38 protein-coding genes, 2 tRNA genes, 1 other RNA gene and 3 pseudogenes (1 of these 44 running past the window's edge) are annotated in these 41,553 nt (G+C 71.2%); 20 read left to right on the top strand and 24 right to left on the bottom strand.

All coding sequences use genetic code 11. The features are described 5' to 3' along the window. Positions 1-160: 160 nt before the first annotated feature. Positions 161-1,954, top strand: a complete 1,794-nt coding sequence (locus JJV70_RS09650; RefSeq protein WP_308294760.1) for a S8 family serine peptidase — start codon at positions 161-163, stop codon at positions 1,952-1,954. A gap of 148 nt (positions 1,955-2,102) precedes the next feature. On the opposite strand, the gene JJV70_RS09645 is transcribed toward JJV70_RS09650, so the two are convergent. The 6 genes from JJV70_RS09645 to ffs all read right to left on the bottom strand — a co-directional run bounded on the left by JJV70_RS09645 (position 2,103) and on the right by ffs (position 7,150). Then, positions 2,103-2,642, bottom strand: a complete 540-nt coding sequence (locus JJV70_RS09645) for a pyridoxamine 5'-phosphate oxidase family protein (RefSeq protein ID WP_219047394.1) — start codon at positions 2,640-2,642, stop codon at positions 2,103-2,105. Positions 2,643-2,712: 70 nt separating this feature from the next. Further along, positions 2,713-3,438 (bottom strand): DUF5063 domain-containing protein, encoded by a 726-nt coding sequence (locus JJV70_RS09640; RefSeq protein ID WP_219047392.1) that lies wholly within the window; start codon positions 3,436-3,438, stop codon positions 2,713-2,715. Beyond that, positions 3,431-4,030, bottom strand: a complete 600-nt coding sequence (gene recR, locus JJV70_RS09635; RefSeq protein WP_219047390.1) for a recombination mediator RecR — start codon at positions 4,028-4,030, stop codon at positions 3,431-3,433. Before recR ends, JJV70_RS09640 begins: the two co-directional genes overlap by 8 nt. A 21-nt stretch (positions 4,031-4,051) precedes the next feature. After that, positions 4,052-4,393, bottom strand: coding sequence for a YbaB/EbfC family nucleoid-associated protein (locus JJV70_RS09630; protein WP_219047388.1), 342 nt, complete (start codon positions 4,391-4,393; stop codon positions 4,052-4,054). A 201-nt stretch (positions 4,394-4,594) separates the two neighbouring features. Beyond that, complete coding sequence (locus JJV70_RS09625; protein WP_219047387.1) at positions 4,595-7,006, bottom strand: DNA polymerase III subunit gamma and tau; 2,412 nt, start codon at positions 7,004-7,006, stop codon at positions 4,595-4,597. Positions 7,007-7,051: 45 nt separating this feature from the next. Beyond that, positions 7,052-7,150: signal recognition particle sRNA small type (ffs, locus tag JJV70_RS09620), an RNA gene on the bottom strand. A 73-nt stretch (positions 7,151-7,223) separates the two neighbouring features. Here ffs and JJV70_RS09615 point away from each other — a divergent pair. After that, a tRNA-Ser gene (locus tag JJV70_RS09615) sits at positions 7,224-7,308 on the top strand. A gap of 81 nt (positions 7,309-7,389) precedes the next feature. Here the strand turns inward: JJV70_RS09615 and JJV70_RS09610 are convergent. Next, the gene (locus tag JJV70_RS09610; RefSeq protein WP_219047386.1) at positions 7,390-7,593 is read right to left on the bottom strand and encodes a hypothetical protein; all 204 of its coding nucleotides are present in this window, start codon (positions 7,591-7,593) and stop codon (positions 7,390-7,392) included. Between the two features lie 93 nt (positions 7,594-7,686). On the opposite strand from JJV70_RS09610, the gene JJV70_RS09605 reads away from it, so the two are divergent. The 5 genes and pseudogenes from JJV70_RS09605 to JJV70_RS23475 all read left to right on the top strand — a co-directional run. Then, entirely contained in the window at positions 7,687-9,261 is a 1,575-nt protein-coding gene (locus JJV70_RS09605; RefSeq protein ID WP_219047384.1) for a type I restriction-modification system subunit M, read from the top strand. Further along, entirely contained in the window at positions 9,254-10,546 is a 1,293-nt protein-coding gene (locus JJV70_RS09600) for a restriction endonuclease subunit S (RefSeq protein WP_219047382.1), read from the top strand. Before JJV70_RS09605 ends, JJV70_RS09600 begins: the two co-directional genes overlap by 8 nt. Positions 10,547-10,549: 3 nt before the next feature. Then, positions 10,550-13,627 (top strand): type I restriction endonuclease subunit R, encoded by a 3,078-nt coding sequence (locus JJV70_RS09595; protein ID WP_219047381.1) that lies wholly within the window; start codon positions 10,550-10,552, stop codon positions 13,625-13,627. A 217-nt stretch (positions 13,628-13,844) separates the two neighbouring features. Further along, a complete protein-coding gene (locus JJV70_RS09590) occupies positions 13,845-14,834 on the top strand; it encodes a hypothetical protein (protein WP_219047380.1) in 990 nt (329 codons plus the stop codon). 106 nt (positions 14,835-14,940) lie between these two features. After that, positions 14,941-15,600 (top strand): annotated as a pseudogene (locus JJV70_RS23475) (HNH endonuclease); the annotation flags it as partial. Between the two features lie 271 nt (positions 15,601-15,871). Here the strand turns inward: JJV70_RS23475 and JJV70_RS09580 are convergent. The 6 genes from JJV70_RS09580 to JJV70_RS09555 all read right to left on the bottom strand — a co-directional run bounded on the left by JJV70_RS09580 (position 15,872) and on the right by JJV70_RS09555 (position 23,191). Then, complete coding sequence (locus tag JJV70_RS09580; RefSeq protein ID WP_219047378.1) at positions 15,872-17,047, bottom strand: TrkA family potassium uptake protein; 1,176 nt, start codon at positions 17,045-17,047, stop codon at positions 15,872-15,874. 14 nt (positions 17,048-17,061) lie between these two features. Beyond that, positions 17,062-18,432 (bottom strand): molybdopterin molybdotransferase MoeA, encoded by a 1,371-nt coding sequence (locus tag JJV70_RS09575; protein ID WP_219047376.1) that lies wholly within the window; start codon positions 18,430-18,432, stop codon positions 17,062-17,064. 22 nt (positions 18,433-18,454) lie between these two features. Then, positions 18,455-19,321 carry an NTP transferase domain-containing protein gene (locus JJV70_RS09570; RefSeq protein WP_219047374.1) on the bottom strand — a complete coding sequence of 289 codons (867 nt, stop codon included), beginning with the start codon at positions 19,319-19,321 and terminating at the stop codon, positions 18,455-18,457. A 107-nt stretch (positions 19,322-19,428) separates the two neighbouring features. Continuing rightward, the gene (locus JJV70_RS09565; RefSeq protein WP_219047373.1) at positions 19,429-20,901 is read right to left on the bottom strand and encodes a dihydrolipoamide acetyltransferase family protein; all 1,473 of its coding nucleotides are present in this window, start codon (positions 20,899-20,901) and stop codon (positions 19,429-19,431) included. Next, complete coding sequence (locus tag JJV70_RS09560; RefSeq protein WP_257573670.1) at positions 20,901-21,986, bottom strand: alpha-ketoacid dehydrogenase subunit beta; 1,086 nt, start codon at positions 21,984-21,986, stop codon at positions 20,901-20,903. The genes JJV70_RS09565 and JJV70_RS09560 overlap by 1 nt, the downstream gene beginning before the upstream one ends. Next, positions 21,983-23,191 carry a thiamine pyrophosphate-dependent dehydrogenase E1 component subunit alpha gene (locus tag JJV70_RS09555; protein ID WP_219047371.1) on the bottom strand — a complete coding sequence of 403 codons (1,209 nt, stop codon included), beginning with the start codon at positions 23,189-23,191 and terminating at the stop codon, positions 21,983-21,985. Before JJV70_RS09555 ends, JJV70_RS09560 begins: the two co-directional genes overlap by 4 nt. 200 nt (positions 23,192-23,391) lie before the next feature. Between JJV70_RS09555 and JJV70_RS09550 the strand changes: the two genes are divergently transcribed. Then, positions 23,392-23,901, top strand: a complete 510-nt coding sequence (locus tag JJV70_RS09550; protein ID WP_219047369.1) for an Lrp/AsnC family transcriptional regulator — start codon at positions 23,392-23,394, stop codon at positions 23,899-23,901. Positions 23,902-24,053: 152 nt separating this feature from the next. Next, a complete protein-coding gene (locus tag JJV70_RS09545; RefSeq protein WP_219047367.1) occupies positions 24,054-24,308 on the top strand; it encodes a hypothetical protein in 255 nt (84 codons plus the stop codon). 153 nt (positions 24,309-24,461) lie between these two features. Here JJV70_RS09545 and JJV70_RS09540 read toward each other — a convergent pair whose 3' ends face one another. Both JJV70_RS09540 and JJV70_RS09535 read right to left on the bottom strand, forming a co-directional pair. Then, complete coding sequence (locus JJV70_RS09540; RefSeq protein ID WP_219047365.1) at positions 24,462-25,046, bottom strand: TetR/AcrR family transcriptional regulator; 585 nt, start codon at positions 25,044-25,046, stop codon at positions 24,462-24,464. Beyond that, complete coding sequence (locus JJV70_RS09535) at positions 25,037-26,734, bottom strand: 3-hydroxyacyl-CoA dehydrogenase NAD-binding domain-containing protein (protein WP_219047364.1); 1,698 nt, start codon at positions 26,732-26,734, stop codon at positions 25,037-25,039. The genes JJV70_RS09540 and JJV70_RS09535 overlap by 10 nt, the downstream gene beginning before the upstream one ends. Before the next feature lie 119 nt (positions 26,735-26,853). Here JJV70_RS09535 and paaN point away from each other — a divergent pair, with 119 nt between their 5' ends. Then, the gene (gene paaN / locus JJV70_RS09530; protein WP_219047362.1) at positions 26,854-28,548 is read left to right on the top strand and encodes a phenylacetic acid degradation protein PaaN; all 1,695 of its coding nucleotides are present in this window, start codon (positions 26,854-26,856) and stop codon (positions 28,546-28,548) included. A 191-nt stretch (positions 28,549-28,739) separates the two neighbouring features. Here paaN and JJV70_RS09525 read toward each other — a convergent pair whose 3' ends face one another. Further along, entirely contained in the window at positions 28,740-29,522 is a 783-nt protein-coding gene (locus JJV70_RS09525) for a TrmH family RNA methyltransferase (RefSeq protein WP_374227268.1), read from the bottom strand. A 203-nt stretch (positions 29,523-29,725) separates the two neighbouring features. Here JJV70_RS09525 and JJV70_RS09520 point away from each other — a divergent pair, with 203 nt between their 5' ends. Both JJV70_RS09520 and JJV70_RS09515 read left to right on the top strand, forming a co-directional pair. Next, positions 29,726-30,583 (top strand): pentapeptide repeat-containing protein, encoded by an 858-nt coding sequence (locus JJV70_RS09520; RefSeq protein ID WP_219047359.1) that lies wholly within the window; start codon positions 29,726-29,728, stop codon positions 30,581-30,583. Between the two features lie 137 nt (positions 30,584-30,720). Continuing rightward, the gene (locus JJV70_RS09515; protein WP_219047357.1) at positions 30,721-31,146 is read left to right on the top strand and encodes a hypothetical protein; all 426 of its coding nucleotides are present in this window, start codon (positions 30,721-30,723) and stop codon (positions 31,144-31,146) included. 81 nt (positions 31,147-31,227) lie between these two features. On the opposite strand, the gene JJV70_RS09510 is transcribed toward JJV70_RS09515, so the two are convergent. Further along, the gene (locus JJV70_RS09510; protein ID WP_219047356.1) at positions 31,228-31,641 is read right to left on the bottom strand and encodes a type II toxin-antitoxin system VapC family toxin; all 414 of its coding nucleotides are present in this window, start codon (positions 31,639-31,641) and stop codon (positions 31,228-31,230) included. Next, on the bottom strand, positions 31,638-31,907 hold the full coding sequence (locus JJV70_RS09505) for a CopG family transcriptional regulator (RefSeq protein ID WP_219047354.1): 270 nt from the start codon (positions 31,905-31,907) through the stop codon (positions 31,638-31,640). Before JJV70_RS09505 ends, JJV70_RS09510 begins: the two co-directional genes overlap by 4 nt. Positions 31,908-32,160: 253 nt before the next feature. Here JJV70_RS09505 and JJV70_RS09500 point away from each other — a divergent pair, with 253 nt between their 5' ends. Then, entirely contained in the window at positions 32,161-32,583 is a 423-nt protein-coding gene (locus tag JJV70_RS09500) for an Hsp20/alpha crystallin family protein (protein WP_219047352.1), read from the top strand. A 567-nt stretch (positions 32,584-33,150) separates the two neighbouring features. On the opposite strand, the gene JJV70_RS09495 is transcribed toward JJV70_RS09500, so the two are convergent. Then, positions 33,151-34,572, bottom strand: coding sequence for an MFS transporter (locus JJV70_RS09495; RefSeq protein ID WP_219047350.1), 1,422 nt, complete (start codon positions 34,570-34,572; stop codon positions 33,151-33,153). 92 nt (positions 34,573-34,664) lie between these two features. On the opposite strand from JJV70_RS09495, the gene JJV70_RS09490 reads away from it, so the two are divergent. The 3 genes from JJV70_RS09490 (at position 34,665) to JJV70_RS09480 (ending at position 36,045) form a co-directional block, all read left to right on the top strand. Continuing rightward, on the top strand, positions 34,665-35,252 hold the full coding sequence (locus JJV70_RS09490; protein ID WP_257573682.1) for an XRE family transcriptional regulator: 588 nt from the start codon (positions 34,665-34,667) through the stop codon (positions 35,250-35,252). Positions 35,253-35,503: 251 nt separating this feature from the next. Further along, positions 35,504-35,782 (top strand): type II toxin-antitoxin system Phd/YefM family antitoxin, encoded by a 279-nt coding sequence (locus JJV70_RS09485; RefSeq protein ID WP_219047349.1) that lies wholly within the window; start codon positions 35,504-35,506, stop codon positions 35,780-35,782. Then, positions 35,779-36,045, top strand: coding sequence for a Txe/YoeB family addiction module toxin (locus JJV70_RS09480; RefSeq protein WP_219047347.1), 267 nt, complete (start codon positions 35,779-35,781; stop codon positions 36,043-36,045). The genes JJV70_RS09485 and JJV70_RS09480 overlap by 4 nt, the downstream gene beginning before the upstream one ends. Here JJV70_RS09480 and JJV70_RS23195 read toward each other — a convergent pair. After that, positions 36,042-36,344 (bottom strand): annotated as a pseudogene (locus tag JJV70_RS23195) (hypothetical protein); the annotation flags it as partial. The gene JJV70_RS09480 and the pseudogene JJV70_RS23195 sit on opposite strands and share 4 nt — an antisense overlap. A gap of 235 nt (positions 36,345-36,579) precedes the next feature. After that, positions 36,580-36,653 (bottom strand) — tRNA-Gly (locus JJV70_RS09470). A 244-nt stretch (positions 36,654-36,897) separates the two neighbouring features. On the opposite strand from JJV70_RS09470, the gene JJV70_RS09465 reads away from it, so the two are divergent. The 3 genes and pseudogenes from JJV70_RS09465 to JJV70_RS23470 form a co-directional block, all read left to right on the top strand. Beyond that, positions 36,898-37,065, top strand: a complete 168-nt coding sequence (locus tag JJV70_RS09465; RefSeq protein ID WP_219047345.1) for a hypothetical protein — start codon at positions 36,898-36,900, stop codon at positions 37,063-37,065. 81 nt (positions 37,066-37,146) lie between these two features. After that, positions 37,147-37,722, top strand: coding sequence for a dCTP deaminase (gene dcd / locus JJV70_RS09460; RefSeq protein ID WP_219047343.1), 576 nt, complete (start codon positions 37,147-37,149; stop codon positions 37,720-37,722). Positions 37,723-37,804: 82 nt separating this feature from the next. Then, a pseudogene (locus tag JJV70_RS23470) lies at positions 37,805-38,014 on the top strand (transposase domain-containing protein); the annotation flags it as partial. A gap of 287 nt (positions 38,015-38,301) precedes the next feature. Here JJV70_RS23470 and JJV70_RS09450 read toward each other — a convergent pair. The 3 genes from JJV70_RS09450 to JJV70_RS09440 all read right to left on the bottom strand — a co-directional run bounded on the left by JJV70_RS09450 (position 38,302) and on the right by JJV70_RS09440 (position 40,303). Next, positions 38,302-38,517 (bottom strand): hypothetical protein, encoded by a 216-nt coding sequence (locus tag JJV70_RS09450; protein WP_219047340.1) that lies wholly within the window; start codon positions 38,515-38,517, stop codon positions 38,302-38,304. A 75-nt stretch (positions 38,518-38,592) separates the two neighbouring features. After that, a complete protein-coding gene (locus JJV70_RS09445; protein ID WP_219047339.1) occupies positions 38,593-39,309 on the bottom strand; it encodes a restriction endonuclease in 717 nt (238 codons plus the stop codon). Positions 39,310-39,874: 565 nt separating this feature from the next. Continuing rightward, a complete protein-coding gene (locus JJV70_RS09440; RefSeq protein ID WP_219047338.1) occupies positions 39,875-40,303 on the bottom strand; it encodes a MerR family transcriptional regulator in 429 nt (142 codons plus the stop codon). Between the two features lie 310 nt (positions 40,304-40,613). Between JJV70_RS09440 and JJV70_RS09435 the strand changes: the two genes are divergently transcribed. Further along, on the top strand, positions 40,614-41,553 hold the 5' portion of the coding sequence (locus tag JJV70_RS09435) for a SulP family inorganic anion transporter (RefSeq protein ID WP_219047337.1). The gene runs 563 nt beyond the window's last position; only the first 940 of its 1,503 coding nucleotides appear in the window; its start codon is at positions 40,614-40,616; the stop codon falls past the right edge of the window.

Genomic DNA, 41,553 nt, shown 5'->3' with positions numbered 1-41,553 from the left:
CCCCCTCACCCCCCTCACCCCCCTCACCGGCCATTCGGCGCACACTGCGCGACTTGTCATGAACCGCACCATTTGCTGTCGGTTTCGCCCGCACGCGGAGCCGACCACGAAAGGCAGCACGTTGAACGGTTCCAGACCACTGCGCATATCCCTCCTGGCCGTGACCACCGCGGCCCTCATCGGCACCGGAATCACCACATCCGCCGCCGCCCCAGGAGCCCCGGGCATCCCCGTGGCCCCCGCGGCCGACACCGCCGAGGCCATACCGGCCGAGCGGCTCATCGTCGGCTACCGCTCCCAGGCGTCCGAGGCCAAGTCCGACGACGCGGCCGCGAAAGACGCGACGGAGAAAGCCAAGGCGTCCGGCGAGAAGCTGGACTTCGAGCGCCGCCTGGGCACCGGCGCCGCCCTCGTTGATCTCGGCGGCGAGCTGGAGAAGGCCGACGTCGAGGACGTCATGGCCGAGTTCGCCACCGACCCGGACGTCGCCTACGTCGTCCCGGACACGCGGATGTACGCCACCGCCGCCAAACCGAACGACGACTACTACGAGCGTCAGTGGGACCTCTTTGAGGACAAGGCGGGCATGAAGGTCCCCGGCGCGTGGGACCACGCCACCGGCAAGGGCGTCACCATCGCCGTCATCGACACCGGCTATGTCGCCCACTCCGACCTGGCCGACAACATCATCGACGGCTACGACTTCATCTCCGACACCTTCATGGCCGCCGACGGCGACGGCCGCGACTCCGACGCCACCGACCCGGGCGACTGGTTGAAGCGCGGTGAGTGCGGCAAGGACCCGAACACGGGTGACCCCATCCCCGAGCAGGACACCGACAGCTCCTGGCACGGCACCCACGTCGCCGGAACCGCCGCCGCGGCCACGCACAACGGCAAGGGCATCGCGGGCATCGCCTACGCGGCGAAGGTCCAGCCCGTGCGCGTGCTGGGCAAGTGCGGCGGCACCACGTCCGACATCATCGACGCCATCACCTGGGCCTCGGGTGGCTCGGTCAAAGGCGTGCCGAAGAACGAACACCCCGCCGACGTCCTCAACCTGAGCCTCGGCGGCAACCACTCCTGCGACTCGGCGTCCCAAAGCGCCATCAACGGCGCCGTGAAGCGCGGTGCCACCGTCGTCGTCGCCGCCGGCAACTCCAACGCCAACGCGGCCAACCACAGCCCCGCCAACTGCGACAGCGTCATCACCGTCGCCGCCAGCGACCGCGAGGGCAACCGCGCCCGCTACTCGAACTACGGCAAGGCCGTGGAGATCACCGCGCCCGGTGGCGAGGTGCACGTCAGCAGGGCCAATGGCATCTGGTCCACGCTGAACAGCGGCAGCCGCTCCGCCGACAGCGAGAGCTACGCGGCCTACCAGGGCACCAGCATGGCCGCCCCGCACATCGCCGGTCTGGCCGCGCTGCTGTACCAGGCCAAGCCGTCCATCACACCGGGCCAGGTCTCCGCCGCGATCCGCGAGAACGCCCGCGACCTGCCCGGCTCGTGCAGCGGCGGCTGCGGCGCCGGGCTGGCCGACGCCGCCGCGACGCTGAAGGCCGTCACCGGCGGCTCGGGGTCCGACCCGGAGCCCGACCCGCCGGCGGATGTCTACACCAACTCCGACGATGTCGCCATCCCGGACGACAACACCTGGGTGACGTCCAAGATCTCGGTGACCGGACGCAGCGGTGCCGCTCCGGCGGACCTGAAGGTCGGCGTGGACATCAAGCACCCCTACCGTGGGGACCTCGTGCTGGAGATCGTCGCGCCAGGCGGTGAATCGGCCCGGCTCAAGAGCGCCGACGCCAACGACAGCGGCGCCAATCTGGTCGCCACGTACACCGTGGACGCCTCCTCAGCCACCGCGAACGGCACGTGGACGCTGCGGGTCGCCGACGCCCACAGCGATGACACCGGCTACCTCGACTCCTGGAGCCTGACCTTCTGACGGTCACCGCTTCAGGGACAGCACAGGACCTGCCGATGCCGAGGGGGTTTCGGCAGGTCCTGTCTCTTCGCGCGCGGGGGCTGCGGTCCGGCCCGGCGGCGGGTGGCGCTGGCCCGGGGCAGCGGCTCCGGCCCGGGGCGCGGGAGGCTCAGAACCGCCAGCGGGTCTGCCCGTACGGCTCCCCCTCGGCGCTGCCCTTGGCGAAGCCGAACGCCCGCGTCGGGACGACGGCGAACACCAGCGCCGGGTCCGCCGATCCCGGGTTGACGAAAGCGCCGTCGCGCACCCCGAACGACCACTCCGGCCCATACTTGGCGACATACGCCGACGCCAGCCGCGCCAGCCGCGCCTCATCGGTGACGCGGACCGCCTCGCCCTCGACCACCAGGTCCTCACCGCCGTTCAGACTGTTGCAGCCCGTCGTCAGCACGCAGTGGGCGTCGCGCTCCAGGTTGCGCGCCTTCTGCTCGGCGGGGCCGGTGCAAAAGTGCAGCGTCTCGCCGACGGACACCGCGATCAGCGGCGTCACGTGCGGGCGTCCGTCCGCGCGGACCGTCGTCAGCCAGTACAGCTCGGCCGCCGCCAGCCGCTCGGCCGCCTCCGGCCACGGCGTGGGCCGCGCACCGGGCTGACTGAAACGGGCGTCCAGCTCCGTCACGGGGTTCCTGTGTGCCGTCGCGCTCGTCATCGTCAGCTCCCTCGGTTCCGGTTTCGCCTGCGGGTACCGACGGCCGGGGCGCGGGAAACTCAGCGCACCCCTAGCTCCCGTTCGGCTTGATGCCCAGCGGGACGCCGATCTCCGCGGCCATCACCGCACCGGCCTCCCGCTCCAGCTCGCCGTCGTCCCCGGCCGCGCCGGAGTCGGTGTCCAGCCCGTCCAGCTCGCCCAGCGGCGTGTCCAGCCGCACGTGCGCGATCAGCGACTGCAACGCGCGCAGTGCCGCCGAGGCCGACGTGCCCCAGTTGGACAGGTAGGAGAACTGCCACCACCACAGCGCCTCCGACGTGCGGCCCGCACGGTAGTGCGCCATGCCGTGCCGCAGGTCGGTGACGACGTCGGCCATGTCGTCGGAGATCCGGCACGCCACCGGCGCCTGACGCGGCACGTAGGGGTCGAAGACCTCGGAGTAGACGTCCACCGGGTCCAGCAGGCGGGCCAGGCCCTCGCGCAGCGCGTCCACGTCGTCCGGCTCCGGACCGGTGTCCGGCTCGTACCGCTCGTCGGGAACGATGTCCTCGTGCGCGCCCAGCCGGCCACCCGCGAGCAGCAGCTGCGAGACCTCCAGCAGCAGGTACGGCACCGCGCTGGCCGGCTCGTCGCCCTTGGCCACCTCGGTGACGGCCAGGATGAAGCTCTCCACCTGGTCGGCGATCTGCACCGCGAAGTCGTCCGGGGCCGCGGCGGCACTCAGCCGGTGCGCCTCCGGTCGCGGAGCCTGGGCGAGCCCGGCCCGCGTGCTGTCGGCCTGCGTGATGTCAGACATCGAGCAACCTTCTCCCCTCGAAGGCCCGCCCCAGCGTGACCTCATCGGCGTACTCCAAGTCTCCCCCGACGGGCAGACCGCTGGCCAGCCGTGTGACCTTCAAACCCATGGACGACACCATCCGCGCCAGGTACGTCGCGGTGGCCTCGCCCTCCAGATTCGGGTCCGTGGCCAGGATCAGCTCGGTGACGGCGCCGTCCGCGAGCCGCGCCAGCAGCTCCCGTATCCGCAGGTCATCCGGGCCGACCCCCTCGATCGGGCTGATCGCGCCGCCCAGTACGTGGTAGCGGCCCCGGAACTCCCGCGTCCGCTCGATCGCCACGACGTCCTTCGGCTCCTCCACCACGCAGATCACCGACGGATCACGGCGCGGATCACGGCAGACGCGGCACTGTTCCTCCTCGGCCACGTTCCCGCACACCGCGCAGAACCGCACCTTCGCCTTGACCTCCGTCAGCGCCTGCGCCAGCCGCCGCACGTCCACCGGCTCCGCCTGCAACACGTGGAAGGCGATCCGCTGCGCGCTCTTGGGGCCGACCCCGGGCAGCCTGCCCAGCTCGTCGATCAAGTCCTGGACGACGCCCTCGTACACCGCTGCTCCCCGCCCGCCGCGCTAGAAGGGCAGCCCGGGCATGCCGCCGCCACCCAGGCTCTGGGCGAGCGGGCCCAGCTTGGCCTGCTGGAGCTGCTGCGCGGCGGCGTTGGCGTCCCGTACGGCGGCGAGCACCAGGTCGGACAGCGTCTCGGTGTCCTCCGGGTCCACCGCCTCCGGGTCGATCACCAGCCCCGTCAGCTCGCCCGCGCCCGTCACCGTCGCCTTGACCAGGCCACCGCCCGCCGAGCCCTCCACCGGCGTCTCGGCCAGCTCCCGCTGTGCCACGGCCAACTCTTCCTGCATCTTCTGGGCCTGCTGCAACAGCTGCTGCATGTCGGCCCCACCACCACCGGGAAACACGGGCTCGCTCCTTGGTCGCCTGTTGACTCTGGTCGCGTGTTGACTTTGCGCTGACGTGTACGACGGCCAGCCACCGCCGCTGACGCTGCCGCGCCCGCCGTGCGCACGCGGCGCTCGGGGCGCGCTGACCGCGCCGCTCACGCCGCTCACGGCCGCTCGTGTGCCGAGCCTACGTGCTCGGCCCGCCTCCCGTCCGGCTCACTAGTGTTCGATCTCCTCGATCACGGTGGCGCCCAGCTCGCGCACGATCAGGTCCTGCCCGGACAGGGCGCTCTCGTCCAGATCGGGGTCGTCGTCCTCCGGGATGTCGTCCTCGACGGACACCGGAGGCGGCGCGGGCGCCTCCGGCTCCGGCGCCCGGGCCTGCGGCGACTGCTGCGGCGCGGACGGCTGCGGCTGCTGGGCGGACGGCTGCGGGGCCTGCTCCGGCCGCGACGGCCCGGGTGGCACGGACTCGGACGCGTGCGCCTGCGGGGCGGACGGCCCCGCCGGGGCCGGGTGCGGCGCGTACGACGGCGCCCCGGGCGGCGGCTGCGACGGCCCGGCGCCGCCAAAACCTGCCCCGGGCGCCTGCTGGGATGACCCGGGGCCGCCGAAGCCCGAGCCCTGCGGCGACCCCGCCGGGCCGCCGAAACCCGGGCCGGAACCGGGACCAGACGGCACGGACCGGCCTGGTGGCACCGGCCCCGTGGACCCGCCGCCACCCCCACCGGCGTCCACCACGGAGTCGATCTTCCACTGCACCCCGAACCGCTCGCCCAGCACCGCGCGCAGCACGTCTTCGCTGCCGCCGCTCACGAAGCTGTCGCGGGCGCCGACGTTCGGGAACGCGAGCTGCAACGTCGTCCCGTCGAAGCCGCTGACCTGCGCGTTCTGGCTGAGCAGAATCCACGTGAAGCGGCGCTTGCTCTTGACCGCCTCCAGCACGTCCGGCCAGATCTGCCGCACCTGCGCCACATCACCACCCCCACCCCCCGGCCCGGACGCCGCAGGCGCGGCCGGAGCGGACGCGGGCCGGGCAGGCGCCGGCGCGGCCGGAGCAGGCGCGGAAGCGGCGGGCGCGGCCGGAGCGGGAGCGGCCGGTGCGGCAGCCGCCCCCGGAGCGCCCCCCGACGACGCGGTAGGCCACGCCCCCGGGCGCCGTCCACCCTGCCCGGCGCCCCCCTCCCCCGGCGTTCCGGCAGGCGACGCCGCCGCAGGCTGCACCCCTTCCGCCCCAGAACCACCGAGACCACCTGAACCAGCCGCACCACCCGCAGCAACCACCTCACCAGGACCAGCAGACCCACCGGCACCGGACGCACCCCCCGGACCACCCAACCCACCCGGAGCAGCGCCCTGCGCACCCGGAGCAACGCCCTGCCCGCCCACCCCAGGGCCGAGCCCGCCCCCAGGAGCAGCGGCAGCAACACCCCCGCTCACCCCACCAAACGCGGCGCCACCACCCACGCTGCCAACACCGCGCTCCAGCCGATCCAACCGGGCCTGCACCGAGCGCTCGTCCGCGTAGGCGGCGGGCAGCAGCACCCGCGCGCAGATCAACTCCAGCTGCAGCCGGGGCGAGGTCGCGCCCCGCATCTCCGTCAGCCCGGCGTTGACCAGGTCGGCGGCGCGGCTCAGCTCCGCCGCGCCGAACACCTCGGCCTGCGCCCGCATCCGCTCCAGCACCTCGGCCGGGGCGTCGATGAGTCCGGTCTCCAGCGCGTCCGGCACCGCCGCCAGGATCACCAGATCCCGCAGCCGCTCCAGCAGGTCCGTCACGAACCGGCGCGGATCGTGCCCGCCCTCGATCACCCGGTCCACCACCGCGAACGCGGCGCCTCCGTCCCCCGCCGCGAACGCGTCCACCACCTCGTCCAGCAGCGCGGAGTCGGTGTACCCGAGCAGGGCGGTGGCCATGGCATACGTCACACCACCCGCACCGGCCCCGGCGAGCAACTGGTCCATCACCGACATGGAATCCCGCACGGACCCGGCCCCCGCCCGCACCACCAGCGGCAGTACGGCCTCCTCCACCGCGATGTCCTCCCGCGCGCACACCTGCGCCAGGTAGTCGCGCAGCGTGCCAGGCGGCACCAGCCGGAACGGGTAGTGGTGCGTCCGCGACCGCACCGTGCCGATGACCTTCTCCGGCTCGGTCGTCGCGAAGATGAACTTCAGGTGCTCCGGCGGCTCCTCGACCACCTTCAGCAGGGCGTTGAAACCCTGCGTGGTCACCATGTGCGCCTCGTCAACGATGTAGATCTTGTACCGGCTGGCCGCGGGTCCGAAGAACGCCTTCTCCCGCAGCTCACGCGCGTCATCGACACCACCGTGCGAGGCGGCGTCGATCTCGATCACGTCAATCGACCCGGCCCCGCCCCGGGCCAGGTCCACACACGACCGGCAGACGCCGCACGGCGTCGGCGTCGGCCCCTGCTCGCAGTTCAGGCACCGCGCCAGAATGCGCGCACTGGTGGTCTTGCCGCAGCCACGCGGCCCACTGAACAGGTAAGCGTGGTTGACCCGGTTGTTGCGCAGCGCCTGCTGCAACGGGTCGGTCACGTGCTCCTGCCCGATGACCTCGGCGAAGGTCTCGGGACGGTAGCGGCGGTACAGCGCGAGGGATGACACGCCTACGACGGTATCGGAGCCCACTGACATGTGAGCCGCCGCACAAACGTCAACGCCCCCCACGCACCCGCCAGAGCCAACCTACCCTTGCTGCCTTCCGGCCCTGGGGGAGTTCAGTCAGATAGCGCCACGTGAGGGGCTGCTCGCCACCCTACCCGATGCCCCCACCAGGGATCGAGTTCGCCACCACCCCCCACCATCTTGTAAAGTCTCCGGCGGAGGATTCGCCTAGAGGCCTAGGGCGCACGCTTGGAAAGCGTGTTGGGGGCAACCCCTCACGAGTTCGAATCTCGTATCCTCCGCCCAGCTCTCACCGGGCTGAACGAAGGTCCCGACCGCCCAGCGGCCGGGACCTTCGTCGTTCCGTGGTTGCAGTTGTGGTCTCAGTTACGCGGGGAGGACAGCCGTGGGATCTCCACGGACAGGCTTCGCCGCTCTCTGCCGACGACCAGGTCACCGGCGCCGTGATCGTCAACCGCATCGAGACCAAGATCCTCCTGAGCGACCAACATGATGCTCGCGGCAACGTGCGGGCCGCACCAGCCCGAGCTGGCTCCTTGGAACCGGCCAGCGGAGAGATCGGCCACAGCCTCATCGTCAGAAGCCCTAAATAGGATGCCCGGCGGAAGCTCCACGACTTCTAACCGCCGCCCAGACACGAGCAAGGACACCCCCGACTGATGGCAGTGACCCAGCAGGAGATCGAGAACCGGTTGTGGGACGCCGCCGACGAGCTGCGCGTGGCGATGCCCGAAGCGCAGTACTCCTCGGTCGTCTTCCCGCTGATGTTCTGGAAGTACCTGTCGGACACCTGGGAGCACAACCACCAGGAGTTCCTGGCCCAGTACGAGGGCCTGGACGGCCTCTCCCGCGAGGAAGCCCGAGAGATCGAGTACCGCGACCACCAGTCGTTCGAGATTCCGTTCATCCACGCTGGAACCGTCCAGGAACGTCGCGCCTCTTGGTCCTCGATCCTCGCCACCGTCGCCCAGCACGGTCTCGGCCAGCGGGTTCGCGCTTCCCTCCAGGCCATCGAGTCGGCCAACCCTGACAAGTTCTCCCGTCTCTTCGGGTCCATGACCTGGACCTCTGAAGCGGTGCTGCCGGGGGAGGTGCTGGCGTCGGTCATGCGAGCTATGAACCGCACCCCCAAGATGCACGAGGGCAACATGTCCCACGACGTGCTCGGCGGGGCGTACGAGTACCTGTTGAAGCGGTTCTCCGACGGGTCCGGCACCCGCGCAGGTCAGTTCTTCACCCCGCGCGAGGTCGTTGAGCTGATCATCGAACTGCTGGCCCCCAGGAACCACGAGTCGGTGTACGACCCAACCTGTGGCTCAGGCGGCATGCTCATCGCCGCCGCGAGCCTCCTGAAATCCCACGGCGGGCGGGGGTACACACTCAGCCTCAACGGTCAGGAAGCGGTAACGGACACCGCCGGCGTGGCCCGTATGAACCTCTTCATGCACAACCTGACCGAGTTCAAGGTCGAGGTCGGCGACACCCTGAGGGACCCGCGTTTCAGAAAGCCAGACGGGGCCGTCAAGCAATTCGACGTGATCGTCGCCAATCCGCCCTACAGCCTGAAGTGGAAGCCCTGGACCAACGACCCGCGCGCCATCGGAGGGGTGGCGCCCCAGTCGTCGGCAGACTGGGCCTTCGTTCAGCACATGATCGCCAGCATGGACCCGAAGAAGGGCCGCGCTGGCGTCGTCCTGCCCCATGGCGTCCTCTTCCGAGGCGGCCAGGAGGCAGCCATCCGCAAGCGGGTGCTGGATGACGACCTGCTCGAAGCAGTCATTGGCCTGCCTGCGAACCTCTTCTATTCGACTTCCATCCCGACAGTGATCCTGGTGTTCCGTGCACCTGGCACCAAGGCCGAAGAGCGGCAGGACGGCGTACTGTTCATCGACGCCTCCAAGCGGTTCACCAAGGGCAAGAACCGCAACATCCTCACCGCTGCCGACATCACCGACACGGTGGCCGCCTATCATTCGGGCTTCGACGGCGACGGGACTCCGGTGGATTCCGATGGAGAGGGCAGTATCTCGGCGCGATTCGTCCCCACCACCGAGATCGCTGCCAACGGGTACGACCTGAACATCAGCCGCTACATCAAGCAGGCCGCCGCCGAGCAGGAAGACCTCGGCACCCTCATCGACGCCTACAACATCGCCCGAGCCGAGCGCCAGAAGGCCGAACAGCAGATGCTCGCCGTCCTCTCCGCCGCAGGGATCGAGGGCTTCGATGAGTAACTGGCAGCAGACCGCCCTCGGTGAACTGCAGACTCATGTGCGCCGCGCGGTGGCCGTTCCACCACAGGGTTCGAGACCTTCGATGGTTGGCTGGCAACAGCTCACCCTCGGCGACCTGCTGACCCGTGTGCGCCGCAAGGTAGCGGTGGAGGATGGCGTCACCTATCCCGCAGTCAGTGTCCAGATGTATGGGCGTGGCCTCGGGGAGAAGGAGCCCTTCATCGGCGGTATCTCGAAGTACACGACGCTGAACTCGGTGCGCGAGAACGACGTCGTGCTCCGCACGATCACAGCGTTCGAAGCCCCTGCAGGTGTGGCGCGGGCGGAGCATGACGGCACTCATGTCTCCGGTGTGTTCATCACTTACGAGGTTGACCGTAGAGCTCTCCCGGAGTTCCTGAGGCTGTATTTTCAGACGCCAGTGTTCTGGGACGAGATGCAGAACCGCGCCTCGGGAACGGTCCTGCGCCGCAAGACCATCTCCGATGCCTCGTTCAGCTCCATCCCCATCACCCTGCCTCCACTGCCGGTACAGCAGCAGATCGTCGGGATCATCAGTGCGGTTGACGACCAGATCGCCGCAGTCGATTCCGAGGCCAGCACTGCACGGAGGCTCCTCAACATGGTGCTCGCGGAGCACTTCACAGCTGTTGAGGGTGAACGGCATCGGATTGTTGATCTGTGCTCCCATGTAGTAGGGGGCGTCTGGGGGAAGCCTGAGGGCGAGGGCGAGGTTGATCGGCTCGCACTCGGACCACGCATCTACACGCCCAACACCTCCGACTTCGTAACCGACGGCTCACCGGTCCGGTCATTCACCACCAAACAAGCAGCCACCCGGACGGTGCAGGAGCAAGACATCATCCTGGAGCGGTCTGGCGGTTCGCCCGAGCAGCCTGTCGGACGAGTCGCTATCGCAGGCCCGGGCCTGGAGCCGTGCGTGCCCACCGACTTCCAGCGATTGATGCGAGTAGATCCGGAGAAGGCGCTTCCTAGGTACGTGTTCTGGCGGCTCCGACACGACTGGGCATCAGGGCTGACCCACAACTACTCCCGCCGCACGACTGGGATCACAAATCTGTCGGTAAAGGAGTACATCGCCCGCGAGATTCCGGTGCCTTCATCGGAAGAGCAGGCGGGACTCGTTGAGCGCGCTGAAGCGGTCGATGCACTTATCGTCACACTGCGCGCGGAGGCCGCCAGCCTCCGTCGGGTACGAGCGAGTCTGTTGTCGGGGCTGCTGGACCGCACCATCGACATCGAGTCCGCCGAGTTGGGGGTCTGAGCCGTGGCGAAGGGCATTCGGGAGCGCGAGTTCCAGAACTCGATGATCCAGTGGTCCCTCCCGATGGGCTGGGACTTCAAAGCGGGCAGGTCGCTGCCGCGTGAAACGACGCACACGGTGCTCGCTGGCCATCTGCGGGACGCCATCGTCCGGCTCAACCCTGGGGTGATCGACGGGTTCGACGTGGACGCCGTGGTCGAGGAGATCATCGCCACGGTCAACGCCGTTGACGGCGGGCTGGTGCGAGCCAACGAGCAGGTGGTGCACCTGCTGCGTGGGCAGAAGGAGTTCCGGGGTGCCGACGGCGTGTGGCACGCGCTGAAGGTCGTTGATCTTGAGCAGCCGACCGCCAACACTCTGGTCGTGTCGGACGAGGTGACCATAACCATCCCCGGCAAGACCCCTCGCCGGTTCGACCTCGTCTACTGGGTCAACGGCCTGCCTCTGGTAGTCGTTGAGGTGAAGTCACCGACCGCGAAGTCCGGGTGGGCCGACGCCGCGCGCGAGATCAACGATGTGTACGCCACCGAGTACCCGTGGTTCTTCACCCCCAACCTCTTCGCCGTCGCCTCCGACGGGCTGAAGATGCGGTTCGGGGCGGCCGGCGCGCCCCTGAACCAGTGGCAGCCGTTCCGGTCCACCGACGACGCCGAGAACCTGTCCGGGCAGGCCGACCTACGGCGCTCCGTCGAACTGCTGCTCAACCCGGCCACGGTCCTCGACATGCTCGCCAACTTCGTCCTCTTCGACACCTCCGGAGGCGGGGCAGACAAGAAGTACCTCCCCCGTTACCCACAGATGGAAGCCGCCCATCTGATCCACGAGCGGGTCCTGGCCGGTGGCAAGAAGGGGCTGATCTGGCACCACCAAGGCAGCGGGAAGACGCTGCTGATGGTGTTCGCCGCCTCCCTGCTGTTGGCCGACACCCGCACTGAGTCGCCCACGATCATCCTGCTCTCGGACCGCACTGACCTCGTCCGGCAGACCTCGAGGGTGTTCACCTCCGCGATGGGGGACGCCTACTTCCACCAGCCCGCCACCAGCAAGAAGCTGCGTTCCCTGTTGGCCGACGATGTGCGCGGCGTCATCTCCACGACCGTCCACAAGTTCGCCGACGCCGGCAAGGGCCTGTCGCCCCGTGGCAACATCATCGTGCTGGTTGACGAGGCACACCGCACCCAGTCCTCCGAGGAGAAGTCCCTGGCCGGGCAGATGCGCGCAGCGTTGCCGCACGCGAAGTTCTTCGGCATGACCGGTACCCCCCTCAGGAACCTCGCCACCAACACCTTCGCCCTCTTCGGCGAGGAGGCCGACCCGGACAGGGTGCTGCACCGATACTCGGTGTCCCGCTCTCTGCAGGATGAGGCGACCGTCCCGGTCGTGCTGGACCCGCATCCGGTCCTCTTCGAGATGAACGACCAGGCGTTGCAGGCCGAGTTCGACCAGTTCGCCGACGCATTCGACCTCGACGACCCTGACCGTGAAACCCTGTCCCGCAAGTTCGGGCGCCTCACCTCGGTGTTCGCCAACCCCGAGCGTATACAGACGGTCTGCCAGGACATCGTGGACCACTACCTGGCCGGCGCCTACCGCAACGGCCTCAAGGCCCAGGTCGTCGCCTACAACCGTGAGCTGGCTGTGGCTTACACGGACAAGATCAACGAACTGCTGACCGGTTACGAGGTGTCGCAGGTGCTCGCCGAGGTCGGCAAGCACGACCGGATCGCCGCCGAGGTCAACGTCCACGTCAAGAACTCCAAGGACGAGGACCCCGCCATGCTGCCGTACCAGCTCTCGGAGGCCGACGAGGAGGACCAGAAGCGGCGCTTCCTTGCCCCGGACGATCCGCTGTGCTTCCTGGTCGTGACGGCGAAGCTGATGACGGGGTTCGACGCCCCCAACGAGGGCGTCCTCTACCTGGACAAGCCGCTCAAGGCCCACAACCTGTTCCAGACGATCACCCGGCCGAACCGCACCTGGATCTCCCCAGGCGGTTTCCGGAAGACCTCCGGGGTAGTCGTGGACTACATCGGCCTGGCCGAGGAGGTCCAGCGGGCCGTCATCGACCCCACCGAGGGGGAGGCTGCGGGCAAGGGTGGCGGGTTCGTCACCGATCTCACCGAACTCGTTGCCGAATTCCGCACTACCTTCGCCCGCATCGAAGACCTCTTCACGGCCGTGGACGGCCTGGACCTCACGGTCCACGGTTACGAGTCCGTGCGAGCCATCAACGTGTTCCTGGACTCCGACCCTGCCGCCGCCAAGGTGTTCTCCAAGGACTACCGGCTCTTGGCCCGCCTGTACCCGCTCATCAACACCGACAAGCGGATCGCCAAGTACCAGGACGGCTTCGGGCTGTTCGGGTCCGCGTACACAACCCTGTTCAAGAAGTCTTCCGACGAGGAGAGGAAGGAACGGCTGGGCGAGCTGGGTCCGATGGTCCTGGAGATAATTAACGCCCACGTCCACTCGTTCGCTGTGGTCGCTTCCCAGGAGGAGGCCCTCGTCCTCGACGCCCAGGGCATCACCATCCTCAAGGAACTGCTGGCCCTCGTCCGCCCCAAGTCCGGCAAGGACGACAGCGGGGACAAGAAGCCGCCGTCTGCGGCGGAGATCCTGGACCAGATCAAAGCCGCCCTCGATAAGGGGGTCGAACCGGGGTCCGCGAAGTACACCGCCCTGGCAGAGCGGATCAGGCAGCTGCGGGACCGGATCATCCAGAATGCTCAGGACGCCCTGGAGTTCCTGGCCGACGCGCTCCGGGTCGCCCAGGCGATCGTGAACGCCGAGAAGCACCCCGACGAAGCCGTCGTGCTGGATGACGACCATGTAGGTGTCCTGTCGCGGATCATCCACGAGCACGCACCGCCCGGCCTCACCGTCACGGAGCGGAACCTGGCCGAGGAGATCGACCAAGTGGTCAGGCGCACCCTCGCCCAGTCATGGGATAACGCCGAGGCCCGCAACCGCGGTGTCCGCCGTGCCACCGCCGCGGTCTTCCGCCGGTACATGTTGAAGCCGGTGGGGGAGCCGTACGGCTCCACCGTCGCCTACATCGAAGCCCACTACCTCGTCGACTGACGACCTCGCAGAGGCCCGGCAACCTGTGGCAGGTGCCGGGCCTCTGCGCGCTGCGCGGGCCTGATCTAGGCCACGACGCGGCGCTCAACACCTGCATACTGTCGTGCCGCTAAACATAGTTCACTCGATCCGGGCTAGATCCCAGCGAAAGCACACGAAGCGCAACGGCGTGCCCCATATTTTTCGTAGGCCCGATCTGGTAGCGCGAGAGGAAACCATGCGCGATGTCTTCACTCTCATCACTGAACGAGTTCTGCGTGACTGCGGCGGAGAGCCCATCTGTGCACATGTCGGCAACATTGAAGCGTGCGCAGTCAAAAACCATCCTACATATCAGGAGTTGCGCAATAAAGCCCGACTCGGCCGATCGAAATCCGTGGCAAGCTTGCGTCTCTGGGAGTCGGTGGGCACTTTGGCGAGAGAAAGCGACCAACAGGAGCGGGAAAAATGGTTGATCATCCTGCTGGATCTACTGACTCCGTATTTCGGGGGATGGTCGAAAGAGTTGGCACGAAAATGGCATTATGAGGTCTCTGACATCAGGTCTGCGATGGTAGAGGGCGCACTCGAGGCATGGTTTTCCCTGGCACGTGACCTGCCTTCCAAAAAAGTCCTGGAAACCATGATGACCAGCGCGTTCACCGGCGCTCGTGGCCTGGTGGAATCCGGAAGCTCGGAAACGTGTGCAGTAAGTGCAGAGTATTTGATCGCCGATGCTGCGCATGAAGAAGATTCTACTCTGCACGCCTCCTCGATCATTGACGCCAGCACGGTACACGACCCGGATGCCAATGAGAGAATTCGCGGCGAGCGTACAGGATCCCTACTACAACGAATGGGGGCGATGAGTAAAGCCAAGATCCTTCATGACAAACTCCGCAGTGGCTGCCGCAATGAGGCAGATGCTCCCGCTATTAATCCCGCACAGATGGGACGATCCTGGGTGGACGGGAAGAATCTCTACTATCGAGTTTCTGATCTCCTGCCACAATATATTGGCTTCGGCGAGGCGGCCAATATTGTTGGCCTTTCAAAATCACAGGCATCGAAGATGACCAGGACGGGCTCCCTCCCTTTCAGAGTATCCTGGATTGGCAACAGCCGGGTCGTGTCGGTCACATCGCTTATGCGCATCTTGGGCATCCAGGATTCCATCGTACATCCCGATGATGTGGAGAATGGAGCTTCTCATGTCGGCGAAGAATAGACCAGGGATCTGTCGTCGTGCGGCATCCGGCAGATGATGAAACTACGCCATCCTTGAACTCCGCACCGAAGCGGCTTCGGTCCGCGTTCCCGTGACACGTTCCATGTCTGTCGGGCGGCTGGCGCTGGAGCTGCGGGCGGCACTGCGGCGGGAGCCGTCCGCTGCTGGGTCGGCTGGCGCGCGTCCTGCTCGACCCGCGCTTCCCACCCTCTTGGCACGACGAGCTGTGCGAAGCGATCGGGCTGGAGCTGGAGCCGGCGGAGACCGGACTGCTGCCGTCAGCGTGAGGCAGAGGGACCGGCGGATGCGGGAGCTGGTGCTGACGGCCTACGAGTGCCAGTGCGCCTTCTGCAGCTACGACGGGCGGATCGGGGCGGTTCCCGGTCGGGCTGGGGCTGCGCACGTGCGCTGGTGGGCGTTCGACGGCCCCGCCGAGATCGGCAACGGACTGTGCCTGTGTTCGCCGCACCACAAGCTCTCCGACAAGGGCGTCCTCGGTGTCGCGGCGACGGCCACCGGCTCCCTCGTCTCGCAGCGCTTCCTCGGGCGCAGCCTCCGCTGCCCGCGAGCACATCATAGCCCTGGCGGGCCGTCCGCTCATCGGCCCACAGCCGAGTGACCGCCCGGTGGCGGCGCACCACCGCTCTTGGCACACCAGGCAGGTTTCCACGGCTCCCCGCGCCCTGGCGTAGATCTTCCGCGAAGCGATCTCGCGAGGGCTCGCGCATCTCCCCCGCAGGTCAGCCCTCGCACTTCCATGGGTTGAGCAAGAGCGCGCCGGTCCGGGCCAGGTGCTTGATGTTCCGCCTCACAAGGGTCCCCCCGCCCGTACGCGAGGGCAGTGGCGGCGATCAGCGCATCCGGCGGATCGTTGCTGGTACCGGCGCTCTTCAGCTGCCAAATGAAGGGCGAGGTAGGTGTTTTCCGATGGCCGCGATCCGGTCGCGGTAGTCAACGCGAATGCTGTCGGGCTGGGTGAGACGCCCCGGCTAGTGCAGGGCCTTGCCTCCGGAGGGGCGGGGCTTCTCGCTGGCTGGTTACTGGCCCAGGTCGTCGCGGGGGGCCTGCCAGTCGCGTTTGGCGGGTTGCATCTTGGGCGGGGTCCGCAGCTCCCCGGTGTCGTCCTCGCCGCTGCTGCGGCGCAGCTTCGGCTTCGGCTGCTCCTCGAACGCGCGGCGGATGATGACGACCCGGTCCTGTGGCTGGAGGACGGCGGCGTCCGGGTCGTCGAAGTGGAGCAGCCGGTGGCCCCTTATGACGGACAGCACCAGCTCGGGGCACTCGCGTGGTGAGCGGCCCGCCTCGGCCTTGGTCACCGGGCGTTCGGCCAGCGTCAGGCCCTCGCCCTGCTGGATCAGGTCCTCCATGACGTGCCCCGCGCTGGGGCTGATCAGCGACAGGCCCAGCAGCCGTCCGGCCGCGCCGGAGCTGGTGATGACGGAGTCGGCGCCGGACTGCTTGAGCAGCGGCACGTTCTCCTCCTCCCGCACCGAGGCGACGACGTTGAGCTGCTTGTTGATCTGCCGCGCCGTCAGCGTTACCAGGACGGCGGTGTCGTCGCGCTGAGTGGCGATGACGATCTGGCGGGCCCGGTCCAGCCGGGCCCGCTCCAGCACGCTGGAGCGGGTCGCGTCGCCGACGACTCCGGCGAACCCGTCGGCGTTGGCCGCGTCGATGACCTTCGCGCTGGGATCGACGACCACGATCTGTTCCTTGGTCGCGCCCGCTGTCAGCAGCGTCTCGGCCGCCGTGCGGCCCTTGGTGCCGAAGCCAACGATGACGGTGTGGTCGCGCACGACGGACCTCCAGTGGGACAGCCGCCACTGCTGGCGGGTGCGCTCGGTCAGCACCTCCAGGGAGGTGCCGACCAGGATGATCAGGAAGAGGATGCGCAGCGGCGTGATCACGAACGTGGTGAGCAGGCGCGCCGTCTCCGACGAGGGGTAGATGTCGCCGTAGCCGGTGGTGGAGAGGGAGACGGTGACGTAGTAGAGGGATTCCAGCAGGGTGATCCCGTCACCGGCGTTGTCGGTGTACCCGTCCCGGTCGAGGTAGACGGTGATCACGGCGACGAACAGCACGACGTGCGCCATCAGCAGCCGCTTGGCCACCTGGATCAGCGGACCGGTCAGCTGCCGGGGGAGCTGCACCCGGAACGTGTACTCGTCGGCGTAGGCGATTTTCCCGCGCCGACGGGACGAGAGGAGCTTCATGGGAGGGTCACCGGTCAGTTCCGGGGCAGGCCGAGCAGGTGGACGGGGGCGCCCGCTCCGGCGCCGCCGGGCGGGATGACCGCCAGCGCGTCCGCGGAGGCGATCCCCCGGAGCATAGCCGGACCGTGAAAGCGCAGCGGACGCGCGGTCCCGGCGCCGACGGTGACGGGCACGAGCCGGGTGTCGGTGGGGTGACCCTGCACGCGTTCGGACAGCCGCGCGGGGTCCGGGTCGCCGCTGGCCGGGTCGCGGTCGGCGAGGGTGCGCACCAGGGGCGCGGCGAGCGTCAGCAGCGCGGAGACGGCCGCCAGCGGGTTGCCGGGCAGGCCGACGAGGTGGGTGCCGCCGGGCAGCGCCGCGAGCAGCATGGGGTGCCCGGGGCGCACGGCGACGCCGTCCACGAGCAGCCGGGCGCCGAGGCGCTTCAGGGTGGCGTGGAGGTGGTCCACGGGCCCGGCGGCGGTGGACCCGGTGGTGACGACGAGATCCGGCCCCGCCGCGTCCGGCTCCGTGCCGGTGTCCGGCTCCGCACCCGGGCTGTCGTCTCCGCCCGCGTCCGCCCGGGTCAGCGCGGCGTGCAGGGCCTCGGCGCTGTCACCCAGGTGGCGGACGGCGGTGACGTCGGCGCCCAGCGCGGCGAGCCAGGGGCCGACCATCGGCCCGAGCGCGTCGCGGACCCGGCCGTCGGCAGGCGCTCCCTCGCTCAGCAGCTCGTCGCCGAGGACGAGCAGGTGGGCGCGGGGGCGGCGGGTGAGGGTGAGCCGGTCGTACCCGGCGGCGGCGGCGAGCCCCAGCACGGCCGGGGTGACCGGCGTCCCGGCGGGCAGCAGCAGGTCACCGGTACGGCACTCCTGGCCGCGCGGACGGATGTCGGCGCCCTGCGGCGGGGTGGCGGGCGCGGTGAGCCTGCCGCCGCCGGCGAAGCCGTGCTCGGTGCGCAGGACGGCGGTGGCGCCCTGCGGGATGCGGGCGCCGGTGGCGATGGCCACGGCGTGCCCGTCGGGCAGGCGGGCCGGGCTGTCCCCGGCCAGGACGCCGGGGCCGTCCTCGTCCAGCGCCCAAGGGCCCGGCCCGGCGACGGCCCAGCCGTCCATGGCGGAGGTGTCGAAGGCCGGGAGGTCGGTGAGGGCGGGCAGCGGATCGGCCAGGGTGTGGCCGAGGGCATCGGCCAGCGGCAGCTGGTGGGTGACGCCGCTCGGGCCACCGCTCGCTGCGGCGCGGGCGCGCGCCTCGGCCCACGGGGTGGCGACCGGGTTGCCGGTGGCGGCCGGGTGGCCGTGGGCGGCCCCGGGGGCGGGATCGGTGACGTGGCGGGGATCGGTCACGGCGGTGAGGCTGGCGGCGCCGTTGGCGAGGGCGAGGGCGTCGTCGAAGTCGTCGGTCATGTCGTCACCTTCCGGGCCGGCGTCAGTCTCTGGTGGGCGGCTGGCCGGGGGCCGGGCCGCCGGACGCCTCTTCGGCCCAGCGGTCGGCCAGCGCCGCCGCCTTGCGGGTGGCGACGGCGATGTCCTGCGGCGAGCCTCCGGCGCGGGCGGCGGCGTAGCCGACGAGGAAGGTGGTCAGGGGTGCGGCGGGGCGGGCGACGCCGTGGGCGGCGTCCCGGGCGAGGTCGAGTACAGCGGCGACATCGACGTCCAGGTCGAGGCCGAGTTCCGCCTTCACTGCGGCAGTCCATTCATCGAGCACGTGTCCATGCTCCCTGATGCGCGCACGGGCGGCGGCGATGTCCTCCCAGGTGTCGCAGTCAGCGGCGTCCGCCAGCTCCAGCCGGTGCGCGGACAGCTCGGCGGTGAGCAGCTTCAGCGGCAGGTTCTCCAGCCGGCCGTGTTCGGTGGCGAGCAGGGCCAGCTCGCGGCGCAGCGGCTCGGCGCGGTAGAGCGCCAGCAGCGGCTGGTCGCGCCCCTCGCGGACGGCGAGCACCGCATCGACGCTGGTGGGTGCGGTGGCCAGCGCGGTGCGCAGCCGGGTGACGGCCTGGGGGGTGAGGAACGGCAGATCGGCGGCGAGCACAAGCACGGTGTCGGCGGTGACGTGGGCGAGGCCCGCGTGCAGGGCGGGCAGCGGGCCGGTGCCGGGGCGCGGCTCGCGGGTCCACCGGACGGCGCGCGCCGTCGGCCGCCGGGGTCCGACGACCACGGTGCGGTCGGCGTCCGGGCACGCCGCGAGCGTCCGCTCCAGCAGGGTGCGGCCGCCGACGGTGACGCCCGGCTTGTCCGCCCCGCCCAGGCGTGTGCCGCGCCCGCCCGCCAGTACCACCACGTCGTATGGGTCCACGCGGTAGAGGGTAGAGGCCCCGGCCCGCCGCCTCCGGGGTCTGGGGGCTCCGCCCCGAGGCGGGCGGGGGACGGCGAGGACGCCGCGGGCGTTGCCTGGCAGGGCGGTTACGCGGTGCGGAGCAGCACCGCCGGGGACTCGACGCAGTCGGCCACGTGGCGCAGGAAGCCGCCCGCTGTGCCGCCGTCGCACACCCGGTGGTCGAACGTGAGGGACAGCTGCACCACGTGCCGCACCGCCAGCTCGCCCTCGTGCACCCACGGCTTCGGCACGATGCGCCCGACGCCGAGCATCGCCGCCTCGGGGTGGTTGATGATCGGCGTCGAGCCGTCCACGCCGAAGACACCGTAGTTGTTCAGCGTGAACGTGCCGCCGGTCAGCTCGGCCGGGGAGAGCCTGCCGTCGCGGGCGGCGTCGGTGAGGCGCTGGATTTCGGCCGTCAGGGACTCCGCGCCGCGCCGGTGCGCGTCCCGGACGACGGGTACCACCAGGCCCCGGTCGGTCTGCGCGGCGAAGCCGAGGTGCACCTCGGGCAGGCGGATGACTTCCCGCGCCTCGGTGTCCACCGTCGCGTTCAGCTCCGGGTACCGCGTCAGGGCGGCGGTGCAGACGCGCCCCAGCAGCGCCAGCAGGGAGATCTTCGGCCCACCGGCGGCGTTCATCGCGTGGCGGGCGGCCAGCAGCTCGGTGGCGTCGGCGTCCACCCAGCAGGTGGCGTCCGGGATCTCGCGGCGGCTGCGGGACAGCTTGTCCGCGACGGCGCCGCGCACGCCCTTCAGCGGCACCCGCTCGCCCGCCGCGCGCGGGGTGCTCGGCGCGGGCTGCCCGGCGGGCGCGGGCGGGGCTGTGGGCGTGGCCGGACGCGTGGCCTGTTCGACGTCGGCGCGCAGGATGAGCCCGTGCGGGCCGCTGCCGGTGAGGGTGTGCAGGTCGATGCCGCGCTCCCGGGCGAGGCGGCGGACCAGCGGTGAGATGACGGCGAGCGTCCGCGTCCCGTTGGCCGAAGCGGACGGGGCCGACGTCGCCGGGGCCTTCGCCGGTGTGGCGGCTGGCGCTGGTGTGGCGGCTCGCGCCGGTGTGGCGGCTCGCGCCGGTGTGGCGGCTCGCGCCGGTGTGGCGGCGGACGGTGCGGGCCGGGCCGCGCGGCGACGCCGCCGGGGCGCCTCGCTCGTGCCGTACCCGACGAGCACGTTCCCGGACCCGGCGTCCGAGGCCGTACCCGGGCGGGGACCGGAGCCCGTGCCCGACCCGGAACGCGCGCCGGAGCCTGCCCCCGCCCCCGTGCGGGAGCCCGGCCCCGACCCCGGGTCCACGCCAGCGCCAGCCCCGGAGGAGCTGCCCGAGGCCACCGTCACCAGCGGCGCCCCCACCGGGATCTCCGCGCCGACCTCGCCGAACCGGGCCGTGACCACGCCACCGTAGGGGCAGGGCACCTCCACCATGGCCTTCGCTGTCTCGACCTCGACCACCGGCTGGTCAACGGCGACCACATCACCGACTTCCACCAGCCACCGGGTGATCTCGGCCTCGGTCAGCCCCTCGCCCAGGTCCGGCAGCGTGAACTCGCGCACCTCGGGCATCAGCGCCCGCCCCCTTCCGTCCACCGCGACTCCCACTGCAACCGGTCCACCGCGTCCAGCACGCGGTCCACCCCCGGCAGGTGGTGCCTCTCCAGCATCGGCGGCGGGTAGGGGATGTCGAACCCGGCCACGCGCAGCACGGGGGCCTCCAGGTGGTGGAAGCAGCGCTCGGTGACGCGGGCGGCGATCTCCCCGCCGGGGCCGCCGAAGCTCCCGGACTCGTGCACCACGATCGCCCGCCCGGTACGGCGTACCGACGCGCAGACCGTCTCGTCGTCGAACGGGACCAGCGAGCGCAGGTCCACCACTTCCAGCTCCCAGCCCTCGGCCCGCGCGGCCTCGGCGGCCTCCAGACACACCGGCACGGACGGGCCGTAGGTGAGCAGCGTGGCGGAGGTGCCCGCCCGGCGCACGACGGCGCGGCCGATCGGCTCGACCGGGGTGGGGTGCGCCGGGTCCCAGGTGTCCTTGGCCCAGTACAGGCGCTTGGGCTCCAGGAAGACCACCGGGTCGTCGGAGGCGATGGCCTGGCGCAGCAGGCCGTAGGCGTCGGCCACCGTCGCCGGGGTGAGGACGTGCAGGCCGGGCGTGGCGATGTAGTACGCCTCGGAGGAGTCGCTGTGGTGCTCGACGCCGCCGATGCCGCCGCCGTAGGGGACGCGGACGGTGATCGGCAGGGGCAGCGCGCCGCGGGTGCGGTTGCGCATGCGGGCGACGTGCGAGACGAGCTGTTCGAACGCGGGGTAGGCGAAGGCGTCGAACTGCATCTCCACCACCGGGCGCAGGCCGTACATGGCCATGCCGACGGCGGCGCCGAGTATCCCGGCCTCGGCGAGCGGGGTGTCGGTGCAGCGGTCCTCGCCGAACTCCTTGGCCAGGCCGTCGGTGACGCGGAAGACGCCGCCGAGGGTGCCGACGTCCTCACCGAGCACGTGGACCGCCGGGTCCTCGGCCATCGCGTCGCGCAGGGCCTGCCCCAGCGCCTGGGCCAGCGGTGTGGGCTTGCGGGCGGGGTCGGCGCCGGGGGCGGACGCGGGGGCCGCTGTGGGCCGGGCCGCGCCGGAGCCGGTGGCCGCGGTGCTCATCGCGCGTCTCCTTCGGCGTCGTCGGCGGTCCCGGGGTGATCGGGGTGATCGGCGTGGTGGGCGTGATCGGCGTCGTCGGCGTCGTCGTGTGCGGCGAGTTCGGCGCGCAGCTGCTCGGCCTGCTCGCGCAGCTGCCCGGTGCGCTCGGCGTACACGTGGTCGAACAGCGCCATGGGGTCGAGGACGGGCTCGGCGTGCATGCGTGCGCGCAGGTCGGCGGCCAGGGCCTCGGCGGCGTCGCGGGCGGTGACGCGCAGGTCGGTGCCGCCGTCTTCCAGCAGGTCGCGGGAGGCCAGCTCGGCCTCCAGCAGGGTGATCGGGTCGTGCGCGCGCCAGGCGTCCACCTCCGCGTCGTCCCGGTAGCGGGTGGCGTCGTCGGCGTTGGTGTGGGCGTCCAAGCGGTAGGTGACCGCCTCGACAAGCGTCGGCCCGCCGCCGCGCCGGGCCCGGGTGACGGCTTCGGTGAGCACGGCGTGCACGGCCGGGGCGTCGTTGCCGTCCACCAGGCGGCCCGGCATGCCGTAGCCGACGGCCTTGTGGGCGAGCGTCGGCGCGGCCGTCTGCTTCGCGAGCGGCACCGAGATGGCGTAGCCGTTGTTCTGCACGAGGAAGACGACGGGGGCCTGCCAGACGGCGGCGAAGTTCAGCGCTTCGTGGAAGTCGCCCTCGCTGGTGCCGCCGTCGCCCACCAGGGCGAGGGCCACCACCTCGTCCCCGCGCAGCCGGGCGGCGTGGGCGAGGCCGACGGCGTGCGGGAGCTGGGTGGCCAGCGGGGTGGACAGCGGGGCGACGCGGGTGGCGCGCGGGTCGTAGCCGCAGTGCCAGTCCCCGCGCAGGAGGGTGAGGGCCTGCACCGGGTCCAGGCCCCGGGCGACGGCGGCGAGCGTGTCGCGGTAGCTGGGGAACAGCCAGTCCTGCTCACGCAGCGCCAGCGCGGCGGCGACCTCGCACGCCTCCTGCCCGGTGGAGGACGGGTACACCGCGAGGCGGCCCTGCTTGGTGAGCGCGGTGGCCTGCTGGTTGTAGCGGCGGCCCTTCACGAGCTGCGCGTACAGCTCCTTCAGCAACGCCGCGTCCAGCTCGGCGCCGGTGCCCAGCAGCCGGTACGGCTCCTCGTCGGGCAGCAGCGGCGCGGCCTCGGCACGCGGCCGCCAGGCGGGGGGCGGGACGGGGCGGTAGGCGCCGGGCTGCGCGAGGACCGTCATGTCGAGCACACCTCCGTAAGGGTGGTGGCGGGCAGGCTTGCGGGCGGCAGAGCGGGAGGGGTTGCCCTCTCCCTACCGATTGTTCGGTCTGCGCGCCGTTCTGGCTACAGGTGGGGCGAGGCTGTGGATAACCTGTGGACGATCGGCCGCGGATTCACCCCGGTCCCGGCAGAACGTCCAACAGGGGGAGGTCGCACGGCATGGCGGATGAACAGATGGCCGCACCCAGCCCCGAGGAGCCCGAAGGGGAGCGGCCCCCACCCGCCCGTCCGCTGGACGAGGTGGACCACACGATCCTGCGCCTCCTGCGGACCGACGGCCGGGCGTCGATCCGGGCCGTGGCCGAGCAGACGCACATCTCGCGCACAGGCGCCTACGCCCGGGTGAACCGGCTGATCGAGGACGGGGTGATCCGGGGCTTCAGCGCCCGGGTGGACCACGAGCGGGCCGGGCAGGGCGCGTCGGCCTACGTGACGCTGAAGATCGTCCAGAACACCTGGCGGACGGTGAAGGAGGAGTTGCGGCAGCTGCCCGGCGCGGTGCACATGGCGCTGGTCAGCGGCGATTTCGACGTGCTGTTGCTGGTCCACACCGAGGACAACCGCGCCCTGCGCGAACTGGTGCTCACCCGCATCCAGGCCATTCCGGAGGTGCTGAGCACGCGCACGCTGCTGGTCTTCGAGGAGACCGACCTCGACCCGGAACCGTGAGGCCGGGACGTCCCTGAGCGACGGACCGACAGCATCCTTTTGGAGCACAGGACTTCACGGATGGCCCCCGGATGGTGCACTCAAGGTGCGGACCGTCAGAAACCGGGTTGAACTTCAGATGTTCGCCCTTTTTCCGACCCCAGGAGGAGAACATGTTCCGCATCCGTACGGCCGTCGCCGCTGTCGCCATCGCCGGTGTCGGCGTCCTCGGCTCCGCCGGTACCGCCGCCGCCTGCGCCCAGCACCACTACGGCGACAAGTACGGCGACAAGTACGAGGAGACGAACGTCTTCAAGCAGAAGAACACCCTGGTCGGCAACTGCAACTCCGTCACCACGCAGATCGGCCTCCTGAACGCCAACTACGGCGGTCCGGTCTGCATCAGCTTCGTCGACTACGACGACTGAGCGCTCGTCCGCTGAAGCAGGCCCGGGGCCGTCCAGGAGCCACCAGCTCCGGACGGCCCCGCGCCGCGTTTTTGGGCAAGGCGGGCTGGCGGGCCGGGCCTCCCGCCCCGCCCCGTTTTCCGTGCGTACCCCGTCAGCGTCCGCAGCGCCCTGTCAATGCACCCGCAGGCCCGCGAACGCCACCCGCACCACCGCTTGCGCGACCTCCTCGGAGCTGTCCGCCCGCTGTGGCCGGTACCACTCCACGATGGAGTTCACCATCCCGAACAGCAGCCGCGTCGCGAGCCGCGCGTCCACGTCGGCCCGCAGGTCCCCCTCCGCCGCGGCCCGCTTCAGCAGCTCCGCCACCCGCTGGTCGAACTCGCGCCGCCGCTCCAGCGCCCACCGCTCGGTGGCGGTGTTGCCGTGCACCCGCAGCAGCAGCGTCACGTAGGGCAGCTCGGCCATCAGCACCTCGGCGGTGCGCCGGGCGACGTGCTCCAGCCGGTCGATGGCGCGGCCGTCCCGGGCACCCGGCTCGTCGAGGATGCCGAACAGCCCGTCCAGCGCCCGGGTGACGGCCCGCCGCAGCAGTTCCTCCTTGCCGCGCACGTGGTGGTAGATGGACGACTTGGAGATCCCGGCCGCCTTCGACAGGTGCTCCATCGAGGTGCCGTCGTAGCCGCGCTCGTTGAACACCCGCACGGCGACCGCGAGCAGCGTGTCGCGGGTGTAGGTGTCGCGCCGGGTCATGGGCACGATTGTCCCCCGGTTGGCCCGCAGCAGCGCACCAGGGCCTGCGAAGGCGCGTACCGGCCGGTCGGGTAGGCGGCGTGCAGGGCGCGCAGGACGTCCACGGCCCACCCCGGGCCCAGCTCGTCGCAGCACCACTGGAGCGGCCCGCGCGGGTAGTTCACGCCCAGCCGCATCGCGGTGTCCACGTCCGCCCCGGTGGCGACGCCGCGCCCCACGGCGTCAGCGGCGAAGTCGGCGAGCATCGCGACCGTGCGGGCGACGATCAGCCCCGGCACCGGCGCGATGACGCTCACCTGCTTGCCGAGCGCCTGGAAGAGGCCGACGGCGGCGGCGCGGTCGGTCTCGGGCACGGTGTCGGCGCAGGCCAGCGCGGTGCGGGTGGCGGTGCGGTAGTCCAGCGCGAGGTCGAAGTGCACCTCGCCGGGCTGGGGCGCGTGCCCGCTGGCCAGCAGCAGGCGACTGCCGCCGGGCAGGTCGAGGTGGCCGCCGCGCCCGGCAGGCCCGGCAGGCCCGGCAGGCCCGGCAGGCCCGTCTACGTGTTCGACGCTCACCCCGGCCTCGGCGAGCAGAGCGGGCACGGCGTCGGCGGGCCCGAGTGAGCCGTGCACCCGCACCTGCCGGGGCGCGGGCTGCGGCGGCGCGGTGAGCGGCTGCGGGGGGCGCGGCGGTTGGGCGGGCGAGGGCGCGGGGTACGGCGACGCAGCGGGCGGCGACGCGGCCGGAACCCTGCCGCTGCCGCTGGCGGCCCCGGGCCGCCCCCCGCCCCCGGTCCCGTCCCCGTAGGCGTACCAGCCGTGCCCGCTCTTGCGCCCCAGCCGCCCGGCCTGCACCAGGCGCCGCTGGGCGAGTGAGGGGGTGAACTTGGGGTCGTGGAAGAACGCCTCCCACACGCTGTGGGTGACGGCCTCATTGACGTCCTGGCCGATGAGGTCGGTCAGCTCGAACGCGCCCATGCGGAAGCCGCCGCTCTCGCGCAGGACGGCGTCGATGGTGGCGGGGTCGGCGGCCCGCTCCTCGTACAGGCGGAACGCCTCGGCGTAGAACGGCCGCGCCACCCGGTTGACGATGAACCCCGGCGTGTCGGTGCAGCGCACCGGGGTCTTGCCCCAGGCGAGCGCCAGCGCGTGCACCCGGTCCGCGGTGGCGGCGTCGGTGGCGTGCCCGGAGACGACCTCCACCAGCGGCAGCAGCGGCGCGGGGTTGAAGAAGTGCATGCCAGCGAACCGGCCGGGACGGCGCAGCGCGCCCGCGATCGCGGTGACCGACAGCGAGGAGGTGTTCGTCGCCAGCAGGCACTCGGCGCCGACGACCGTCTCCAGCGCCTCGAACAGCAGCTGCTTGGCGCCCAGCTCCTCCAGCACGGCCTCCACCACCAGTTCGGCGTCGGCCAGCTCGCCCAGCTCGGTGGCCGGGTGCAGGCGGGCGAGCGCGGCGTCGCGGTCACCGGCGCTCATCCGGCCCTTGTCCACCATCCGCCGCAGCCGCTCGGTGATCGCCGCCGCGGCCTGCTCCGCGCGCCCGGGCGCCACGTCGTGCAGCCGCACCCGGTGCCCGGCGACGAGGGCGACCTGGGCGATGCCCTGCCCCATCGTCCCGGTGCCGACGACGGCGACGGTGGCGGGCGCCCCGTCCGGCCGCGCGGCCCCGCCCGCCGCCGTTCCACCGTCCGCAGTGCGCTCCGCGCTGGCCATTTCAGCCCCCTTGTCCCGACCGATCGTTCGGTTACTCTAGCCCTGTCCGCAAGCCCGCGCCCAGCTCGCAGCAGCTCGACGCAGCTCGATGACGCAGCTCGATAAGGAGTTGGTCCCTGATGACGCCCGCGCTGACCGCCCGGCAGCTGATCGACAAGCACCGCCCCACCCTCGACCAGGCCCTGCGGGCCATCCGTACCCGCGAGCACTGGTCGCCCCACCCGGAGCACCCGAAGGCGTACGGCGAGGACGGCTCGCTGAGCGCCGACGGCGGCCAGGCGGCGTTCGACGCGCTGCGCGGCACCCGCTTCGAGCTGGACCAGCCCGGGACCGACGGGTGGACGGGCGGCGAGATCTCGCCATACGGCATCGAACTGGGCATCGAGTACCCGCACGCCGACGTGGACGTGCTGCTGCCCGCGATGCGCGCCGCGCTGCCCGAGTGGCGCGACGCCGGTCCCGAGGCCCGGGCCGCGCTCTGCCTGGAGATCCTGGCCCGGATCAACGCCCGCACCCACGCCTTCGCGCGGGCCGTCATGCACACCAGCGGGCAGGCGTACCTGATGGCCATGCAGGCCGGCGGCCCGCACGCGCAGGACCGGGGCCTGGAGGCCGTCGCCTACGCCTACGCCGAGCAGACCCGCACCCCGGCCGCCGCCGTCCGCTGGACCAAGCCGCAGGGCAAGCGGGACCCGCTGGAGCTGACGAAGGAGTTCACCGCCGTCCCGCGCGGCATCGCGCTGGCCATCGGCTGCAACACCTTCCCCACCTGGAACGGCTACCCGGGCCTGTTCGCCTCGCTGGCCACCGGCAACCCGGTCCTCGTCAAGCCGCACCCGCGCGCCGTCCTGCCGCTCGCGCTGACGGTGCGTCTCGCCCGCGAGACGCTGGCCGAGGCGGGCTTCGACCCGAACCTGGTGGCCCTCGCCGCCGAACACCCCGGCGAGGGCATCGCCAAGACGCTCGCCGTGCGCGAGGAGATCCGCGTCATCGACTACACCGGCTCCACCGCCTTCGGCGAGTGGCTGGAGGCCCACGCCCGCCAGGCGCAGGTGTTCACCGAGAAGGCCGGGGTCAATACGATCGTCATCGACTCCACCGACGACTACCGCGGCATGCTCGGCAACCTCGCGTTCTCCCTCTCCCTCTACAGCGGCCAGATGTGCACCACGCCGCAGAACCTGCTGATCCCGCGCGACGGCATCGACACCGACGCGGGCCGCAAGTCCTACGACGAGGTGGTGGCCGACCTCGCCGCCGCCATCGACAAGCTGCTCGGCGACGACGCCCGGGCCACGGCGCTGCTGGGCGCGCTCGTGAACTCCGACGTGGCCGCCCGGCTGGACGGGGCGCCCGCGCTCGGCGAGGTGGCCCTGGCCTCCCGCGCCGTCGAACACCCGGAGTTCCCCGGCGCCACCGTCCGCACCCCCGCGCTGGTCACGCTGGACGGCGCGAAACCGGAGGCGGAGTCCGCCTGCCTCAGCGAGTGCTTCGGCCCGGTCTCCTTCGCCATCGCCGTGGACTCCACCGCCGACGCCGTCACCCTGCTGCGCCGCACCCTGCGCACCAAGGGCGCGATGACGGTCGGCGCCTACACCACCGACGCCGAGGTCGAACGCCTGGTGGAGGACGCCTGCCTGGAGGAGTGCGCCCAGCTCTCCCTCAACCTCACCGGCGGCGTCTACGTCAACCAGACGGCGGCGTTCTCCGACTTCCACGGCTCCGGCGGCAACCCCTCAGCCAACGCCACCCTGTGCGACGCCGCCTTCGTCACCCCCCGCTTCCGCACCATCGAAGTCCGCCGCCAGGCGTAACCCCGCCCTGCCACCACCCCTGACGGGCGCCACCTCTGACGGGCGCCACTCCGCGCCCGTCAGGGCCACGTCTGCTCGACCCGGGTGGACCGTACGGCCCAGGCCGCAGGCCCGCCACGCGCCAGCGTTCTCAGTCTGCCAGGCGGTCCTGACAACCGCCGAGCAGCAGGCAGGGACAGGCGAAGCGGACGTCAGGCGGTGCGGGTCAGGGTCCAGTGGTAGAGGGTCATCGCGGTGCTGGTGGCGAGGTTGTAGCTGGAGACGGACGGGTGCATCGGCAGCCGCAGGGTGTGGTCGGCGCGCGCTTTCAGGGCCGCCGAGACGCCGTGGCGTTCGGTGCCGAAGGCGAGCACGGCGTCGTCGGGCAGGGTGACCGTGCGCAGGTCGGCGCCCTCGGGATCGAGGACGTACAGCGGGCCGGGCGGCAGGCTGCCCAGGGTGACGCGTTCGACGGCGGTGGCGTAGTGCAGGCCCGCGCCGCCGCGCACCGCGTTCGGATGCCAGGGGTCGGCCGTGCCGGTGGTGACGACGCCGGTCGCGCCCAGCCCGGCGGCGAGGCGGACGACAGCGCCGACGTTGCCGAGGTTGCGCGGGTCCTCCAGCACGATGACGGGCGCGCGGCGCGGCACGGCGGTGAGCGCGGCCAGGTTGACGGCGCGGTCCCGGCGGGCGGCGAGCGCGGCGACCCCGGTCGGGTGCGCGCGCGGCACCAGCTCGCGCAGCACGGCATCGGCCACCTCCACCGCGCGGCCCGCCAGCTCCCCCACCACATCCGGGGCCAGCTCCCCGGCCAGTGCCCCCAGCGCGGCCCGGTCCCGGGTGAGCACGTGGGAGACGTCGGCCCCGAATCGCAGGGCGTGCTTGACGGCGTGAAACCCGTCGAGCAACACCGCCTCGGCCGCGGTACGCCGCCACGCCCGCAGCACCTCCCGCTCCGCCACGTGGTCGGTGCTCAGCCCGTCGTCCCCGGTCAGCTCGTCGTCCCCGGTCAGCCCGTCCTCGCTGGTCACCTGCCCAGCGTAGGCGGAAGCCAGCGTCACCGGGTGCGCGGCCAGGCGTACCCTTGCCGGGGCGAGCCTGAGCGTTGTCCCCCGGCCGCGGGGTGCCCGAGCGGCGGTGCCCGGGCGTGCGGCCCCGCTCACCGCCATCCCCCGCACGCCCGACCCCAGGAGCCCCGTTGCCCCCGGCCCCCACACCGACCCCGGACGCGGACACGGCTCCGGTCCCGGCCTCCGTCCCGGAGCTGCACGCCGACTGTTCGCGCTGCTTCGCCCTGTGCTGCGTCGCCCTGCCCTTCGCCGCCTCCGCCGACTTCCCCGCCACCAAGCGCGGCGGCGACCCGTGCGGCAACCTGCGCGCCGACTACGGCTGCGGCGTCCACGCCCGCCTCCGTGACACCGGCTACCGGGGCTGCACGGTGTTCGACTGCTTCGGCGCGGGCCAGCAGGTCTCACAGGTCACCTTCGGCGGCGTCAGCTGGCGTACCGCCCCGGACACGGCCCGCGCGATGTTCGACGTCTTCCCGGTGATGCGTCAACTCCACGAGCTGCTGTGGCACCTGTCGCAGGCCCTCACCCTGCCCGCCGCACGGCCGCTGTACGCCGACCTCGCGCGCACTCATGCGATGGTCACGGCCCACACCGAGTCCGACGCGGCAACCCTCGCCACCCTCGACGTCTCCAGCGTGCGCCGCCGCACCGGCACCCTGCTGCGCCGCACCAGCGACCTGGCCCGCGCGAGCGTGCCGGGCCGCAAACGCGACCACGCGAACGCCGACCTGATGGGCGCCCAGCTCCGCCAAGCCCGGCTGCGCGGCGCATGCCTGCGCAACGCGTACCTCATCGGCGCCGACCTCACCGGCGCCGACCTGCGCACCGCCGACTTTCTCGGCGCCGACCTCCGAGACGCCCGGCTCGCCGACGCCGACCTGACCGGAGCGCTGTTCCTCACCCAGCCCCAGCTGAACGCCGCGCACGGCAACCCGAACACCCGCCTCCCGCCCACCCTGCGCCGTCCCCCACACTGGCCCGCGTAGGGCCGAGCGGGCGGGGCGTCACCCCTAGTAGTTTCGTCTCCGGCCACGTTGACGGCCCGGCGCGCGCGGGAATACCTGAGGTAGCAGCCCCCAGCCCGAGAGGCGGTGCGGCCATGACTCCGTGTGCGCTCATCAGCGTGACCCTGGTGACCGGTCACTCCGAAGCGCTCCCCGGCGAGTCGTACACCTACTACACCGTCGATACCCCCGGCCTCCGCGCGGACCTCGGCCGCGGCACGATCGAGGGCACGGACGCCGAGCGGGAGACGTGGGCGGGGGCGACGGAGCGTTACCTCACCACCGTCCAGGCGGCGGAGGCCGCGCTGCTGAAGGCCCGGCAGCGCTGGCGCGGCTTCCTGCCGGGCGGCAGACGGCGCCAGTACCGCGCGTACCAGCAGTACCGCCGGAGCATGACCGTCGCCGCGACGGCCTACCTCCCCGCCCGAGACGAGATCAACCGCCGTCTGAGCCACCACCGCACCGAGCAGCTCCACGCCCAGCGGGCAAAGGCCCAACACGCTCCCTCCGGCAGTGACTCCGGCGCTAGCGGCGCCACCCTCTGACCGGCCCCGCAGCGGCGTCCGGCCGGTGCCGCAGCGGCGTCCGGCCCAGCCTCCGCCGTCGCGCACCCGGCCGCGCACGGCCTACACCTTGATCACCGCAGCCCGGTCACCACACAGGGCACGGAGGTCGTCGGGGTCGGAGGTGAGGATCATGACAGGACCGGGCGCGGCCAACGCGGTCGCCGCCAGCATGGCGTCGATCGCGTGCTTGTGACCATGAAGCCCTCCCCGGGTAAGGAGCTTGGTCGCACGCCGCGCGAGGGAGTCCGTGACCGGCTCCACGACGACCCGGGAGAGCACCCACTCCAACGCCGGGAGCTTCAACCGTGGATGAGCCACCTCAACGAGTGTGGCAGCACTGGTGATCACTCGCCGGTCCTGGGCGCGAGCCAGCGCAAGCCATTCGTTGAGATCGCGGTCTTGGAGGACGGCCTTCGCGAGACCTTCGCAGTCGAGGACGAGCGTACCGCCGGGAGTGGTTTGCTGTGGGCTCATGCGGCACACGCCTCCTGGCTGCCGCCACCTTGCTCCTCCACGGCACGCCGCAGGATTTCCGCCTTCCGCCGGATATCTTCTTCCGTGATCGGACCGTGCTCGGCTTCACCGGCCGCGATCAGCTCGTCCAGGTTGTCCCGTTCGAGCTGCCGGGCCACCGCCGCGGCGACGTAGGCAGACAGCCCGGCCGAACCGGCGCGCGTACGCGCGGCCTCGGCAACGCCTTCGGGCATGGAGATCGAGTACTTCTTGATGACGTCACCCATGACAGCGATGCTACCACCGTTGCTACCGAGATGTCCCACCACAGCGGGGGCGGAAGCCCGAGAGGAGGGGTGCCCTGCGGGCATGTACCACTCGACCGGAATGTAATGAAACCCGATCACCGGACGAACCAAACCACGCCTGACCTGGGAATCTCCTTGCCCTGAGTCAGGGCTTGTCAAGTTTCCTCCCGTACGCTATATAAATACCCGTAAGGGCATCGCAGACACCGCACAGCGAAGGAGATGACCCGTGATGCTCATGCGTACCGACCCGTTCCGCGAGCTGGACCGCCTCACCCAGCAGGTCTTCGGCACGACCAGCCGTCCGGCCAGCATGCCGATGGAGGCTTACCGCGCGGGCGATGAGTTCGTGGTCCACTTCGACCTGCCAGGCATCGACCCGCAGTCCGTTGAGCTCGACGTCGAGCGCAACGTGCTGACGATCCACACCGAGCGCAGCTCACCCGCGCCCGAGGGAGCCGAGCTGGTCGCCTCCGAGCGCCCCGTAGGCCAGTTCAGCCGCCAGCTGTTCCTCGGCGAGACGCTGGACACCGACCGCATCGACGCCTCCTACGACGCCGGTGTGCTCACCATCCGCATCCCGGTCGCGGAGCAGGCCAAGCCGCGCAAGATCGAGGTCACATCCGGGGACACCCGCCAGCAGATCACCCAGTAAACGGCTCAGCTCCCCGGAGCAAGCGGCAACAGCAGTGGGCGGACGACAACGCCCGCCCACCCCCGCAACCGCCGAGGCCCCGGTACTGGTGGTCTCGGCGGTTTCCTGCCGTCAGCTGGTGCGGGCGCTCAGTTCCCCGTCACGGTCCGCGCCGCTGTCCGGCCAGAAAGTCAACTCCAACCCCTGTCCCATCGCCTCTCTCCTCAGCGGGACCGACGCGGTTCGCGGACCGCGCTGCGCCCGCCACGACGGACGACGCTAGCCGCACCGCGCAGCACCCGCCCCCGCTCCCGCCCGCCCGACATCCCTACCGCGAGCTCACCAGGGAGAGAGCCCCGCATCCAGCCCTATGCCCAGCACAGTAAGGGGCCAAGCGGGGTGGGGCGCCCGGTGAGGCACCCCACCCCGCTGGCCACCCCCGCCCCCTCCCGCACTTCCGGCTTCCGGCTTCCGGTCCCGCGGCTTCCGCAGAGCGAGCAGCGGAGTGCGTTCGTCTCAGCACGGGGCGCTTGGCGAGGGGTGGCCATGCGCACAGGCTGGGGACCTGCGCAGGAGCAGCCGCCCGAATCAGGTGTTCTTCTTCGGCGGGGCGTTGGCCACAAGGAGCAGCAGCAGGCCGCAGGCGGCGGTCAGGAGCCAGCCGGGACGGGTCGCGTGCGCGAGCGCGGCCGGGGCGACGCCGGTAACCAGGGCCCCGGCAAGGGCGATGCCGAGGGCGGCGCCGAACTGCCGGGCGGTGGAGGTGATGGCTCCGGCGACTCCGGCCTGGGCGGGAGGCAGGCCGCTGACGGCGGTATTGGTGAGGGGCGCGTTGGCGAAGCCGACGCCGGTGCCGATCAGCAGGTAGGCCGTCAGCAGCAAGGGCACGGAGGTGTGTGGGTCCAGTCCCACCAGACAGAGTCCGCCGACGGTGAGGAAGCCGCCGGCCAGGAGCAGCGGTGGACGGGCACCGAAGCGGCCGACCAGCCAGCCGGACAACGGCGCGCACACGGTTGCCCCGGCCGCCAAGGGCAGGACCGACGCTCCGGCGGCCAGCGGCGTCCAGCCCCGGGCCTGCTGCAGGTAGAGGGTGTTGAGGAGCAGTGTCACGTTCAGGGCGACGAAGACGGCCACGGCGCCCAGGGCCGCACCGCTGAACTGAAGGCTGCGGAACAAGCCCGGTTCCATCAGCGGGTCCCGCCGCCGGACCTCGGTCCACCCGAAGGCGGCGGTCACCGTCACCGCGCACGCGTAACCGGCGAGCGCCAGCGGTGAGGACCAGCCGATGCGCGGTCCCTCGATCAGGACGCCCACCCACAAGCCGATGGCCGCGATGAGCAGCACCTGGCCGGGGAGGTCGAGCCGCCGGGGCCGTGGAGACCGGGACTCGGGGACGAACACGGCACTGAGTACCAGGGCGATCACGATCACGGGGGCGTTGATCCAGAACAGCGACCGCCAGCCGGGCCCGGTGAGCAGAGCGCCGCCCACCAGGGGCCCGGTGGCCATGCTGAGGCCGAAGACCGAGGCCCACACCCCGATCGCCCGCGCCCGCTCCGTGCGGTCGGGCATGGCGTTGACCACGATCGCCAGGGCCACGGGGCTGAGCATCGAGGCACCCATGCCCTGAACAGCCCGGGCCACGGTCAGCGCACCCGCCGAAGGTGCGAGCGCGCACGCCAGGGAGGCTGCGCCGAAGAGCGTCAGACCGAGCTGGAAGACCCGGCGGCGGCCGAAGCGGTCCGCCAGCGCGCCGGAGGAGATCAGCAGGCTGGCCAGGACGAGGGTGTAGGCGTCAACAATCCATTGCAGTTCGCGGGTGCCGGCGCTCAGGTCCGCGCCGATCGTGGGCAGACCCACGTTGACGATGGTGGTGTCCAGCCCGACCAGGAACATGCTCAGGCAGCAGACGGCCAGGATCGTCCAGCGTCGGCGGGCGCTCAGCGCGGGCGCTGACGCTGGCGGCGGCGTAGGCGGGTCGTAGTGAGTCGTCGTCGGGTGCACGGCCATGCCTCTCAGGAACGGGAAGGATCTCCGGTGAGAGTCCGTCCAGCCGCAGGGCTAAGACCAGCGTCTTTGCGGAGAGTGCAAAGAGCCGCAGACTGGAGCACGTGGCGACGAACCCTGAGGTGAGACGTGTGCTCGACGGCATCGGGCCCCGGCTGCGGCTGCTGCGCCGGGAACGGGGGCTCACCCTGGAGGATCTCGCGGCGGCCACCGGCATCTCGGTGAGCACGCTGTCCCGTCTGGAGTCGGGCAAACGGCGCCCCACCCTGGATCTGCTGCTCCCGCTCTCGCAAGCGCACCGGGTGGCCCTGGACCAGCTCGTGGCCGCGCCCGCCACCGGGGACCCCCGGGTCCACCTGACCCCGCTGCACCGCGAACGGGGCAACGTCCTGGTGCCGCTGACCCGGTATCCGGGGCGGGTCCAGGTGTTCAAGCAGATCCTGGGGCCCCGGGAGCGCAAGCTCGTGACCCACACGGGCTGGGAGTGGCTCTACGTCCTGGCGGGTGAACTGCGGCTCATCGTGGGAGAGAACGAACTGCTGCTCCGCCCCGGCGAGGCGAGCGAGTTCGACACGGCGGAGCCCCACTGGTTCGGCCCGGCGCACACCGACGCCGTGGAGATCCTGCACATGTACGGTCCACACGGCGACCAAACCGTACTCCGCCCGCCCACCACGGAGTGACGTCCCGGCCGCCGTCAAGCCCGCCTGGCAGCGCCCCGGAAGCGCCACGCTGCAGTGAGGTTCGCCCGGGCTGGTCGCCGGAACCGCCTGCGGCATCCAGGACCCCTACAACGGCCATGCGTCGTGAGCATCCTGGGCCTGACGGTGGCGGGCACCACCCCGCCCTCAATCATTCCGGTACGCTATTTGGTACAGCCCTGGTACTGTATATGGCGCCGGTAAGGGTGTGAGTGGGAGAAGGAAGGTCCCCGATGACAATCAGTGCCAGCGAAGCGCGCGCCAATCTCTACCCGCTCATCAAGCAGGTCAACGAGGATCATGCCCCCGTCCGTATCAGCTCCAAGCAAGGCAATGCCGTGCTCCTGTCCGAGGACGACTACGAAGCCTGGCGGGAAACCATGTACCTGCTGTCCACCCCCGCCAACGCCGCCCGACTGCTGGCAGCCGTTGCCCGCGATAAGGCAGGTCAGGAACCCACGGTTACCACCTCCATGAATGAGCTGCGGAGCATGGCCGAGGGCGCCGGGTGAGGGACATTACCTGGAGCCCGGAAGGCTGGGACGACCTCACGTACTGGATGGGCCAGGACCGCAAGTCTCTGCGTCGGATCGTCCGCCTCATCGAGGACATCCAGCGCACCCCAACCGAAGGCATCGGCAAACCGGAACCTCTCAAGGGCAACCTGTCGGGCTATTGGTCCCGGCGGATTGACGATACGCACCGCGTGGTCTACCGGTTCGACGCCAAGGCTGTGAAGATCATCAAAGCCAGGTTCCACTACAACGATCATTAAACGGACGACGGGTACGTACCCGCGGACGAGGTCGGGGAACTCCGGGCGGAGGCGGCGGCTTGAAGGACGGAGACGATGGCCTCGGTGTTTTGCGCGATGAACTCGGCCAGTTCCGGCGGCATCAGGTTCAGCCTGCGCACGGCCTCGGCGGTGAACGGCACCTAGTCCACCTCGTAGGCTCCGCGCTCCGGCTTCGCGAACTCGGTACCCGTTCGGGCGGCCAGGTCCATCGAAGCCAGGCGTGCGGCGAAGATGTGCTGGACCCCGAAGCCGCCGTCCGCCTCGTCGGTGATCAGGTGGCGGGCGCCTTCGGCTGGGACGCCGTCCACTTCGATGGTGACTACCTGTCCGGTCGGCACGACGAGTTCGGCCTGCAGGGCGGCGTTGATGCCGCTGGCGGCGCCGATCTTTCGCGCTCCCCCTCCTGCCGATCAGCGGTGCTTCACCATGGATTGGGGCACGCTGCGGGCACGACAGCCCCCGAGAGGTCTAGACAATAAGCTAGGCCCAGGTCGTTGACCTGGGCCTTCATCGTGGAGCGGGCGACGGGAATCGAACCCGCGCTATAAGCTTGGGAAGCTCATGTTCTACCATTAAACTACGCCCGCTTGAGGGGCAAGTGCCCTGGTGGGCGGCTTGCTCATCGCGGGACACTGTACCTCATCGTGGACCTCCAGCGCACTGGCCGAGGGGTCCGCGGCAGGCGTGTGGGGCGGGTGCGGGAGCAGCGCGTGAGGGCAGGGGTCGGGGCGTACGGTGGGTGGGGTGTGGCGGTCCGCGGGGTGGGCGATACGTCCCCTAAGGTGGCCTTCGTCCTCGCGTCGTCCACGTACTTGGGGAGAGTGAGCGTCGATGGAGTCCACCGTCGTGCGCTGTGCCGAAGGGCACGAGTTCAGCACCAGCACGTTCCCGATGCAGCAGCTGGGGAGCGAGCGGATCGGGCCGGGGCGGTTGCTGCGGTGTCCGAAGTGCGCGCGGCTGCGGCAGGCGGTGCCCGTGCGGGGTGCCGGACGCTGCTGAGCGTGCTGAGCGGAGTGTGACGCGCGGGCGGGGGCGGGCCCGATTGGGTCGGCCCCCGCCCGTGCGCGTACGCTCGGCGGCGTGCTTCTCTCAGACAAGGACATCCGGGCCGAGATCGACGCGGGCCGGGTACGGGTCGAGCCGTACGACGCGGCGCTCGTGCAGCCGTCGAGCATCGACGTCCGGCTGGACCGGTACTTCCGGGTGTTCGAGAACCACCGCTACCCGCACATCGACCCGGCGGTCGAGCAGCCCGACCTGACGCGGCTCATCGAGCCGGAGGGCGACGAGCCGTTCATCCTGCACCCCGGTGAGTTCGTGCTGGCCTCGACGTTCGAGGTGGTGACGCTGCCGGAGGACATCGCGTCGCGGCTGGAGGGCAAGAGCTCGCTGGGGCGCCTCGGTCTGCTGACGCACTCGACGGCCGGGTTCATCGACCCGGGGTTTTCCGGGCACGTCACGCTGGAGCTGAGCAACGTCGCGACGCTGCCGATCAAGCTGTGGCCGGGGATGAAGATCGGGCAGCTGTGCATGTTCCGGCTGACGTCGCCCGCCGAGCATCCGTACGGCTCGCCGCAGTACGGGTCGCGGTACCAGAACCAGCGCGGTCCGACACCGTCACGGTCCTTCCTGAACTTCCACCGGACGCGGGTGTGAGTGAGGTGAGCGCCGCGCGGGAAGCGCTGGACTAACCAGCGGTACCAGGGACTCAAGCGAGTGGCTGGCGTGGCGTGCAGGAGTGCCTGGTCGCCACGCCCTGGGCAGGTCAAGCGGGAAGACGGACGAGCGGTTGTCGGACCGGAGCCCGGTCGGGCTGCTGACGTGCGCGTTTCCGCCGCATCTGGTGGGCCGGGAGGTCGCTGCGTGCGCTCACCCGGGACAGCGCACCTGGCTGCTACCGCCGCGAGTGGTGGTCTACCTCGTGCTGGGGATGCGCCTGTTCTCCGGACCGGGCTATGAGGAGGTCATGCGCCTGCTGACGCAGCGTCTGACCTGGGCAGGGCACTGGTAGATCATCACCGACACGGCGTCAGCGTCCTCGGTCAGGTAACCAGTCTCCGTGGCCATCAGGCCCCTTCTGCGCGGGTGAGCACCTGATACCGGCTCCACCACGGCGGCGTGCCGAGGGCCACGGTCCCCCCGGAAGGAGGCAGGCGCTCCCGCTCTCCTGCCCCTCGCCGAGCAGGCAGGCGCCGAGGGGGAGGAACCAGAGGACAGCGCAGAGCGCGGGAGAAGTCACGGGCTGCCGGACTGCGAGAGACCGTGCGTGAGTTGGCCGACGAGGTCCGCTACTCCCTCGCCGAAGCCGGTGGGGGCGACGAGGATGCCGAAGACCAGCACGATGAGCACGGTCAGCTGCTCGTCGGAGCGCTTTCGGGCCTCCGTGCGTCGGCGCAGGCGCAGGAGGATGACGATGGCCAGCAGGGCCGCCACGTCGATCGTCAGGTTCACCCCGGGCTGTCCTCTCTCTTCAACGTGCCGTCACCGCACGGCGGCGCGGGCTGGTGGTGTGCGCACGGGGCCGCGTCAGGACCGCGCGGTCGGCCGGCGCGGGGGTGGGACGCGGTCGAGCAGGTCCCACAGGGGCCGGGCGCCGGCGGCCCACTCGCCGAGCACGCGGCGGTCCACGAGGTGGATGCGGTGCTGCTTCCCCCACGGGGTGGCCTTGGAGGAGAAGCGGCCGTTGGTGAGGACGACGGCGACGTCCGCCCCGTGGATCTGGCGTGCGGTGCCGTTGACCTGTTGCAGCACACCGACGCCGACGGCGGAGCCACCGTCCCCGTCCCTGCGGTGCTTGCACTGGATCGCCCAGACGCGGCCCGCCGGGTCCACCGCGCGTACGTCGCAGGCGTTGTCACCGGCGCCGCCAAGCCGCTCGGCCGTGCAGCCATCGCGGCGCAGCAGATCCCGTACGGCGAACTCGAAAGCCCGGTGGTCCAGCGCGTCCAGTGCGGCGATGCGCAGCCGCAGGGCGCGGGCGCGGCGCCGGTCCTGCTCCGCCCGTCGCCGCGCGTGCCGGTACCACAGGCCCCCGGCGGTCACGGCGAGCACGGCGGCGACGACCAGAATCCACCAGTGGGCGAGCAGCCACGGCACGGCGGGGACGGCCAGGGCGACCGCCCCGGCGGCGAGGGCCAGGCGGGTGAGCTGTTCGTCCTGCTTCCTGGCCCGGCGGGCCGGGCGGCGCGGTGCCCGGCCCGCCGGACGGCGTGCAGTTCGGCGGGCCGGACGACGGCGGCTCATCGCGCCCCGCCGCCCGGGTGAGCGGACGACGGGTGGCCCACCCGGCCCCGCCGCTTCTTCCCTTGCGTCGTCATGCCGACCCCCTGTCGTCCCGGGAGCTGTCGCCCCAGAGCTGCCGTCCCAAAGGCTGTGGGCGGATCCCGCAGCGCGTCTCATGAGAGCAGCCGCCACCGACAGCGGGTAGGCAGTTGATCACCCGTTGACGTGGGAATTCGGCCAGCGATACATCGAACGAACGTTCTGGATCGGCCGGTTGACCAGGGGCGTCAGCAGCCCGACCGATCGTGTTCGGCCATGGTGAAGCCCGGGGCCTGCACGCAGGCGCGAAGTGGCCCGTGGTGGCGCACCTGGACCGGCGTACCCGGGGGCCGCACGCCCCACGGGGCCTGACACACCGCCGGCGCGCGGGCGGGACGGGCAAAGGTCGGATGGTGGCTCGTGCGGGTGGGCGTCGCCCCGGCCCGTACGGGCGCGCGTTCGCTGCCGCGAACCCACACGAGGCCGCCCGCGAACGACGTTCGCATCGTGCCCGCCGTCGGCACGGGGCGGGAGGCGGGTTGGCCCGTCAGTCCGCCTCGTGCAAGTGGCGGCGGAGGGTGTGGGCGAAGTCCTCGGCGGCGCGGAGCTGGGTGCGAAGCTTGGCGCAGCGGGCCTCGGCCAGCTTGCGATAGGTGTCAACGCGTTCCCGCAGGCGCTCGCGGTCGGCGTGGGGCAGGGCGTCGGGGGCGGCGAGAGCGTCGGTGGCCTCCAGCAGGTCGCGCATCTCCTGGAGCGAGAAGTCCAGGGGCTTCATGCGCCGGATGACCATCAGCCGTTCGACATCGGCCTCGGTGTAGAGGCGGAAGCCGCCCTTGCTGCGCGCGGACGGGGTGACCAGGCCCAGCTCGTCGTAGTGGCGGATGGTGCGCAGCGACAGGCCGGTCCGCTCGGCGACCTGGCCGATTTGCATGTGCCCCCGCGCTGTCGCTTCCCGCACTACCGCACCCTGCGCCATCGCCGGTCGCTCTCCTCGGTCTCTCGTCTCGCTCGTTCTGCCCCACCAACGCAGGAGGTGACACATATCACCAGGCAGCGGCGGCCGTTCACCTGTGATTCACAGCCCAGCGGGCGCACTCTCCCCTTACGTCAGGGTAGAGTCGTGGACGTGCCCGGCCGCTGGAGCAGCGGTAACCGCCGTCTCCTCGCGAGGCGCACGGGCGTCCCCGGGCAATGATGCCCGATCGCGGTGCCCACCCGGGAAACCCGGGGCGAGGCCGTCACCGCGCCCAGAGCTCACCCGGAACGTTCGAACAAGAGACGGTCGCATGTCCTCGACGCTGCCCGCTGCCCGCCTGCCGCGCCTGCGCCGGCCCGACTTCCTGGCCTCGGCCACCGTGTTCCGCACCGAGGTGCTGGCCGGTCTGGTCGTCGCGCTGGCGCTGATCCCGGAGGCGATCTCGTTCTCGATCATCGTCGGCGTCGATCCGGCGGTGGGGCTGTTCGCTTCCTTCACCATGGCCGTGGTGATCTCCGTCGTCGGCGGGCGCAAGGCCATGATCTCGGCGGCGACGGGCGCGATAGCCCTGGTGGTCGCGCCGCTCTTCCGGGAGTACGGGATCGGCTACCTCGTCGGCGCCGTCATCCTCGGCGGCGTCTTCCAGGTCGTCCTCGGTGCGCTCGGCGTCGCGCGGCTGATGCGGTTCGTGCCGCGCTCGGTGATGGTCGGCTTCGTCAACGCGCTGGCCATTCTGATCTTCCTCGCCCAGGTGCCGGAGCTGCGGGACGTACCGCTCGCGGTGTACCCGCTGGTGGTCGGCGGACTGGTGCTGATGGTGCTGTTCCCCAGGGTGACGAAGATCGTCCCGGCGCCGCTGGTGACCATCGTGGTGCTGACGACCATCACCGTGGCCGCCGCCATCGCCGTACCGACCGTCGGCGACCGGGGTGAGCTGCCCTCCGCGCTGCCCGTGCCCGGCCTGCCCGACATGCCGTACACGCTGGACGCGCTCGGCGTCATCGCCCCGTACGCGCTGGCGCTCGCGCTGGTGGGGCTGATGGAGTCGCTGATGACGGCGAAGCTCGTGGACGACATCACCGACACCCGTTCCAACAAGACGCGCGAGTCGATCGGGCAGGGCGTGGCCAACATCGTCACCGGGTTCTTCGGCGGCATGGGCGGCTGCGCCATGATCGGGCAGACGATGATCAACGTGAAGGCGTCCGGGGCGCGGACCCGGCTGTCCACCTTCCTGGCCGGCGCCTTCC

It is taken from the genome of Streptomyces sp. JJ66, from assembly GCF_019303495.1.
Lineage (GTDB): Bacteria > Actinomycetota > Actinomycetes > Streptomycetales > Streptomycetaceae > Streptomyces.
This window is presented reverse-complemented; position numbering and strand designations above follow the sequence as displayed.

Excerpts from the sequence above, each read along its gene's own strand:
- JJV70_RS09590 (WP_219047380.1), top strand. The coding sequence starts at position 13,845 with ATGCGCGATGTCTTCACTCTCATCACTGAACGAGTTCTGCGTGACTGC.
- JJV70_RS09575 (WP_219047376.1), bottom strand. The coding sequence starts at position 18,432 with ATGACCGACGACTTCGACGACGCCCTCGCCCTCGCCAACGGCGCCGCC.
- JJV70_RS09440 (WP_219047338.1), bottom strand. The coding sequence starts at position 40,303 with ATGGCGCAGGGTGCGGTAGTGCGGGAAGCGACAGCGCGGGGGCACATG.
- JJV70_RS09555 (WP_219047371.1), bottom strand. The coding sequence starts at position 23,191 with ATGACGGTCCTCGCGCAGCCCGGCGCCTACCGCCCCGTCCCGCCCCCC.
- JJV70_RS09550 (WP_219047369.1), top strand. The coding sequence starts at position 23,392 with ATGGCGGATGAACAGATGGCCGCACCCAGCCCCGAGGAGCCCGAAGGG.
- JJV70_RS09510 (WP_219047356.1), bottom strand. The coding sequence starts at position 31,641 with ATGAGCCCACAGCAAACCACTCCCGGCGGTACGCTCGTCCTCGACTGC.
- JJV70_RS09500 (WP_219047352.1), top strand. The coding sequence starts at position 32,161 with ATGCTCATGCGTACCGACCCGTTCCGCGAGCTGGACCGCCTCACCCAG.
- JJV70_RS09485 (WP_219047349.1), top strand. The coding sequence starts at position 35,504 with ATGACAATCAGTGCCAGCGAAGCGCGCGCCAATCTCTACCCGCTCATC.
- JJV70_RS09505 (WP_219047354.1), bottom strand. The coding sequence starts at position 31,907 with ATGGGTGACGTCATCAAGAAGTACTCGATCTCCATGCCCGAAGGCGTT.
- JJV70_RS09465 (WP_219047345.1), top strand. The coding sequence starts at position 36,898 with ATGGAGTCCACCGTCGTGCGCTGTGCCGAAGGGCACGAGTTCAGCACC.
- paaN (WP_219047362.1), top strand. The coding sequence starts at position 26,854 with ATGACGCCCGCGCTGACCGCCCGGCAGCTGATCGACAAGCACCGCCCC.
- JJV70_RS09445 (WP_219047339.1), bottom strand. The coding sequence starts at position 39,309 with ATGAGCCGCCGTCGTCCGGCCCGCCGAACTGCACGCCGTCCGGCGGGC.
- JJV70_RS09600 (WP_219047382.1), top strand. The coding sequence starts at position 9,254 with ATGAGTAACTGGCAGCAGACCGCCCTCGGTGAACTGCAGACTCATGTG.
- JJV70_RS09545 (WP_219047367.1), top strand. The coding sequence starts at position 24,054 with ATGTTCCGCATCCGTACGGCCGTCGCCGCTGTCGCCATCGCCGGTGTC.
- JJV70_RS09560 (WP_257573670.1), bottom strand. The coding sequence starts at position 21,986 with ATGAGCACCGCGGCCACCGGCTCCGGCGCGGCCCGGCCCACAGCGGCC.
- JJV70_RS09565 (WP_219047373.1), bottom strand. The coding sequence starts at position 20,901 with ATGCCCGAGGTGCGCGAGTTCACGCTGCCGGACCTGGGCGAGGGGCTG.
- JJV70_RS09605 (WP_219047384.1), top strand. The coding sequence starts at position 7,687 with ATGGCAGTGACCCAGCAGGAGATCGAGAACCGGTTGTGGGACGCCGCC.
- JJV70_RS09495 (WP_219047350.1), bottom strand. The coding sequence starts at position 34,572 with ATGGCCGTGCACCCGACGACGACTCACTACGACCCGCCTACGCCGCCG.
- JJV70_RS09645 (WP_219047394.1), bottom strand. The coding sequence starts at position 2,642 with ATGACGAGCGCGACGGCACACAGGAACCCCGTGACGGAGCTGGACGCC.
- JJV70_RS09580 (WP_219047378.1), bottom strand. The coding sequence starts at position 17,047 with ATGAAGCTCCTCTCGTCCCGTCGGCGCGGGAAAATCGCCTACGCCGAC.
- JJV70_RS09535 (WP_219047364.1), bottom strand. The coding sequence starts at position 26,734 with ATGGCCAGCGCGGAGCGCACTGCGGACGGTGGAACGGCGGCGGGCGGG.
- JJV70_RS09640 (WP_219047392.1), bottom strand. The coding sequence starts at position 3,438 with ATGTCTGACATCACGCAGGCCGACAGCACGCGGGCCGGGCTCGCCCAG.